Raw genomic sequence first — 57,671 nt, 5'->3', positions numbered from 1 at the left:
TCCAGATTATATTTCTGCTAAAGAGATGAGAAAAATTTACGAAGGAAATGTGTTTAGCCCAATGGGTCAAGGAACGGCTCATGTAAAACCTTGTGAACTGTTATGTGCGTAACAGGTGTGCATTCTACATTTTTAATGGAACAGTAGGAAATGACTGTTTAAGGATGTGCTAACTGGGAAGCCTAAGTGTTGTAACATATGGTAATCCAGTGCTAAGCCATTCATTTTTGAATGGAAAGTCAATCGACTATCGAAAGCGTAGCTCTCTTTGAGGGTGAGTAAGTGAGTAGAGTACAGTGGGAGATGCACCCATTGGAAGTGCAAGGCGCGATGATGGATGTGGGAGTCCTGAGCGAAGATATAGTCAGAGTGGGTAACCAGTATAGAAATGTACACCTCACTTGTGTCGTAGTTTCTTATCTCCATGGAAAGATGAGAATGGAGAGTATAAGTTTGAAGGACGCTTTAATCAAGGGGTTGTGAGCTTAAATTTACCTCAGATTGGAATTGTTGCAGCTGGGGACGAGGACAGGTTCTGGAACTTGCTTGATAACCGTTTAGATTTATGTTATGAGGCGTTAATGTGCCGTCACAATGCGTTAAAAGGAACGTTATCGGATGAGTCTCCAATTCATTGGCAGTACGGTGCCATTGCCCGTTTACCACAAGGTGCGGTCATTGATCCCCTGCTTATGGATGGATATTCAACCATTTCATTAGGATATATTGGATTATACGAAGTAACAAAACTGATGACAGGAGTGTCACACGTGCATCCTGATGGAGAAGCATTCGCTCTAAAAGTGATGAAACGTCTAGAGGAAGCGACAAAATTATGGAAACAACAAACGGGAATTGGATTTGGTTTATATGGAAGTCCAGCTGAATCTTTATGTTATCGTTTTGCGAAGATTGATTTACAGAAATTCGGTGAAATTAAGGACGTGACGGATAAAGGATACTATACGAATTCTTATCACGTCGATGTTCGTGAGGAAATTGATGCATTCTCGAAATTACAGTTTGAATCTCAGTTCCAGCCAATTTCAACAGGAGGATGTATTTCATATATTGAAATCCCAAATATGTCGCATAACTTAGAAGCATTAAAGCAGTTAGTGAATTATATTTATCATAATATTCAATATGCTGAGTTTAATACGAAGTCGGATTGTTGTCATGTTTGTCACTTTGAGGGTGAAATTATTATCAATGATGATTTAACATGGGAATGTCCAAACTGTCATAATAAAGATCAGGCGAAGATGAATGTTATTCGCCGCACGTGTGGGTATTTAGGAGACAATTTCTGGAATAAAGGGAAAACAGCGGAAATTAAGAGTCGTGTACTTCATTTATAAGCTAAAAGGCTAGTATAAATTAGATATCTATTTGTATATAGCTGATGAAAATGAGTATATTATGAGTAGGAGTTTCATTTCTACTGTAATGATGGCTTCTATTTGTGATACAGATAAGAAAACAGAGCCAATTTGGCTCTGTTTTCCTTAGCTTATCGTTAGGTAAGTATGTCACAGATATGATAAACTTATAGTAGTTAAGAACAGGAAATGTGGTGATTTTGATGTATTATGCACAAATTCGAAAATTTGATACTGCTAATGGAACTGGTATTCGTTCAAGTTTATTTGTATCTGGATGTACCCATTGTTGTGAAGGTTGTTTTAATCAAGATTATAAACATTTTAGGTACGGTCATCCGTGGACTAAAGAGGTAGAGGATCAATTTATAAACCACCTGACGAATCCTAATGTACATGGCGTAACAATCCTTGGTGGCGAACCAATGGATCAAGTTCGAGATAATGATTTACTTAATTTAGTGCAGCGAATTAAGCAAGAGACGAAGCAAAATATCTGGATTTATTCAGGATATACGTTTGAAGAGATTATGGCACATCCAAAGACGCGTGCCATTTTAATGCATCGTGATGTATTAGTGGATGGTCCATTTGTTGAAAATTTAAAAAATTTAAAACTACGATTTAGAGGAAGCAGTAATCAGCGAATTATTGATATCCAAAAGTCGTTACAAGAAGGGCAAGTATGTCTATTAGAAAATTATTAATAGAAGCAGGTTTATATGGTAAGTAGCTTAATTCAAGATTGAGAGTTTAGTGATTCCTATTCATATAATGCAAGGTAAGAGAAGGAGTTTAAGAATGAGTCAGTTGATTTATTTTGCGAAGGTAAAACCGGAAGCAATTATTCCATCAAAACGTGTTGAAGATGGAGCATTTGATATTTATGCTTGTTTTGAAGAGGATTACATGAAGGTTGAACCTCATGAGACGGTGTTAGTTCCAACAGGAATTGCATCAGCATTTTCAAGTGATTATGTCGCAATTATTAAAGAGCGTGGCTCAACAGGATCAAAAGGAATCGGCCAAAGATGTGGTGAATAAAATTTATATAACTAACACAGTATAATCTCATTATAACCATATAATGAAGTAGAAAAAATTTTGACTTATATGGTCAGATTATGTTAGCGTGTTTTAAGTTTTTAACTTAGACTTGCTTAATGTAATTGATTTTATTTATCAATTATTATATAGATTGATAGGAGATTATACATGCAGAACTATGAATTTAATCCAGATAAGAATGAATTTATTGCTAATTACCAAAAATTAAAATCTGGTAAAAATATGTCAGAATATTATGGGGTTAGTGTTCGAAAAATATATTCTTATGCTCAAAAGATAAATTATAGAAATACTTTAAAGAAAGATATTTCATGGAAACCACAAGATAAAGAGGAATTTATTAAATTGTATAATCAGTTAAAATCATCAACATTGATGGCAGAGCATTATAGAGTTAGTAAGAAAACGATTCTCAAATATGCTAAATCTATTGGGTTTAGGAATGAATATAGAAACTCTTTAACGAAAGAAGAAGTAAACTATGTTTTAGAAAGTTATCATTTAAAAAAGGCAATTACTATAAGTAAAGAGTTAGGAGTTTCTAAATCACTTATTACTAAAACATGGAGAATCAATAATTTAAGTGGAAAGACGTGTAGGAGATACTATATAAATGAGGATTATTTTTTCAATATAGACACAAAAGATAAAGCATATTTTCTAGGGATAATTGCTTCAGATGGATGTGTCTATTATCAACAAAATCCAAATAAGTTAAAGATGTTATCCTTTCAATTTAATATAAAAGATCGGGAAATAATTGACTCTTTTCTTTACTATACAGAAGCAGAGTATAAACCTATTATTAAGAATAAATATATATCTTTACAGATTAATAGTGATAAAATTGTAAATGATCTAGAGAAATATAATATAGTTCAGCGAAAAACATGGATATATGTACCTTATTTTATAGATAATCAACTCATGTGGCATTATTTACGTGGTTATTTTGATGGAGATGGTTCAATTTATCTTTGTGGAAAAGTGAATCCAAGTAATTGGATAATATCTATCTGTGGGAATGAATGTACAATGCATGCTTTTCAAAACTTTCTTAGAATTCATGGGATTGAAAGTTATGTAAGGTTAGATAATAGAAAAGAAAAGTATAAATATGATTTTTATAATTTGATTATTCGTAAAAATAGTGAGAAGATTAAATTTATACAAATGCTATATAATGATTCAGAAAATTTAAGGTTAAATAGGAAATATCTTAAATGTGTTGAATTTTTAAAGCTATATAATGAACGCCATCCTAATTAGAAATAGTTAGGTAATAAAGTGGGGTGTATCGGTGAAGTCCACCAATTTATTGGATAATACCGAGGGCTATAATACCTAATATAGTCCGTAACGCATAGGTAGTGAGCGTAAGTTAGGGATTGCAATAATCTACCCAAGAGCCTCCACCACCCTAACGTAAAGTCGAGGGTGAAAATGTATGCTGGACTTACACGATGGAAAAGTGTAAGAACTAACAAATAAAAAGTTGTTAGGTTAACAATTCGGTCATCGATTCAGGATATCGCGGTGAGTGGTTTATTGCTTTAACGAACCATAATACAAAGTCTTTAGTGATTGCAAAGGAGTCTGTTAAAGATCAGTTTGAAGGATGTATTGTTTATCCTTATGAAAAAGGAATTTGCCAGTGTATGATGGTAGAAGTTCCTAAGCTTCAGATTGAAGAAATGAGTTATGAAGACTTATTAAAAATTGAATCTGAGCGTGGAACAGGTGCGCTTGGTTCATCAGGTAAGTAAGAAGACAGCGAAAGCTGTCTTTTTTATTTTTACACTATTTACTAAATAAGATATAATTTTGTAAGAAGGGAGAGAGAGTATGATTCGATTATCACAGAGTTGGGTGCTTTATTTATTAATTTTTGGGATAGCCCCGCTACTTTTATCAGTACGTTCATACATTTGGGGACGTGAGGGATATGCTTTTTTAAATCGTACGAATATCGAAGTAGTAAAAGGATTCTCCATGTTATTAATTATTTTTCAAAGTTTATGTGATCGATTAGTAAATCAAAATCTTTTCACCATTAGTATTTCAAGAAGCGGGATACTAGGAGTGACGCTATTTTTATTTATTTGCGGGTTTGAGGCAATGACTCAATATATGAATAACCGACGTTATTTAAGAGGGTTTATTTTTCATCAAGTGATTCGAATTGTCTGTGTGTTTTTAGTTTGTAATTTCTTAGGTGCACTTGTGAATATTTCAATGGGTGGTCATGATAGTTTGAAGGGCATGTTATATCAGACAGTGAGTTTTCATTTTTCAGATAGAACAAGTGCCTGGTTAATCGGTGCACTTCTTTATTTTTATATCGCATTTTATCTAAGTTATCGAACAAAGTTTAAAATGAACTTATTATTATCGTTCAGTGTAATTTATATTGGGATTAGTTTGGCCGCCAGATGGAATTTTAGTATTGCGTTTTGCTTCTTAGTCGGTGTATTTGTTGCTAAATATAAAAAATATTTATTCCGTTTGATACGTGAATATTTACTGGGCCTTTTTATAGGTTCATTGGTTTCGTTTAGTGGGATTTATTTACTATACCTGAGAGGATTTATGTTCATTTCTCCGCTGGTACCTTATATATTTTTAATATTAGTTTTATGTATATTGATGAAGTTGCAGTGTCGATCACGAGTATTTGCTATGATTGGATATGCAGCTACAGAGTTATATTTAGTTCATGAGGTATTATTAATTTTAGTTTTAGGTTATTCAGAGACACGAAGTGGTGGTTTCTTATTATTATTCTTGATTCTTGCAATGGTTGGTGCATTTTTCTTGAAAAACGTTTCTTGTCGAATGTTCTTGGTTCCGAAGCAATGTCATGTACAAAAATAGATAGTTTTTGTCGGAAATCGAATGAGTATTTTCTCTTTCTCTTATAATTAGAGAAGGAGGGCGATTTGATGAGTGATGGGTTGATTAAACGAATATTTCAAGGATTAGTAGTCGCGTATATTTTATTATGCTTAATGTTAATATTAGGATCAGTTTTATGTTGAAAATCAGCTGGCTTTAGGCACCGATTTTTTATTTAATCGTTGTTATTTCTATAGGTGCTTTTTGATTGATTGTATTAATATCACAAAGGTTTATTTGATGAGAGTTGAAATTTGAATAATTTCTAAGTAATCAAATTCCTAAATATGGGTGTTAGGGTTAGATTATTTAAGTAATAAAAGTTTAACAATACTATGAGCTCAACTAGTTATGACAACAATTTTATTTTTATCCAATTTAAGACATCCCTTTACAAACAAATTCTATCAAAAAATTTCCTAGGAAAATATCTATGGATTGATCTCTATTTTTATTAGAGTAATGAAATATTGGGTAATTGTACTAGAGATTTTGTAGTAAGAACTTAAAGTTTTGATAAACTAACGTTTTTAGACTATGAGAAATGATATTCTCAATGAAAACAGATCTCTCATCTGTAGTTATCCAATTTTAACTTTCTTTGTCAAATAAGTTCTTTCATAGAATTTTTTCTCATAAGGTATGAATGCCTTTTTAAATATAGGGGGAGGGATTATAATGAAAGTACGAATCGCAACAGTAGAAGATATTCAGGCCTTACATCAACTTCATTTTTCATTAAATTGTCATCGACATACATTACAACCAACAAATTTTCAGGGACGTAGTGTTGATGAGGAATGGATTTATGAAAATATTGTAAGTTCTGATAAGGATTATTTGGTTTTAGAGATTAAGGATGAAGTTGTAGGAATGGCCCTTCTAGAGAAGAAGGAAGGTCACACGGTTAATGGAAGTGTTCGTTACCGATATTTATATCTTCGTGATTTTATGATTGATTCATCACATTGTTTACAGACACATGGTCATGAATTGTTTAAGGAGATACGACGTTATGGTAAAAAAAATTTTCTTTCATATATTCAATTAAATGAGTTAATTAACGATGAGGAACGATTAAAGTTTTTTGAAAAAGAACAGTTATTAGTGACTCAACAAACGTTAAAAAGTGCGATTTAGCTACCCTTTTGGGTAGTTTTTTTATGAAGGTCGGCATAATATTCGTGACTTTAGTCGTGGGAGGTTCAATAACTAATTTATTAGATAATGCGATTAAAATCTGTGAACGAAGTGATGAGAAATTTGTCGATCTTCAGATGTATACATTTAATGGCTCTTATCTTGTATTAAAGGTCATTAATAGTTGTACAAAGGAGTCGTTAGTTGAAAAGAAACGATTAATCAGTCGAAAAAAAGATTCGGATTGTCATGGATAGGGCATTAAAAATATGGAACGCGTTGCTAAATGCTATGATGGAATGACGATGTGGGAATATGATTCAGATACATTCCAATTTCAATTTATTATTACGATTCCTCTCCCCTCTTAGTAAAGTGTGGATTTGAAAAAACGGTTAGCCATCAAAATGTGACTAACCGTTTTTTTAAGTACTTGTTATGGTTCCACCGTTTGGATGAAGAATCTGCCCGGTCATGTAACTTGAATCATCACTAGCTAAAAAGAGGAAGGCTGGTGCCACTTCAAAGGGTTGTCCGGCTCTGTTCATCGGAACTTTAGGTGTTTTTGTTCCGAATGTTTCAAGCGCTTCTGCTGGCCATGAGGCTGGTTGAAGTGGTGTCCAAATTGGGCCGGGTGCAACTCCGTTAACACGAATGCCTTTCTCAACTAGAGATTGGGAAAGTGAACGAGTGAAAGTAAGGATAGCGCCTTTTGTTGCACTATAATCAATTAAATGCTTATTTCCCTCGTAAGCTGTTACTGACGTGGTGTTAATAATAGTGCTTCCCCGCTTTAAATAAGGAAGTACCGCTTGTGTCATATAAAAGAAAGAGTAGATATTTGTTTTAAAAGTTCGATCCAGTTGTTCTTCGCTAATATTTAAAATACTATCTGTTATGAATTGAACGGCGTGGTTATTCACAAGAATATCGATTTGTCCAAAGCGATTAAGTGCTCGACGCACGACTTCACTTGCCATTTCTTTTTTGCTTAAGTCGCCTGGAACAAGGATACAATCTCGCCCGAGCTCTAATATATGTTGTTGTGTTTCTTTCGCATCAATATGTTCATCAAGATAGGCAATGACAATATCTGCTCCTTCACGAGCAAAAAGATAGGCAACAGCCCGACCAATTCCAGAATCACCACCTGTAATAATCGCAACCTTATCTTTTAACTTCTGACTTGATGTTGCATATGGATTTTCTGAGATAGGGCGTGGCTGCATTAAGTATTCGAATCCTGGCTGTTGATCTTGGTGTTGAGGAGGGAAGGTTAAATTGACTTCTTCGCATTCTTCACGTTTTCCGATATATTTATAAACTGGATACATAAAACACCACCTTCAAAAGACTTGGAATAATATAAATATATTCGTTTAGTTTGATAAAAATGAAAGATTTCAATTAGATGAGATTGATGTTCACGAAATGACATGATATGATAGTTAAGTTGCAATAAAATGTTATATTATGTAAAAATATAATGGGTATTGTTTGATTGTAAACCTTTTACTACTGATAGCTTATGTTGAGAATTATTTAAGACTTTAGTTTTCATATATATCATATAGATTTATTTATATTTCTATAGGAGGGAAAGAGGATGAAGGTAAAGGCCATATTGATTGGGGCAATAGGTATTATCCTTTTATTTGGAATTTTACTTACACCAAAGTTAAAAACGGTTTTGAAAACAACGCCAAGTGATGAATTTATACAGTTAATGTACGATGGGGATGTACGAGAATTAACACAGGAACAATTAAAGCAGTATAAAGATGATATTAATCAGGAGTTAATCAAACTGAAACATCGCCAATCATTTGAAAAAATTTATCTTTCTCTTGGGAAAATTGCCTCGTTAGAAGAAGGATATGAGGATTCAAATAATTATTTATTAAATGTCATTAGCCCTGGGAGTCATACAAATAAAATGATTGACCTCAAGGTTTATGAAACATTAGCGGTTAATTATATAGCAATGGGGGATATCGAAAAAGGATATTTTTATTTTAATGAAGCAAATAATGTAGCTTATCAATTACAAGATGCTGAACTCGTAGCTTCTTTTTATCAACTTTTTTCTGAAACGTTACTAAACTATACAAATCATACTAACTTTCCAATTTATTTATTAGGTGAGGCAGTTGAATTAACTAATGATTATTATAAGAAAATTCAATTAAGGAAACAATTAGCCTCAGTTTATGAACTAAATGGTTTTTTTGATTTGGCCTTAACTGAATTTATAAGGGCACTAGATATGAGTGTTGAAAAGGGATATGTAGATTTAGAAATTAAAATTTTGGGTCGACTTAGTTTATCATACTATTCAAATCAGCGTTATCAAGACTCAATTGAGGTCATCAATCGTTATTTTGAATTGTCTTCAGATGATCCCGATTTATTTTATGTTTCACTATGGCTTCACAATCATTATTATTTGTATGGTTACGAGTCTGTACAGGAGCAATTGAAATCATTAGAAGAAGCAACTTCTAATTTATCGATTGAACAAAAGCATCAACTTTCAATATTTATTGATTTTAATCAAGTCTTTTTTCTTCATTCGGATGGACAATATGAAGAGTGTGAGAGGTATATAAGAAAATTAGAGAAGTTAAAAACAAAAACTACTATATCAGAATTAACAGGCTTATTGATAGATAAAATGAAATTAGACTTAGATTATGATAGAGGGGATCAAGGGATTGATTATATAAAGGAATATCGAAAATTATTGTCTGATTTACAACTGACTAATGATTCGGTTGAACGGAAAAGACTGATTATTGATAATGTATTACACCACTTATTAGAATTAGGTGATTATGAGACGGTTTATCAATACACAGCGGATTTGCAAAAACCGGTGACTCAAGAAATTACAATAATTAATTCTATCATGAATATGATTCAAAATAGCAGTGATAGCCATTATCTAGCTAAGAATAATATAACATCTATGCTGCTAAAGTTAGGTAGTTATGTCCTTTCCACTCTAGCTGGTGTTGGTCTAACTTATGGTGCGTACAGATATAATAGTTACTTTAAAATGTTAAAACGGAAAGCTAAAGAAAGTACTATATTCGATCCATTAACAAAGACATTAACGAAAGAAGCCTTGTATGAAACATTAGAATTAGAAATAGAATTAGGTCAGAATGAACTTTATTATTTCTTATTAATAGATGTTAATGATTTAAGTTCTTATAATGAATCATTTGGGTATTTAGCAGGTAATAAAGTCTTGATAGAAATTTCTAATTTGCTGAAAATCTATTTTCCAAATGCTTATATTTCACGCCATTATGGCCAACATTTCATTGTTGTAATAAAAAAACCTAATGAGGAAGAGTTATTGCAGCTTATTACCTCTTTGATTAATGAGATCAGCAATAATGAAAAAATTTCTGCAAAAAGACCGATAACATGCTGTATCGGAGTTAGTAAAGGATATTTAACTAATACATTAGATATTGATGAACAAATTAAATTAGCGACTAAAAAATTACAAATATCTAAACAACGCGGAACAGGAAGTTGTACGTTGTAAAGTCATATCAGTTGATATGACTTTTTTAGATTTATCTATAGAAAACGAAAGTCGTATGTAAAACAAAAGTCATTAGTTTAGGCTAATGACTTTTGAATTGGAAATATCTTATTCAACAAAAGTTGACTGATTATGATACACTAGATACATAGCGAAATATGATTGACATTTTTAGAATCAGGCTGATGATATCGGCCTTTTTAATACCAAGACTAACTATAGTGGCGCTAAAAGTTTTCAGTGATGAAAAACTTAGCGCCACTTATCTAGATACAAAATGATCAATTATCTAATATTTCAATTTATTCTTAGTGAGTAAAAGAGATGATGATAAAGGGGGAGGGAGCTTCAGTGATGAAAATGAAGGAACGAGTGGAATGGTTCAAGCAATGGTTTCAATTATATAAAAAACAGTTGATGATAGGTGTTTTAGCCCTAATAGTAATGTTTATCGCTGGAGTGTTTGCTTTTAACTATCAATTAAAAAAAGTATTTAATCAAGCTATTACCTATTATCAAGAAAATGACTTATTTGGATTTGAGGAGATTCGCTATGACTTGTATGCTCAGCAAGGAGAGGCATTTGATGCGTTTTTAACACAGGAGGCATTAGAAACATTTGAAAAATTTAAAGCCGAGGATATGAGTTATTACGAGGCGATAGGAATCGCTCAACGAATTGAATCCTTTGCGAATAAATCATCTAATATTCAAAGTTTCCAGGAACAAATTGAACAGTTAAATCAATCCAGAAAAGTCTTTGAGAAAGCTGAATCCTTTGCCATTAATAAGGAATGGGAGCAAGCCTATTACCATTATCAACAAGTGATTGAGTCGGATCCTAACTATGAGAAAGCACAACAATTAGCTGATTCTGCGAAGCGTTGGTGGATACAAGAGATTCTAGTGGAAGCAGTGACGTATTACGAAGAAGGAGATTATGAACAATCATTAACAACCATTGAAAAAGGATTGGAACTATCACCAGGTCATGAAGCTTTTGTTGATTTACAAGAAGCCGTTCATGTTGCCATAACAGAAGGACAAAAAGAAAACAAATGGACGGAATTTAAAGATAAAATCACCTCATCGATTCAGTCGGGAATCGAAAATATTCAAGGTATTTTCAATAAAATCTTTAAGCGATAATAGGGGAGAAATTTGTAGAGATAACATCCTTTTTCGGATAAATATGGTATAATTTTTATTAGTTTTATAAACGGAGGGAATCGGATGAAGCGATTTAAGATTTTATGGATTGTTTTAGGGACTATTGTCGTTTTAGTTGGTGGAGGATTTATCTTCGCTAATTATGTAATTGACTCAACGTTAGGGAAAATGACAACAACAGAAAAGTTAGAAAAAGAAGAGGCAGAAATTAGTGAAGAAGTCATCGCGAAAGAAGAAGAGTCGCAAGTTGTCAATATTGCGATTTTTGGAGTCGATAAAAATGGCGATCAAACCGATGGGCGTAGTGATGCTATGAAAGTTTTATCACTAGATGCTAAAAATAATGTCGCAAAAATTACGTCTATTCAACGTGATACATTAATTTATATTCCAGGTGTGAAACAAGACTTTGAAAAATTAAATCATGCCTATGCTTATGGTGGAGCGACACTAGCGATGCAAACGATTAATTATAATTTTGATTTAGATTTAACACGTTATGTTGCCTTTAACTTTGAAGGAGTCCAGCATGTGATTGATGCCATGGGCGGGATTGAACTAGAAATAAAAGAGTATGAAGTTCCCTATATTTCAAATGTTTCTAAAAGTGGCTATCAACATTTAAGCGGTGAACAAGCGTTAGCCTATATGCGTGTTCGTTATGCTGATAGTGATTATGTTCGTATGGATCGTCAAACAACGGTGATGAAGGCAATGTTTTCTAAGCTAACAGCACTAGGTTATACAGAGTTATTATCATTACTGAATGATTGTTTACCTTACATTGAAACGAATCTTACAAAAGATGAGATTTTATCATTAGGAATGCAAGCGTTGAAGGTGGATTTAGGAAATATCCAAACGTACCAAGTGCCACGTGGAGGATATGAAGACATTAATCATAGCGTAAGTTATAATGGGTATAGTCCACTTTATGTCATGAATAGTTATCAAGACATGGTTAAAGACTTGCATCAAGATATTTATGGTGATGATAACTATGAACCTTCGCAAACCGTAAAAAATACCGAAGCAAAAATCTATGAAAAATTCGGATATATTCAAAAATAAAGTAAAAAGCTCTTCTTACTGTTTTGAGTTAGAGGAGTTTTTTTAGTTTTTATTCTGATGTTACATTAATTTTATACAAAGTTTAGGGTTAACAATCAGGAATAGACCTGCTATATTATTAGTAACAATAAGGGAGTAGTCAACACTGATACAAGTGTGGTGAACATCAACAACCGCGAAGGAGTTTTCTGTTTTATGCGGCATCTTATTGCCAATAACTATCCTTAATGACTAGGATAATAGAGACTCATTCTGGTGTCACTAAGAATCTAAATTTTTCACTTAAAAGGTAAGCGACTTTATTTGTGAAGGATAGTTTAGGATTCTCGACGAGACTTATGTTATAACAACGCTTTTAGTTGGGATAACTTAAGTCTTTTTTTGTATCTTAGTGTGCTTGACTGCTCCTTTTTTTCATATGATTAAAAGGATATGAGCCATTAGACGGATGAGACGAAAGATTAAGTTATCGTAACGAGCTTGAACAAACATAATCAAAAGGAGTGAAACGATGGAATGGATAATTGATTTCATTACTCAGTATGGACTGATTGCAATGTTTTTGTTTATTGCACTTGAGTATGCCTGTTTGCCACTACCAAGCGAAGTCGTGTTACCACTTTCAGGTGCCATGGCCGTTTCAAGTGGAAGGCCCCTTGTCCTTGTGATCATTATTAGTGTGGTTGCAGGACTTTTAGGTTCGATGATTTGCTACAGTATCGGATATAGCGGTGGAAATGCAGTTCTCGATAAAATCATGAATGACTATCCTAAGTCGAGAAAAGGGATTGAATCAACTAGACGCTTTTATAGACAATATGCGACGATTTCAGTTGGAATTGGACGTGTCATTCCGCTATTTCGCACGTATATTTCGTTTATGGCAGGAATTACGAAACAAAACTTGAGCACCTTTTTACTTGCTTCAAGTCTTGGAATTTTAGTATGGAATAGTCTTTTAATTGCACTTGGTTATTGGTTAGCAGAGCGTTGGACTGATGTGATGGGGTATTATGACCAAGGAAAGTGGTTTATTTTAGGAGGAGCGGTCGTTGTGATTGCTTTCGTCGTGCTTAAAAAATTACGTCAAAGGAAAGTGGGGAAACTTTAATGGCTCATTTTTATCAATCGTCTCATGATGAAGTATTAAAAGAATTAAAAACCTCAGAACAAGGATTAACACCAGAAGAGGTGAGCAAGCGTCAAGAGCAGTATGGATTAAATGCCTTACTTGAGGAAAAAGAGGCTACCATCTTTCAAATTTTCATTGATCAGTTTAAAGATTTACTCGTGTTCATTTTAATTGCAGCGGCCATTATCTCTATGCTGAGTGATAATGTTGAAAGTGCACTCGTTATTTTAGCGGTGATTACGTTAAATGCGATTTTAGGGACGGTACAAACCGTTAAAGCAAAAAAATCACTACAAAGCTTAAAGGCACTATCAACCCCACATGCGAAAGTCATTCGTCAGGGGGAGAAACAAGAGATTCCATCAACTAAGCTAACCGTTGGGGATATTGTTTTACTTGAAGCGGGAGATGTTGTGAGCGCGGATGCACGACTATTAGAAGTGTATAGCTTACAAGTGAATGAAAGTGCCTTAACCGGGGAAGCGGTGAGTGTGGATAAAGGAACCGATCCGATTGTAACTGAGAATTGTGCCCTTGGGGATCAAACAAATATGGTCTTCTCAAGTGGATTAGTCACTTATGGACGTGGAGTCGCTGTGGTCACCAATATTGGGATGGAAACTGAGATTGGGAAAATTGCAAAGTTAATGAATGAAACAGAAGCCCGTAAAACACCGCTGCAACGAAATTTAGATGCCTTTAGTCGTCGTTTATCATTTGTGATTATTGGGGTTTGTATTATTGTCTTTATTTTAAATATGATTCAAGGCGCATCAACGATTGATGCGATGATGTTTGCAGTGGCATTAGCGGTTGCAGCGATTCCAGAAGCTTTAGCGTCTATTGTGACCATCGTCTTAGCGATCGGAACACAAAAGATGGCGAAAGAAAATGCTATTATTAAAAATTTAAATAGTGTCGAAAGTTTAGGATCTGTATCGGTTGTTTGCAGTGATAAAACGGGGACCTTAACACAAAACAAAATGGTGGCCCAGCAACTATATATTAGTGATGAATTAATTAATTGGGATCAACTTCATCCAAATCAAGATCCGGATCGATTATTGATGCTTGCTTGTGGATTATGTAATGATTCAACGACGACCACAAAGCAGCGTATTGGAGATCCAACCGAGTTAGCACTCGTTGATTTATTAGAAAAATATCAAATAGATGAGATGGATCTTCGTGACAAATACGATCGTTTGAGTGAGTTGCCTTTTGATTCACAGCGCAAGTTAATGAGTACGCTCCAAATGATTGACGGTCAATCTACTATGCTCATCAAAGGGGCTCCTGATGAATTGTTGGCGCGTTGTCATCAAGTCTTTACTGTTGATGGCATTCGTCCACTTTCAAGTACTGACCAACAAGTCTATCAAGAAATCAACCAACAGTTTGCAAAGCAAGGGTTGCGCGTCTTAGGATTCGCCTATAAGAAAGTCGATAAAGACGAGTTGGAGATGAACGACGAGCATGACTTAGTATTATTAGGACTCATCTCATTGATGGATCCACCTCGAATTGAGAGCGCAGAGGCAGTCGCAGATTGTAAGCAGGCCGGAATCAAGCCGATCATGATTACAGGAGATCATAAAGTAACAGCGAAAAGTATCGCAGCGCAAATTGGGATTTATGAAGATGGCGATTTCGTTTTAGATGGCAATGAACTGGATCAATTATCAGATGAACAGTTAAAACAAAAATTACCTCATATTTCGGTCTATGCGCGTGTCGCACCAGCCCATAAAATTCGTATCGTTAAGGCATGGCAAGACTTAGGACATATCGTTGCTATGACAGGGGATGGCGTAAACGATGCGCCAGCATTAAAAAGTGCGGATATCGGAATTGCGATGGGAATTACGGGAACGGAAGTTTCAAAAGATGCAGCTTCGATGATTTTAACGGATGATAACTTCGCCACAATTGTGAAGGCTGTCATGACCGGACGTAATGTCTATGCGAATATTAAAAATACGATCACCTATTTATTATCAGGAAATTTTTCAGGAATTTTATGTGTGCTCTTTGCTTCGATTTTTATGTTACCTGTGCCGTTTTATTCCGTGCACTTACTATTCATCAATTTAGTAACCGATAGTTTACCAGCGATTGCAATCGGGATGGAAAAATCAACACGAAACTTATTACAGGAAAAACCGCGTGATGCTCGTGAATCGATTTTAGATACAATGACCATGAAAAGAATTGCAACAGAAGGGGTACTAATTGCAATTGTGACGATGATTGCATACTTTATTGGACTTCAAGAAAGTCATGGCTTAGCAGCGACTTTAGCGTTTGCGACGCTTTGTTTATCTCGCTTATTCCATGGGTTCAATTGTCGTAGTAAAGAATTTATCTTTAATATTGGATTGTTCTCAAATATGTACAGTATTGGGGCTTTTGTTATTGGATTTATCTTATTAAACTCAATTTTATTGTTACCACAGTTAAATTCACTGTTCATGGTGACAGACATTACACTGAATCAATTAGGAATCATCTATCTTTTAGGGTTCATCCCAACGTTAATTATCCAAATGAATCGATGGATGAAAACTAATAAAGAATGATTATTTACAAAGTGAAAGATGAATGATAAAAGACAGCCACGCATATACTATTAGTAGCGTGATAGGCAAGTATGATAAAACCGTTCATCAACAAAAAAGGAAGTAATCAGCTAGACTACTTCCTTTTTAAGTTTTGAATATAAGAGTTTCTAGAGCATATTTATAAATGATTCAATATATGTTTACTTGATGGAAAGGGAAAAGGTAATGATGGAATTGTTAGAAATGATTGCAATAGGATATCACACGTTTTTATATGTGCCTGTACTGTTAACAGTAGCTTATATTTGTACATTTTTCTATCAGTTAATGATAGGGGATCGGGATTGGACGTACGAGGTTGTTGGCAAGATTTTTTTAGGCATTATTTCAATCGTATCGATTGCAATTGTTAAGATGGTTGTTCTTCATTTAGTCGGTCCAGTACTAATAAAGCAATCTCTTTTATTTTTTCAAACCTTAATTGCTATTGAGTTTTTACTTTACATGAGTAGATATTCAATTACACCTAATCTTTTAAAGTCAAAGTTAAGGACCTTATGTTTTATTCCGATGTTATTTTTCTTTTTGGTACAGTTGATTTCATAATGACTATTTTTTTATTAAAATAACCAAAAGCAAGTTGTCCTAATGATAACTTGCTTTTGGTATTTATTTATCTAAGGACAAAGGTTCAGCCACCTCAAAAGAAACAAATAGTCGACCTTGGAATTGTAATAATCCTTCATCCCCTTCAACAATATATCCGAACTTATTTCTTGGAACTTTTAGTTCCATACGTTGTCCAGTAATAAACTCAAACGTCACATAATAAGTGGTTGATGTTGAATGATGAATGTGCCCATCATGGTTATGATGATGGTGATTAACGTTGGTTCGTTTTGCCACCATACCCCATCAAAGGAGGAAATATTTACTTCGTAAATAATGGGGGCCCCACTTTCACTCGTTCGGTTTGAATCGGTTTATTTTTATCCTGTGCGTATTGAACAATGCTGTAAATAATCATTCCGATAATAATACAAAAGATTGTAATAAAGAAAATTGGAAATAGACTACTCATTAATGAGAATCCATCAAATCCATTGTAATAACCCATATAACCCCTCCTTATCCTTATATTACTAGTATAATATATCATCGTTAATAAATACTATAATTTTTATTTGATTACAGTGAAAGGTGAGGTTGCTGTCGTTTTGCTCACAGATAATATCTAACAGAGGAGTTGTTTTTGTCATATTGTCGAGATTTTGTTGAATATAATGTGATAAGGATTTATTTGCAAAAAGGAGGAGTTATGATGACATCTGAGGAAAAAGAAGCTCGGTTTGAAACCTTATCACTCAGTTTGAAAAAGCGAGATATTTTTAAGGCTCGTGAGTTATTAACTGAAAACTTAAACATATACGAAGATGATAAAGACTTTTTAAATGATTGTTACCATTTAGCTTTAACGGATTCCCTCGTTTTTCAAAAACATAATGATGAAATGTTAGATTACACACCAGCTCACTGGAGCGAAGATATGTATCCTAATTTACTGACTGATTTGAAAAAGAATTTCTCGCGTAAAAGATATCATTTAGCCATGGAGTTAGCTTTATACTTTTATGAACAAAAGCATCAACAAGAAGAAGAGGAAAATGAAGAAGAATTAGAGATTGAACTTAAACCAAAGAAAAAGAAAAAACCTAAAAAGCCCAAACGCGTCATACCACTTGAACAAAAATATACACTCACTGGAATCGGGACGACGAGCCTTTTGTTAATTGCAATGATCATCCAATTGTTGATGAGTGGAGAATAATTTCTTTTAATAGAAATGCTAGCAGCACTTTAATTAATGACTCATATTTTAAACAGTACGGGGTTCCTTATAGTAAGCGAATCAGCGTAGATTGTTTAAGGTGGTCATTAACTTTGTGCTGTTTTTTTGTAGAGAGCAAAAGAGGGAAAACAACATGAATCGAATGAGTTTTAAATTTTATTCACTAGTAGTAATAAAGTTTGATGAGATAGTCAGTAGTAAAACTTTTTAAGTTGAACAGAAATTTTAAATGTAAGAATTTTTTAAGGAAAATAAGTGTAAATTTTTCTATGTGATTGAGTCAATGAATACAATAAATTAGGATCAGAAGCTCCCATTTATTTCTGATTGTTTAGTTTTATTTTTTGTGATAAAAAAAGAGTGAAAGCATAGCATGAAAATCACTATCATTAAAGTAATATATAAGCCCAGATAAGTTTTTTACATGGTAAAAATTAAAGCCCTGCCAGAGGAGGATACATTTCGATTGGAAATGGCAGGGGGACTATATTTTGTCTTAGTACTAAAGTATTTTTATAACTAAGACTGATTCTAACAATGCCAAAAACATTTTAGTTTATATGCAGATTGAGTTTTAATATAGGGAGGGATTCAAATGCTTAATCAAAAGAGAACGAAGCAGTTGCTACGTAGTAATTGGTATTATGGTGTTTGGATTTTAGTTTCGTTTTTATTAACATTTATGATGCAATGGGTTCAATTAGGATCATTTCCTAATGTTTTACAATTTATACACGAAAGTACCTTTTATTTTGTAGTTAATTTTGGTATCGTACTAGCCAGTATGAGCCTTGTTTTATTAGTTAAACAAAAAGTTTTTATGTTTTCTTTAATTACGTTTGTATGGAGCTTTTTATCACTAGCAAATGCTATTGTGGCTCATTTCCGTGGAACGCCATTGATGTTTTCAGACGTCTTTCTTATTAAAGAGGCAGTGAAGTTAGTCGATTTATATTTTACACCGGCTACGATGATTACTTTTGTAGGCCTCCTTATTATATTAATAATTGTCATTGGCTTCTTATTTAAGATTAAGTCTCCTGTCAAAAAGATAGACTACGTTCTGTGTGGAGTTATTCTTTCATGTACTACATTAGGACTGTACACAGTCGAGCGAAATGATTGGATGGCGCCGATTAAGTCAAACTATATGAAAAGTTATCAAACGTATGGATTTTCATATTCAATCTTAAATTCGATTTATCCTTATTTAGGATCAAATCAACTAGTTTATGATGAAAATATTGATGAGATTATGAACGCAATGTCTTTAGCAGTAGAAGCACAGATGAGTTCAACGATCGACTCTGAGTCTCCGTACAATTTAATTGTCGTTCAGTTAGAGTCGTTTATGGATCCGTTATTAATTCAAGGGGCTGAGTATAGTGAAGATCCGATTGCGACGTTCCGTGCATTGACTGAATATTCATCCAACGGCTATATCACAGTTCCGACATTTGGAGCGGGAACAGTCATGACCGAGTTTGAAGTGTTAACTTCGATCTCCATGTCCGCTTTAAAACCAGGAGAAATTCCATACGATCAGCTCCTTTGTACAACACCAGTTCAATCATTAGCGACAATTTTCAACACTAAAGGTTATCAAACGACGTTTTTACATAACTACGAAGGGAACTTTTATAACCGTCATTTAGCGATTGGAAACTTAGGTTTTGATGTCTATGTTCCACTTGAATATATGGCAGGGGATCACGGGGTTCATCAAATTGATAAAACAGATGATGGATTATTATTTAATTATGTCATTCAAGCGTTAGAACAAAGTGAAGAGCCCGACTTCATTTATGCTGTAACAGCAGGAACGCATCAGCCGTATAGTACAACTGATGGTACTGATTCAGAAATTATCGTCAGTGGTGACTTAAGTGAAGAATACCGTCTACCATTACAGGACTATGTTAACCGTATGCATAGCCTAGATGAACAAATTAAACGTCTTGTTGAGTATGTGAACAACTCGGATGAACCAACGTTACTTGTCTTCTTCTCAGATCATTTACCAAACTTGTCAGCTGTTACAGATGAAAGTATGTATGATGTGGATTTATATCAAACACCCTATTTAATTTATAGTAATGCACCGTTAGAGCCTGTTCTACCTTATGAAAACATGACCTCTTATCAATTAGGAGCATATGCACTTAATTTATTAGGAATTTATTCAGGCGCGATGCACAAGATTCATGACATCTATGCAGATTCTGATGATTACCAAAGCATCCTAGATACCGTACAAAAAGATTTATTATACGGTGAAGGCCGCTTTTATGAAAATCAATTGCTTCCATCTAGTTCAAATCTCTTCTTTGGATTAGGAGAGCTTAGTATTGAATCAGTAGAGCAAACTGGCAATTTGTTATTAATTCACGGTAATGGCTTCTCTTCAGAAAGTCATGTTTATTTAGATGGAGAGGCTTTGAGTACAACCTTTGTATCATCACAACTATTGCAAGTGGTGGCACCAAGCCAAACGTATCAAACCATTGAAATCAAACAACATAGCGGTTTAGATCAAGCGATTGGACAAGGGATTCAGACAACAATATCACAATTAAATTAGATTTAAAGGATTAGCGTCGTATTTGATAAAATGAAAATTATTAAAATAATTTAAATGGCTAGTATAGAGATACAATATTAAATAATTAAAGGGCTGTAATGTGTTTTTAACATTCAGCCCTTTTTATATAATCATTCCACTTATAGGATTAATGTTTTTTAAGACTTTTAATGACAAATATAAACAATATACTTTATAATAAAAAAAGGTATATCTATATAAGGGAGAGATGAAAGTGAAAAAGCACCCTAAATATTTGAGAGTGATAAATGCTTTAATATGTATGTGCATATTAATATCTCATTTACAGGACTTAGTCATTGTGGCGAATGCCTCAATAATGGATTCAAGTAACTCTACTTTAACAGAGATTAGTGATGGGGGATTGAATGAAAGTACTCAAGAGAGTGAAGATTCGTTCAATACAGTAGAAAATAATGAATCTAATAGTACTTTTATTGAAGAAGAAAGTAACGAGGAGGAGTTACCTTCTCAAGAAGTTATGGATACTGATGAGGTATCACAAAGTGATGAGATAGACTTAGAGATAGAACAAGAAGAAACTGAGTCTATTGCTGCACAATCAACCGATTTAGTTTCTGCAGACACTCGAAGTCGAAATGTAGGATCAGGACTTGTACAATTTAAAGTAGAGGGAACCACAACATGTGGCTACAATCATAATCTTTATCCAAATAACGGAAAGAGTGAACATACAACGTATATTAACTCTTGCTATGTTAACGATGCACTATATTTAGGAGAAGATGCCGATTACTATTATATTTATATTTCAGGGTATGAAGGAAAAGTTCTTAAAGAAGAGCGACAAGGAAATGTTCGCATCATAGCAGAATATATTCCTGCTAATCCAGTAAGAACTGCATCTTTAGGATTAGAAGAAGCCGAAGTATTAGATGTACCTTATCTAAACTATGCTGATCAAACATTAAATGAAAAGGAAAAAGCAATTAGTTTAGCTTCAACGGGGACAGTTCAATCACCGTCATATTATGCAAATGAAGGTGGAACGTTAGTTCATTACATTACAAAAAATGTAACAATAGATAGAAATTATTCAAAGATTATTGTTGGTTTAGCACCTGAATGGATGCAACAAGGTTATAAATATTATAGTTATGATGGAATATATTTCTATAATAGTTGGCAAAATATCCGAGTGAATGGCCATGGTGCTATTAATGAGAATAGTCCGTTTTATAATTATTATCAGTATCTTTCATTCCGCTCTAGCTCTAATTATAATGCCCAAACACTGGATAATTATACAAACAATAATGGTGGATCCGGAGGTAAATTAGTTAATACCGGACAATATTTTAATGCAGTTCGAAATAAATACGGAGTTAATGGCACACTACAGTATGTAATGGGGATTCATGAAAGTGGATGGGGAAAAAGTAGTATTGCCATGAATAAAAATAATTTATTCGGTATTAATGCGACAGATTCAAATCCAGGTCAAGATGCAAATCAGTTTAAATCAGTAGAAGATTGTATTTATACTCATGCGCAGCGTTATATTTCATGGGGATATACTGATCCTCTTGATGACTGGCGTTATTTTGGAGCTCATGTTGGAAATAAAGGAAGCGGGATGAACGTTAAGTATGCATCTGATCCATTTTGGGGAGAGAAGGTTGCTGGATGGTATTATCGCCTAGATCAAGCAAACGGAATGAAAGATTATAACTCATATATTATTGGAGTTAAAACTGCTAATAAAGTAGTCAATGTATATTCTTCAAACAACACGTCATCTAAAGTGTTATATCAAACTAAAAATAAGAAAAGTAATCTGAAAATTGCTGATTATCCATTTTTAATTTTAGGAGAAGAAGGTGGTTTTTATAAAGTCCAAACAGATACACCTATTGTAAATGGATATCCATCATACAGTGCAACATATAATTGGAATAATTCAAAGGGTTATATTTCTAAAGAAAGTATTAATTATACTAGTAAATCACTAAATGGATGGATTATTGACCAAGGACATAAATACTATTATGAAAATGGAAAAAAAGTTACAGGCTGGTTACAATTAAATAATAAGTGGTATTACTTAAATGCTAAGGGTATCATGCAAACAGGCTGGTTACAATTAAATAATAAGTGGTATTACTTAAATGAACTTGGAGAAATGCAGACGGGCTGGTTAACATTAAATGGTAAGACGTATTATCTAAATCCATCAGGTAAAATGCATAGTGGTTGGTTATATGATAATGAAAAATGGTATTATTTCTGGGATAGTGGAAGTTTAGCTAAAGGTTGGGTTGAATGTCCAGATGGTTGGTATTACTTAAATGAACTTGGAGAAATGCAAACAGGCTGGCTAACATTAAATGGTAAGACGTATTATCTAAACCCATCAGGTAAAATGCATAGTGGTTGGTTGTATGAGAGTGGAAATTGGTATTATTTCTGGGATAGCGGAGGTCTAGCTAAAGGTTGGATTGAGCAACCGGAAGGATGGTATTATACAAACAGTTCAGGAATTATGCAAAGAGGATGGCAAACGATTGGTGGGAAGAAATATTATTTCTATTCTTCGGGATTGATGGCATCTAGAACAACAATAGATGGCTATATAATAGATGAAAATGGAGTTGCCACTAAAAAATAAATCTAGTTATATTTAAAAGTTTTCTAATTTAAAAAGAGTTTCGTAGGTGGAGTCATTAATGACTGCACCCAGAAACTCTTTTTTTGTAGTAACCCCTTTTATTAGTTGGAGCTTATTTGTATAGATTTATTTTCAAGTGGTGAAATATGTGATAATATAAGAAGATGTGTAGAAATTTAATTTGTAGGTGATTTTATGAATTTAGTTAGTATTATTATTCCTGCATATAATTGTCAAGAGTTTATTGGGCAATGTTTAGATAGTATTTTAGCGCAAACATATCAGTCAATAGAAATAATTATTGTTAATGATGGATCAACAGATAATACATTACAAGTTCTTAATAAATATGTAGATAATCATCCAAAATTAATTAAGGTATATTCAGTTCCTAATGGTGGGCAAGGAAGAGCGCGAAACTTTGCTGTTGAGCAAGCAATAGGAAAATACCTATTATTTATTGATAGTGATGATTATTTGGAAAAAACAATGATTGAAACATTAGTAGAAGCAGTTGAAAATAATAACTCAACATTTGCTATTTGTGCCTATTCACGTGTTACCCCAGAGGATACTTTACTATTTAATGAAATGGATCCGAAATATAAAGAGATTATTAATATTAATACGAGTCCATGGAATAAATTGTTTATACGTGAACTGTGGATAGAAAATGATGTCCGCTTTTCAGAGGGGTTATGGTATGAAGATTTAGAAGCTGTTTTGAAATATCTTCCACATGTTAAAAATCCTGTGTGGATATCAACACCGCTATATAATTATGTCCAACGTGAAACATCCTCAATAAATCAATATGATCATAGAGTTGAGGATATCTTCTCTGTTATGAATAATGTATATACTTATTACGAGCAATTTGGTTATCTAGAAAAATATTATGATGAACTAGAATACTTCTTTATTATGCATTTAATCTTTGGTCATCTTTCACGCTGTGTCAGTGAAAAAGATGAGAATAAACGACAGCAATATATTAAGAAAACGAAAGATTATATCGAAGATAAATTTCCAAATTATTATAAGAACAAATATTTCAAACTTGGTGAATTAAAAAAATCGAGCTTGGGCATGTTTGCTATTAAGTTAGTTGGAATTAATGCTTTTAGATTCAATTATTTTGCTTTATTTTTAAGATTGTATGATTTGAAATTACACTTAAGTCCGACAATTAAAAGATGGTAGATTAGTACGAAACTTTAACTAAGCTTAGGATGGTATTTATAAAAATCAGCTGATTCAGGATTTATTCATATGATATCGGGTGAGTACAATTATGAATAATTAACTTTAGAAAGGGGTAGATTTTATGGCTGTTTTTGATATTAGTATTATTATTCCAGTTTATAATACAAAAGATTTAGTAGAGAAATGTGTTATACCCATTTTAGAACTAGCTGATGATACGATTGAAGTTATTTGTGTTAATGATGGATCAAGAGATAATTCATTGGAAGTGTTAAAGAATATTCAATTGAATTATCCAAAAATGGTGATTGTTGATAAAGAGAATGGCGGGTTATCTAGCGCACGAAATAGTGGATTAGAAGTAGCCAATGGAGAATATATTTTATTTTTAGATAGCGATGATTGGCTAGATTTAGAGAAGTTTTTAGAACTGAAGGCTTATTGTAAAGATAAATATGATATTATTCATGGGAATTTTAATTATACTTATGATAATAAGGAAGCAATAAAAAATAAACTTCAATATGAAGGAACTTTATCAGGTCAAGAGTTTTTAAGTAAGGCACTGTTAACTAATCAGTTCTCAATGCCAGTATGGATTAATTTATATAAAAGAAATTTTCTTTTGGAACACGATCTATTATTCATGGAGGGAATCTATCATGAAGATGAAGAGTTTAATCCAAGAGCGTTTAGCTTAGCGAAATCTGTAATGAGTAAAAATATTTATTTTTATGAGTATTATCAACGAGCAAATTCGATTACCAATAATTCTTCTAATGAGGAGCGAAGATTTTTAGATATTTTGAAAATCTCTGAGTCAGTCTCAGCATTTATTAATAATCATAAGTTTGATGCACAATATACAAAAATGATTAAAACTTACTTGGCGTTGTTAGTTATTTCAGGATATATTCGAATTCATGATAAAGCAATGGCACGCAAGTATTATCCAATTATGAAAGAGATGAGGTTATATCAACAGATTGCACCATATGCACTTCCATTTAGAGTTGTATCACTGATGTTAAGATGTTGTCCACGCTTTTTCTTTACAATGTATCGTTTCTATTTTGAAGTGACAAGTAAAAAAATATAAAGTGAATCATTTGTTTATGTAAAAGGAAAAGGAGAGAATTTAGTTTGACATTAATATTAATTACAATATTTTTTGTATTGTATTTCACATATATAGGTGCATTTACATGTCACTTATTTGATAAACAATTATATTGGGTTAACTTAAAGTTCCCAATTGGATTAATGGTTACATTTGGAACTCTTCAATTGGTATCATTCCCACTATTATATCTTCATGTTTCGATGACAACCATAATTATTTGTTTTATTTCTATTTTAATTCTTCTATTTGTATGTGCAACGGGTTATTTTATAAAGAATTGCCCTAAGATGTCGATTTATGGCTTACCCAAGCATATAAAAAAGAATTTATTCTTAGTTGGAATGGTTATTGGATTTGTTAGTTTGCATTTAGCCCTAACCTTCATTACAAATTCTTTAAATGTGGCTTCTTCAGATCAAAGTTTCTACATTACACTCGTTAAAAACAACATTGGAGCTAGTCAGATTAATACTATTTATCCTGTAACTGGACAAGTACGTGACTTGCATTTATATTATAATTTTCAAAGTTATTTTTTATTTTTAAGTTTCATTAGTCAAGTATTTAACCTTGAAGCATTAGCAGTGACAGCTTGGTTTTATCCTGTCTTATTATTAACATTTATTGCAACAAGTATTGTGAATGTATGCTGTTATATGAATATAAAAAATAAATTTACTATAGCTTCATTTTTTATTATTACATTTATGTTTAACTTCTGGGCTATTGAAAATGTAGTTAAATATAATACTTATAATGGGCCACTAAGAGCGTACATCTTTGTTTTTATCTTTATTTTATATTATGAAGGATATAAAACGAAGAAGTTTAATCACTGGTTAATAAATATTGTTTGGTTAGCCGCAAGTGCAGTGCAATCAACTGCTTTATTTAATGGATATATTTTACTTGCATCTCTTGTTTTATATGAATTATTTATCGCTAAACGTAAAGTAATTTTTGAGTTGTTCAAAAGTAGTATTGCCTTACATATTTATGTATTTTTCTTTTTAAGGTACTCATGGCATTATAAGTTATCGACTTTATGGGCAATCGCAATTTTAGCTATATTTGTTATTAGTAAAGTCCCGAAGTGGAAGAGTTGGTGTGAGCAGATAGTTTATCATAAAAATATGCAAAGGGTTATTATTATCGGATATTGTAGTCTGATTGTTTTATCTTTAATTCTATTTAATTATGGATTCTTAACTGCACCTATTAGTAGTGACTACTTTATTGAATATTTAAATGGGTATTATTTTAATAATACATATTATTCAAGTATTGTTTCTTCTTTATTAAATACCAGTTTAAAACTATTTTTGATTCTTTTTAATATTTATCTAGTTAGTAAAGTAACACAGCTAAAAGAACAGCTTAAATTCTTTGTTTGGCTACAAATTATCTTAGTTATTGTATTTTATAATCCGTTAGTATCGCCATTTATTAGTACGTTTATTACCGGATCTGTTTATTTCCGCATGAGAGATATAATTTTTAGTATACCTTTAATTGTTACGCTTCTTTGTTATATATCTTCTCAGCTGAAGTCTGGAAAGGCTATTTTAAGAATTTTAACAGTACTTACATTAGGTTTAGGATTAATTAATATTTATGAGTATATTTCATATAAACCGAATCATATTGAGGACTTTTCACAATATAGTTTTTATTATCGACTGCCAAAGGATACAGTTAATGTAAGTGAGTTTTTAGATCAATATATTGACAAGTATTATACTTCTAAAAATGAACGACCAAAAGCATATAGTACAAATAGACAAATTAATTATTTTTCAAATAAGTATGAAATGGTATATACAATTAATCAAGATCGTCGATTTAATAGTATAGATTTAAGACAAAATATTATTTATGGGGCAAATGAATATGTATTAGAGGGGTTAGTTACGCAACTCCAAGAATATAAAGAATATTTAATTAAATATCGCTTATTACTAAGAGTATATAAAGTTGATTTTGTTGTATTAAATAATGATGTTGATGAAGTAATAAAAAATGAAACACTAAAAGATTATAATTTGATTTATTCAAATCCAACCTTTAGTGTTTATGAACTGAAGGGATAAATACTCAGAGTCAATTATAAAATTTAAAAAGATCATCACAATTTATAAATAATAACTTATTATGAATAATAAATTATTTAGTCATCAGAGGTAGACATATGGAGAATCAACAATTAAGAAAATTACAGTTACATCAATTAGAAATATTAAAGGAAATAGATCGCATTTGTACAAAACATAATATCAACTACTATATTTCGTGGGGAAGTTTATTAGGGGCGGTTAGGCACAAAGGATTTATCCCATGGGATGATGACATTGATATTTCATTATTTTGGGATGATTATCTAAAATTTATACATGTTTGTCAGAACGAATTGTCAGATAAGTTTTTCCTGCAAAATGTTTCTACTGAAAAAAATTATTTTAGGACATGGTCAAAGGTTCGCATTAATGATACAACCTCTATGGATAAAATTTTATCTTTTATGAAAGGCGTACATTGGGGTATTTGTATTGATGTTTTCCCAATCCTTCCAATCCCTGAAAAAAAAACACAACAAATTTATCAAAGGATTTGCATCGATTTATATAAAATATTATGTTTTGAACCTTTATTAGTTGCAATGATTAAAGATAACAAAAAATTGAAATTTTATCAACGAGCTATTTTATATATTCCTTATATGGGAATTTCGATAATTCCTGAAACGATTAAAAATAAGTTTAAAAAATATTTAGTAGATAAATTCTCTAATATCAAAGATACAGAAACGTCGTTATGTGGGGAAGCATTAAGTATGAATTATGATAAATCAATTATTCCAGCTTCAGTCTATGGAACACCTGTACGATTAGAATTCGAAGGACACTTATTTAATGCTCCTCAGCAATATGTTGAATTTTTAACTAAATTTTATGGAGATTATATGAAACTACCGCCTGAATCTGAACGTCAGGGGCATGGTGATACAATTATTAGCTTTGATTATCAAGCCCATAAAGATTAATTGTTAAATAAGTCTAGATAATTTTGGCTCTGTTAGACGAAACTGTTGTTATTGATTATTTATCTATTTGAAATAGATAGAATGTTTAAAAACGAGATTTAATAATCGTTGATATCAAGCAATTTGTTACCAACAAAATTGTCTAACAGAGCTATAATTTTTTAATACAAGATTATCTAGATTATAAGAATGAATAGGATCATTATTAATAGTCCATCTAAATAGATTCAATGATTATGAAACATTTTTTTGTGTCTATATTATTAATAAAAAATATTGGAATAAAATATATTTTTCAGCGGAATCAAGAAATAAATTAAGTATCTTGATTCCATTTCTTCATTAGTTGATGATGATATGAAATTTTTTGAAAAATAATACTTTATAAATGCATACAAAGCTTTTAAAGCGTTAGAGATGGAAGAATTTCGTTATAGGGATTGCTAGATAGAATATAGCGTGACGGAGTTGTCAGTATTAAATTATCTTTATAATTAAAAATATAAAATAGATGTTGAATTATTGTATTTATATTTATACTGATAGATGGATTTTTATTAGCTAAAATTCAAAAATTTTTGCTTGATTATAGTCAGCTTTAGAATAAATGTAGATGACCAACTAAGAGTTTATATAAGATTGTAAAACATATTTCGGTCTCTATATGGAATTTTATTCAATTCATATTTAATAAAATTATCGGCAATTACTGTGTTTTTGTAATAAATTAATTTTCTCTTAAATAAAGAAGTTTAAAAATTACTTAAAAGGAGAATAAAGATGAGAAGCTTATTTATGGCATTTACTCCTTATCAATGTGTGAATTCGACTGCATTGGCTCTTAGTAATATAGAGAATGAGTCAGATATAGTTTTGATGGAGTGGGGAAATAGAAGTGATAAACAATTAATCGATAATTTACATAAAGTATTTAAAAATATTTATATAATCTCTAACATTAATCGATTAAGACAAAGTAAAGAATGGTCAATGAAGGATTATTATTTATATACTAAAAACATTCGTAAACTTGTAAAGAAATTAAAAGGAAAACAATATAGTAAAATCTATGCTTCAAGTGAAAATCACTTATATGTTCAATTTATTTTAAAGAAGTTAGTAAGGAATAATGTCAAATACTATCACTTTGAAGATGGTTCGTTTGAGTATAGTAGCCATGTAGAAAAAAGTAAAGGGTTAGCGGATAATATAACACGTATTCAACAAGGAATTCTATTTGGATTTTATAAGAAGTTATATAATTTCCCTGGTCAAGCCGACGGAATTGAAAAGCTTTATTTATTATATCCAGAACTAAGAAGATTGGAATTAGCTAATCAAGAGGCAGAGAAGATTAACCAAAACTTATTTTGCAAATCTTTAGAAATACTTTATCCAGATGTTATCTCAATTGATAAGGGTGTCATTATTTGTTTAGACTTAAGTGAAAGGGGAGAGGATATTATCGATTTGAATCAAAAAGTTTATAATATCGTTCAATCTCAAACAGATAATGTATATCTAAAATATCATCCACGAGAATTTACAAATAATTATTATATTAAGTCAGATGTAGACGTTAATATTATTGATTCTTATTTACCTATTGAATGTGTTTTGAAAAACTTTAAAGGAGTCATGGTTTCTAATTTAAGTTCTATTTTACATGTACTAACTTTTATGAATCCAAATGTTGATATTATTTGTACTGCTTATTTAGATAGTGAGATTAAAGATAAAGCTTATATAAATATGTTAACAAAGCTTAATGTTAGAATGCCTAAAACTGATGAGGAACTAGCTAGGTTACTAAAGAGTCTGGGTTAGAGCGTTGGAGGTAAAAAACAATGAAGAATAGTTTTTTAAGTGCTAGTATCATCTATTTTATTGGAAATATTTTATTAAAAGGAATCGCATTTTTTACACTTCCTATATTTTCAAGGATTATGCTACCTGAAGATTTTGGGATGTACTCTTTATATACAGCAAGCTTAGGTATTTTAACTATCTTTGTGGGATTGCAAATCAATGGAACTGTAAATATATCATTTGGAAATAAAAGTATTGAACGATTTGAAAGTTATGTTTCAAATATAACGCTATTTCCTCTAGTAGGATTATTTATCGGACTGATCTCTCTTGCTATATTACCTAACTTGATTGACTTGATTCAAGTACCAACAATGGCATTTGGAATTATGATGATGATACAAGCATTCTTCTCGATTGTTACAAGTATCTATCAATCAGAGTTAGTTATTAAAAGTCAACCGAAAAAGCATTTTGTTTTTTCAATTGTTGCAACTTTATCAAATGTTATTTTATCACTTAGTTTTGTTTTGATGTTGAGAGATAATACTTATTTTGCACGTGTAATCTCAGGGGTTTTAAGTAATGGATTAGTTGGAATGTATGTATTAGTTAAGTTCATTCCAAGAATTGATTTAAAACGATTAAAGCAAGACTGGATCGATGGATTAAAATTATCTTTGCCTCTTATTTTTCATAATTTAAGTAATCAATTATTAAATGTAGCAGACCGCTATATGATTGCTTCATGGCGTAATGCAACTGATGTAGCTATTTATAGTTTTTCTTATACAATTGGGTCAATTATGGATATGATATGGTTATCAATTAATAATGCATGGATTCCATGGTATTTTTCTCAATTAAAAGATAATAATAAAGAGTTAATTAAACTGTATAGTAAGCAATATATTATCTTTTTTGTTTGGTTAACTTGTTGTTTCGTACTAGTTTCTCCAGAACTTATTTATTTTATGGGAGGGAAACAGTACGTAGATGGAATTTATATTATCCCATTAATCGTATTAGGTTACTTCTTTGTTTTTCTATATAGTTTTTATGTTAATTATCAATTCTATAGACAAAAGACAACTCTTATACCAATTGCAACAACTAGTTCGGCCGTAATAAATATTATTTTAAATATTCTATTAATCCCTCCTTTTGGGTTAATAGGAGCTGCAATAACAACAGCTATTTCTTACTTTATTATGCTAATGTTCCATTATACAATGACTGTTCATGTTCTCAAGCATAGAGATATGCCAACAGCCTATTTATGGTTAGCTATTTTATTTATGGTATGCTTTATTTTATTCACGTATGTTATATTACAATATATGTTTATTAGATTTATACTTATAGTCGTATTATGTATTATCTACGCGACATATGTCCTGCGTATAATTAAATCTTTCAAGAGGTAGTAAATTTTAGAGGAGGTAGTAAGAAATGAAATTAAACAAGAAGTTTTTGGCTTTGATTCCAGCTCGTGCAGGTAGTAAAGGGATTAAAGATAAAAATATCATCGATTTAAAAGGAAAACCACTAATTGCATACTCAATCGATGCTGCTTTAAAATCAAAGTATATTGATCGCGTCGTTGTTTCAACAGATGGAGAAGAAATTGCAGCAGTAGCGAAGGAGTGGGGAGCAGATGTTCCATTTTTAAGACCTGATTACTTAGCATCAGACACAGCAAAAACGATTGATGCCGTATTGCACTGTATTGAAGCATTAAAAAAAGCAGGAGATTCTTATGACTACCTTGTTTTATTACAGCCAACACAACCATTACGACAGTCATTCCATATTGATGAAGCAATTGAGAAAATGTTAGAGTTAGAAGCAGAGTCATTAGTTAGTGTTTCAAAGGTTAAAGAGCATCCAGTATTAATTCGTACAATTGGTGAAGATGGAAAACTTCAAAATTTATTAAATGGTTCAAGTACGGTTCGTCGTCAAGATTTCCCTGATTTTTATCGAGTAAATGGAGCAATTTATATTAATAAAATTGATGAAAATTTAAATGAAACAACAAGTTTAAATGATAATATCATTCCATATGAAATGGCACATGAGTATGATGTTGATATTGATGAATTATTAGATTTAAAAATTGCAGAATTAATGTTAGAAGATAACTAGGAGGAAATTTAATGCGCGGTTTTACAATGATTGACTTAGCAATTGTCATCATTTATTTAGCTGCAGTTTTATTTGCAGGTATGTATTTTTCTAAAAAAAGGATGACAGGAAAGGAATACTTTAAAGGAGATGGAACGATTCCGTGGTGGGTGACATCAGTTTCAATCTTTGCTACCTTACTAAGTCCAATTTCTTTTTTATCAATTGCCGGCAACTCTTATAATGGAACTTGGGTATTATGGTTTGCTCAATTAGGAATTTTCATTGCTGTTCCACTAACCATCGGATTATTTTTACCCGTGTATAGTAAGCTAAAGATTGATACGGCTTATCATTATTTAGAACTTCGTTATAAAAGTAAAGGGCTTCGAGTACTAGGAGCTTTATTATTCATTATTTATCAAATCGGACGTATGTCAATTATTATGTACCTACCTTCAGTTGTATTAGCTCCTTTAGTTGGGATTAATATTAATGTTTTAATTATCATTATGGGAATTATTGCGATTGTTTACTCGTATGGTGGTGGATTAAAGTCAGTATTATGGACAGACTTTATTCAAGGATTAGTATTAATTGCAGGTGTTGTGTTCACGTTAATCTATTTATTATTCTCAATTGATGGTGGAATAGGAACGATTTTTACGACATTACAAAATGGTAAATTTTTAGCTCCAAATGAAGTTGTTTTTGATCCGAATATTCTAAAATCAAGTGTCTTCATTATTTTAGTTGGAGCTGGAATTAATACGTTCTCTTCTTACATTTCAAGTCAAGATGTTGTTCAACGCTTTACAACAACAACAGATATTAAAGAATTACGCAAGATGACATTTGGAAATGGATTTTTATCAATTGGAACGACAACGGTTATTTATCTAATCGGGACAGCTTTATTTGTTTTTTATCATCAAAATCCACAATTATTACAAACAGCACATCAAGATCAAATTTTTGCATCGTTTATTGTTTATCAGTTACCGATTGGAGTTTCAGGAATTTTAATCGCTGCAATTTATGCTGCCTCTCAATCAACGTTATCAACGGGGTTAAATTCTGTGGCAACGAGTTGGGTTCTAGATATTCAAGATAGTTTTAATCGTCAAATCTCTGAAGAAAAACAAACAAAGATTGCAAAGTTAGTTTCACTTGGTGTTGGTATTATTGCGATTATTGTTTCAATGATTTTAGCGAATGGAGAAATTAAATCGGCATATGAATGGTTTAATAGTTTTATGGGATTAGTACTAGGAGTCTTAGCAGGAATCTTTGTGTTAGGAGTTATCACTAAAAAGGCGACAAGTATGGGAGCTTATGCAGGATTTTTTACATCTGCTATTATTGTGATTAGCTTAAAGTATAATCATCCAGAAGTTACATCATGGAGTTATGCAATTATTTCAATTGGAGTCTCATGTATTATTGGCTACATTATTAGCTTGATTCATTTAGGTATAAAAAAGCAAAAATCAGAAAATTGTTAATAGACGGGTATAGGAGATGAATGGAATGAAAAACTATATGCAAATTGGAAATCGAAAAATTGGTGAAGATTATGCACCATTAGTTATTGCCGAGATTGGAATTAATCACGAAGGATCATTAAAAACAGCGTTTGAGATGGTAGATGCGGCTTATGCAGCTGGTGCGGAAGTAATTAAACATCAGACACATGTTGTTGAGGATGAAATGTCAAAAGCCGCAAAAGAAGTGATTCCAGGAAATACAGATGTTTCAATTTATGACGTCATGGCACGTTGTGCTTTAAATGAGGAAGATGAGATTAAATTAAAAGAATATGTTGAATCTAAAGGAATGATTTTCATCAGTACTCCATTTTCACGTGCAGCAGCGGAGCGGTTAGAGCGTATGGGGGTTCAAGCCTATAAAATTGGTTCAGGAGAATGTAATAATTATCCATTAATCGATTTAATTGCCTCATACGGCAAACCAATTATTTTATCAACGGGAATGAATGATATTGAAAGTATCCGTAAATCAGTTGAAATCATGGAGAAACACGGGGTTAAATATTCGTTATTACATTGTACCAATCTTTATCCAACACCGGCTCATTTAGTTCGTTTAGGTGGAATGATTGAATTACAAAATGAATTCCCTAATGCCATCATTGGGTTATCTGATCATACGATAAACAACAACGCATGTTTAGCAGCAGCAGCCTTAGGGGCATCCGTTTTAGAGCGTCACTTCACAGATTCAAAAGACCGTCCAGGACCAGACATCGTTTGCTCAATGGACCCAAAAGAATTAAAAGAACTCATTGATGGAAGTGCTCAAATTCAACAAATGCGTGGTGGAAAAAAAGAAGCAGCTAAAGAAGAACAAGTGACTATTGATTTTGCATTCGCCACAGTTGTGACAACAAAAGAGTTGAAAAAAGGTGATGTCTTAACTTATGATAATATTTGGGTAAAACGTCCAGGTACAGGTGAAATTAAAGCTGAACATTACGAATCATTAATAGGACGTGTGATCAATAAAGATATCGAATGTGATGAGCATCTTTCATGGGCTGATTTGGAGGCGTAACAATGAAGAAGATACTTTTTTTAACAGGAACACGTGCTGATTATGGAAAATTAAAATCATTAATGAAAAGGGTTGAAAAAGATTCAAATTTTGAATTACACGTCTTTGTAACCGGAATGCATATGTTAAGTAAATATGGATCAACCTATCATGAAGTAGAAAAAGACGGATTCAAAAATATTTATAAATACATTAATCAAAAATCCAGTTCACATGACCAAATGGATATCTCACTTAGTAACACAATTACAGGATTAAGTAATTATTGTGATGAAGTGAAACCCGATTTAATCGTGGTTCATGGGGACCGTTTAGAAGCCTTAGCAGGAGCTATCGTTGGGGCCTTTAATAACATCAAAGTCATGCATATTGAAGGTGGAGAAGTATCAGGAACAATTGATGAATCGATTCGTCATGCGATTACAAAAATGGCTCACTTCCACTTGGTAGCAAATGATGAAGCGAAAAAACGTATTTTACAATTAGGAGAAAAAGAAGAATCAGTCTTTGTTTTTGGATCACCTGATTTAGATATTATGTATTCAGATACGCTTCCCAACATGGATGAAGTAAAAGACAAATACGAAATTCCATTTGAAACATTTAGTATTTTAATGTATCATCCGGTTACCACAGAAGTGGACCAATTACCACAGAAGGTTAAAAATGTGGTCGATGCCGTCATTGAATCAGGTAGACAATATGTTGTGATTTATCCAAATAATGATCATGGAAGTGACGTTATTTTAAAAGAATACAGTCGATTTGAAACTCATCCCAACTTCTTAGTTTATCCATCCATGCGTTTTGAATATTTCTTAACGTTACTGAAAAATTGTGATTTTATTATTGGGAATTCGAGTTCGGGAATTCGAGAAGCTTGCGTTTATGGAAAAATGGCCATCGACTTAGGGTGCCGTCAAAGTGGCCGTTATAGTGAAGAGAACGTTAACATTCTTCACTGTGACGAGGATACTTCTCAAATTTTAGCTTCTATTCAAACCGCGCTCCAAACTCATCCGGATTGTGCCTCATATTTTGGAGACGGAAAAAGTGATGAAAAGTTTATAGAAATTCTCAACGATTCAACGGTTTGGACAACCGAAATTCAAAAACGATTTAATGATATCGATTTTTAAAAAATAGACTTTGTGAGACGAAGATATTGAAGTTAAATTAGTCCATCTTTGATTTTAAAGAATTTCTGACTTATTTAATTCAATCATGGTTGATACAATCTTCTTTATTATCGATAACATTGTCTAATACAGATAAAAAAATATACTTGTAGAGAGTGAATGAATTATTATGTTGAATCCATTAGATTTATATAGAAATTTATTTTATACGCGTAGCGAACAATTGTTACGTGATGTAAGAATTCAAAGAAAATATTATGACTTAGCACTTAAATATAAGCATGTAAAACTATTAAATAAATTTTATACGGTCCTTTCTAATTTGAAAGGACGTGAAATCCAAATAAAATACGCATGTGAAATTGTAGGAAGTAGTGAATTAGGAAATATTATTTTTAGACATCCAACTGGAATCGTTATTGGTGGAGGTGCTAAATTGGCTGACGGTGTTATTATTCATCAAAATGTTACATTTGGAGCTTTAAGATTTGATCCAGAAACTCGCCTAGGAATTCCATGTCAACAGATTGTTGGTAAAAATACGATTATTGGAGCTGGAGCTAAAATTTTAGGTGATGTTATTATCGGTGAAAATTGTACGATTGGTGCAAATGCTGTCGTTACAAAGGATGTACCATCTAATACCACTGTTGTAGGATACAATAAACATTTACTTATAAATAGTTAGTATTTATTTTTAAAAATTGTTTATAATATTTTAAATAATTGTTTAAAGTTAGGATACATTGTAAAAAAGCAGTAGTCTCAGGTGGAGACTACTGCTTTTTGTTCATTATTCTTTTGAATCAGTTTGGTCTTTATCTACTAATGCGATTTGATGAGTTAATTCTTTGATTTTCTCCTGTAATTGACTAACACGAATTGTTAATAAAAAGATCATGATAAACATAAAGAAGATAACAATGAAGAATATTGAATTAGCTGGAGATTCAAATCCCAGTAAATTAGAGATTGCATATGGAATTTGTGGGAAAATACTGCAAATGAAGAAAATACAAATTCCGATAATCCAGACGATGATATCATCAATACGGACATTAGATTTTCTTACTTTACGAATAATGTACCAGTAAGTGAAAATACAACCAATAATCAAGATAAGTTGTAATTGAAATTTAATTATTCCGTTAATAAGAAACACACTAAATCACTACTTTCTAAAGTTTTGAATGAATAAAATGCTGATTAACATTCTTGACATATATTTAATACTATTTGTAATATTTAAATAACTTTCACCTGCGATACGCTCATCCATTTCAACGTGAACTTCTTTAATCACAGCTCCTTTTTTTAGTTGGTAAGCAATTGTATCTGGCTCTGGTGGATAGTTCATATTAAACGCAAATTCTTTAATTAATTTGTTACTGATGGCACGCATTCCACTAGTTGGATCTTTAACCTCAACACCGGTTGTAAGTTTTGTTACAAAGGTGATAATTCGAGATCCAATCATACGGGCATTCCATGGTTTTTTTGAGTTAACAAAGCGAGAACCGATAACGATATCAGCGCCACTTTCAATACCATGTACTAAATCCTCGATATATTCTGGACGATGTTGTCCATCCCCATCATATTGAATAGCAATATCGTAATTATGATGATAAGCATATTTGTAACCGGCTTGAACAGCTCCTGCGAGACCTAAATTAACAGGTAAATCTATAAAGTTATAGTTATTTTTTTTACAGATGAATTTTGTATTATCTTTCGAACAATCATTAACAACAACATAATCATATTGCGGATAAGATGTAACAAGCATATTTACAACACGTTCAATATTCTCTTCTTCGTTGTAAGCTGGTATAATGATTAACGTTTTCATCTCTACACTCCAATCTTCTCCTATTATATACATTTATTAATTTTATCATAGATTACAAGAAGCGACACTATTTTTTTCACATATCCTTTTTTATCTTAATTTTTTTGTACTAATAAGATAATGTAGAATTTTACTTGTATTTCGTTATTTAATAGGATAAGATATCTTTTGTATAACGTTCAAAAAATGAACATAAAGGTTGTGAGTTAAATGAATGAAATTTTAATGAAAATTAATAAAAATCCCGGAATTAATCAACGAACATTAGCTAGTTTATGCAGCTTATCACTTGGGAAAGTAAATGCTTTAATCGAAGATATTGAACAGAACGGATTTATTAAAAAAGAGATTAAAGGAAGAGAGCACCGTTATTTTATTACAGCAAAAGGATTAGAATTTTTAGAGCAACTGATTCGAAAATCAAAAGAAACAGTGATTGACTTACATATAGATGAGAAGTCTAATTTAAAAACAGCCGTCATTTTAGCGGCTGGTCGTAATCAGCAATTTATTGATCCTGTTTGTTTACAACCTATTGGTGAAACAACATTAATTGAGCGAATGATTAATCAGTTAACATTTTTAGACATTGAAAAGATTATCGTTGTTGGGGGATATCACATTGAGAAACTCCGTGAGATTTTACCAGAACATATATTAGTCGTATCGAATGAAGATTACAAATGGACTGGAACGATGGCTTCATTAGCTAAAGCAGAACCTTATCTTAATGAAGATTTTTTATTAATCGAAAGTGATATTGTTGTGGAGACGGATGGGTTAAAAGAATTAATCGAAGATCATAATCGAGACTCTGTCTTAATTACTGCTGAGAGTGGTTCAGGTGATGAGGCGTTTGTTGAAATTCGAAATCAACGTTTATTTAAAATTTCCAAAGATATTGCTCAACTCAATCGAATTGATGGTGAGATGATTGGAATCAGTAAATTATCGTATGAATATTTCGCTAAAATGATGGAGTTCTATCAAGATAATCAAAATCCATATTTAAACTACGAGTATTTAATGTTAGATGTGGCACATACGTATACATTAGGATATAACAAAATCGATAGTTTGTTATGGCATGAAATTGATGATGTACGACATTTAGAATTAGTTCAGTCAAAATTAATGAAACGAATTCATAAAAAAGAAAAAATGTTACATTTAGAATCTTTAAAGGTACTTGTTAGTGAATGTTTGAATATCGATATCAAGCAAGTCAAACAGATTGCTGCTATTGGTGGGATGACGAATAAGAACTATAAAGTGATGGTTGATGATCAAAACTATGTGTTACGTGTCCCTGGAAATGGAACAGAGAAAATGATTAGTCGTGTAGATGAAATTAAAAATGCTGCTTTTGCTCATGAAATTGGAGTTGATGCGGATCTAATTTATTTTAATGAACAGACAGGAATTAAGATTTCAAAATTTATTGAAGATGCCCAAACCCTCAGTCCTGAAGGAGCAAAAAAACCATATGTAATGAAGAAGATTTGTCAACTATTGAATCGACTTCATCAATGCGGGCGTGAAATGGAAAATGAATTTAACGTTTATGAAAAGATTGAATCATATGAGCAATTGTTGAACGAATTAAAAGGGAAGTATTACGACGATTATCAATCGGTTAAACAACAAGTCTTACAGTTAAAAGAATTGATGGATGACTTAGAAATAAAGCTGGCTCCTTGTCATAATGATACATTGGCTGAAAACTTTATTAAAGATGAACAAGACCAATACTATTTAATTGATTGGGAGTATGCAGGTATGAATGATCCGATGTGGGACGTGGCTGCTCATTGTTTAGAAAATGGATTCAACTCAGATGAAGAAGAATTATTTTTAAAAACTTATTTTAAACAAGAACCAAAAGAGTCATATAAAACGCGTGTCTTAATCAATAAGATTTATCAAGATTTTTTATGGAGTTTATGGACAAAAGTGAAAGAAGCTAGTGGGGATGACTTTGGGGACTATGGTATTGAGCGATATAATCGTGCCAAAGAAAATCTTAAATTATTAGCTGATAAGTTGGAGGGGTAGAGAATGAGTTATGGCTTATTATCTGGATTGCTTTGGGGATTAGATACCGTTTTGCTTGGTATCGTCATGGCGATGTCTCATTTTGTTCGAACCGAACAGATTATCTTTTTAGCTCCGTTTATTAGTACATTTTTTCATGATACATTTTCAAGTCTTTGGTTATTACTTTATTTAATTTTCAAAGGCCAATTTAAAGAGACAATAGGAAATATAAAAAGTAGAAGTGGACGTTTTATTATATTAGGGGCATTACTTGGAGGTCCTGTTGGGATGACAGGCTATTTATTGGCTATTAAATACTTAGGTCCTGCTTATACGGCAATTGTTTCTTCACTATATCCAGCTTTAGGGGCTTTATTATCGTACTTATTTTTGAAAGAGAAGATGAAAAAAAGCAATATTCTAGGGCTAATGATTAGTATTTTAGGAATCATTAGTTTAGGATATAGCCCACAAGGAATGCCGACTCATCTTGTGATGGGATTCATCTTTGCGCTTTTATGTGTGTTTGGATGGGCATCTGAAGCTGTCATTTGTTCATATGGGATGAAGGATGATGAATTGACGCCTAATCAATCACTATTTATTAGACAATTAACCTCTGCTATAACGTACGGTGTCATTATTATTCCACTGATTGAAGGGATGACGTTTACGGTCGCTACATTATCAGATCAGTCACTACTTTTAATCATGTTAACCGCTTTAGCAGGAACACTTTCTTATTCATTTTATTATAAAGCCATTCATAAGATTGGTGCTACAAAGGCGATGTCATTAAATATTACGTATTCGGCTTGGGCTGTTTTATTTGGGATTGTGCTTCAAGGGAATAGTATCGATTTAAAGTCCGTCATTTGTGGTGGCTTGATTATAATGGGATCAATTTTAGCAGCTGGTGATTTATCAGAATTTAAATTAGTTGAAGCAAAATAGGAGGAAATCATGAGAGCGATTATTTTAGCAGCGGGAATGGGAACGCGTTTACGCCCATTAACATTAAAAACACCTAAACCATTAATTCCAGTTCAAGGAGAACCGATGGCTGAACGTCAGATTAAGTTTTTACATGAAAAGGGAATTAAAGATATTATCATCGTAACAGGATATTTGAATGAATCATTCCATTATCTACAAGAAAAGTACGGGGTAAAATTAGTCCATAATGATAAATATAATGAATATAATAACCTTTATACGATGTATTTAGTTAAAGAATTTTTACCGAATTCATTTGTGTTAGAAGGTGATGTTTATTTAAATCGTAATATATTAGATGAAACGGTAACAGAGTCAACTTATTTTAGTGCTAAAAAATCTAATTTTAATAATGAGTGGATATTAAAGATAGGAACAGATGGGTATTTAGACAATATTGTTGTTGGTTCAGATCATGAAGAATTAATCATGTGTGGCGTTTCTTATTGGAATCAAGAAGATGGTGAATTTTTAAAGGCAAAACTAGAACAAGCAGTGGAACAGGGTGGATTTGAACAGTTATTTTGGGACAATTTAGTGAAAGATTCTTTAGATGAGTTAAAAATTAATGTACGTGAATTAAAATCAGATGATTTATTTGAAATTGACTCATTAGATGAATTAAATGAATTAGAAGCATTATTACAAAATAAATAATGAAAAGGCTGTGTTAACTGAGGAGTTTGACACAGCTTTTATTGTCAATAAATGATATAAAAATATATAATTTGTGGAAAATATGGTATAATCTCTAATTGAAATTATATATAAGGGTGTGGAGAGAGTATGAATCATAAGAGAAAGTATTTAGTTGTCTTTCTTTTAGCGACTATTGTAATAAATAGTCTCCAAATAGTGGCGAATGCAAGTAGTTTTGGTTTCATGGATTCATTTGAAAATCCCATGTTACCAGAGGAGGAAGAGTTAGTATTACCAGGGATGTATGAAGAAGTGAGTATCGAAGACATTCCAACAGAGAGTCGAGTGATTGTAAGATCGGCGGAAGCTGGAAGATGGATTTGGCCAACAGCCGAATTTTATCCTGTTATTTGCAAGTATTTATGTTATAAAAATCATCATGCGATTGATTTATATGCCCCAACAGGAACAGCTGTTTATGCAGGTCGTGCTGGAGTTGTTGAGCAAGTCATTTCGACATGTCCAAACATGTCTGCTAATCAAAAAGAGTGTGGTGGTGGATATGGAAATTACATCACGATTAAACATGCAACAGGTGTTTATTCACGTTATGCCCATTTAAATTCAGTTGATGTGAAAAAAGGACAGAAGGTATCAGCTGGACAAAAAATTGGAACAATTGGGACATCAGGTCGAGTAGGCGCTGCTCATTTACATTTTGAAATTCGTCAGGATACACGCGGAATGGCAGCTGGTGGTTGGGATCCACTAGATTCAACTCGTTTTAATTACGTTTTACCATCAGAAAAAAACTCAGCAAAGGTTGGTTGGGTGAAAGAAAGTAATCAATGGTATTACTATAAAGGTGGTAAAAAACAAACTGGCTGGCAAAAAGTTGACGGGACTTGGTATTATTTAAATTCAAGTGGTGTCATGCAAACTGGGTGGTTAAAAGATCGAGGAACTTGGTATTATTTAAAATCAAGCGGAGCGATGGCTACTGGCTGGCAAAAAATCAATGGAACATGGTATTACTTAAATTCAAGTGGAGCGATGCAAACCGGCTGGCAAAAGGTTGATGGAACATGGTATTACTTCAATTCAAGTGGAGCGATGTTAACCGGCTGGCAAAAAATCAATGGAACATGGTATTACATGAACTCAAGTGGAGCGATGCAAACAGGTTGGCAAAATATTGGAGGCGCACGCTACTACTTAAATTCAAGTGGAGCGATGTTAACTGGTTGGCAAAAGGTTGATGGAACATGGTATTACTTAAATTCAAGTGGAGCGATGTTGATCGGTTGGCAAGACATTGGAGGCGCGCGTTATTACTTAAATTTATCTAATGGAGCCATGTTAACCGGCTGGCAAAAAATTGATGGAAACTGGTATTATTTCTATAGTGGTGGATCAATGGCAACAAATACTGAAATTGATGGATGGTCAATTGATGCAAATGGAGTTGCAACTAAAATTGAAGCTGTACAAAATGGTTGGCTACAAGTTGGAAATGATACATTATATTATATTGAAGGTATCGCACAAACTGGTCTAGTGGATATTGAAGGGTCACGTTATTATTTCAATGAAAATGGAATGATGCAAACCGGGTGGCAAATCATCGATAATGTCAAATATTATTTCTATGAATCAGGACAAATGGCAACGAACACTGAAATTGATGGATGGTCAATTGATGCAAATGGAGTTGCAACTAAAATTGAAGTTGTGCTAAATGGTTGGCAAAAAATCGATGGTGATTGGTATTATTATGTCAATAACGTTAAACAAACAGGTTGGTTAACATTAGGAAATGATAAGTATTACTTAAAAGCTGATGGAAAAATGATGAGTGATGAATGGTTAACTCAAAATAATAAAAAATATTATTTCGCAGCAAATGGTTTAATGAAAAAAGGTTGGGTCGAGTGGCGTCATCAATGGTATTACACAAACCAAAATGGTGAAATGTTAACGAGTGGAACTGTGGATGGATGGATTATTACGCCAAGTGGTATGGCATATCTTCCAGGTCGAATGAATCCAGATTATGTTGTTAATAAATCGATTGAACGTTTATTAAATTTAGAAGGATTTGTTTATAATCCTAACCTAACTAGCAGTAATGCTAAGCATACGACCATAACAGGACAACCAGGTTATGATGAAGCATTAACAGAAGCAGTCGTTGTAGAAGTTTTAACAAGTGGAAAATCTCAATTTAATGTGTATTTAGATGAAAATACAGTACATATCTTTATAAAATAATTGAAAAGCTCCTAGCAATCGATGAGATTAAGCTAGGAGTTTTTGTATAGAAAAATGAAGCTTATCATATTTAAGTAGGCATAATAAAAGATAAAAAGATAGTACTTTTATTGCTGCCTCTAAATGATCAAACAGATTGATAGTAAGAAAGAGATATAGAGATTAATTATAATCGAATCCTGAGCATAGAAACAGTTGTTAAATTATAGTATAATATAGAAATCATTATCGATTTGGATTATGATTAGACATGATAGGTCATATAGAGTTAGATATATTAGTAAGGAGATCATTATGTTATCATTGCTTTTGTTAATTATATTATTTGTTTTATATAGCCAATTAGTTGGTCAGACGGCTTATTTTTATTTTCCTGAGATATTAGGAAAGATTAAATATAAGTGGCCAATTGGTTTCTTTATTATCTTAGGATTAATTCAACTTGTTTCATATCCGCTTCAAGCTATGCATGTATCGATGCAGGTGGTCGGGATTTGTTATGGATTTATTTTTTTAATCTTAAGTATTTTTGTGTTCCGTTATTCATATGCAGCTTACTGTGATAAACGACTAGAGATATTTAAGTTTAAAAAAGAACATTTAATGGATTATTTCTTAATAGTATTATTTATTAGCTTCAATTTTATTATCTGTTTTTCAACGAACTCCTTTAATGATACGAATGCTGATCAAAGTTTTTATATTACGTTAGTTGAAAATAATGTGGGAGCTGAACAGATTAATGGAATCTTACCTCTAAGTGGTCAGATTGGTTGGTTAGACTCTTATTATAACTTCCAAGCCTTTTACCTATTCTTAACGTTTTTATCAATGATATTTAATTTAGACGCAGTATTGGTCATGGCTTGGTTTGTGCCTGTCTTGTTATGGTTAACGGTTTCAATGACATTTTTAAATTTAATTTACTATTTTAATCGTTCTAATAAATCATGGAAAACAATGTTTATTTTTATTATTTTATGGTCTTTTGTTTCATTATTTGACTACTTTGTTAGATATAACGTCTATGGAAATAATATTCGACTTTTTGTCTTTGCTTATTTAATGATGTCGTATGCGGATTACTTTAAAAGTCCTAAGCTTCGTACGTTAATATTATGTGGACTTCTTTGGGCCAGTGCAAGCTCTTTTCAATCGACAGCTTTATTTTTAGGGATCATGATGATGGTAGCCATAGGGATTTATGAATTATTTTATCATCGAAAAGAGTTAATCTTACCTTTGATTTTTAGCGCGATGCCACTTCTTGTTTACGCAGCTTTCTTCTTATCTTATCGTTCAACAACATTACTAGGAGTGATCATAGGAGCCGCAGTTCTCTTACTAGCTATTTTATCGTGCAATCAACAAACAAAGTCAGTACTTAATCGCTTCTTTTATAGTCAATTTTTTAGATGGGTTCTTATTCTTGGTGTCATTGAAATGACGGTGTTATCTATGAAGATGGTTCCTTCTTTAAATGAAGAGGTCTCGATTTCACCGCGTTATTTTATTGAATTTTTATTTGATAAGTATGCCCCTAGACGCAATTATATAATAGAAAAGAACTGGTCAATGTTGTTATTAGCCTTAATACGTGATGGTTTATTTTTATTATATCTAGTCGCAATTGTGCAGTTTAAAAAACTAAATGAAACATTAAAATTCGCATTTATTACCCAATGGATCATCATTCTTATTTTTTATAATCCACTTGTATCTGCCTTTGTTAGTACGTACTTCACTGGTAGTGTGTACATGCGTACAGGGGATATCATCATGTCACTATTTTTGATTGCGGGAATACTCGTTTATTTTGTTAATCATTCAAAGTTTCGTGAAGTTGTTATTGTCTTAGTATGTTTATCAGCCATTCAACTAGCAACGAAAACACATCAGTATTTGACCCACGATTTTAATCAGATAGGTAATACGCAAACCTTTAATCATCTATACCGTATGGATCAAGATATTATTGATACGGCTAACTATATTGAAACTTTTGTAGAAGAACACTATAGCGGAGAGCGTCCTAAAGTGTTGACTACTCAGTTAGAGCTCAACTATTTTGCTCATAACTATGAAATGCTCTATACTGTCAATGAAGAACGACGTGTCTTTAATGACAGTTATCGTCAAACTAAACCAGAATTATATCTATTACGTGATGGCTTACGTAAATCATATGAGCAATCAGAAGAGCAGCAACGACAATTTAAACAAATTCTAGAACAATTAAAACCCGATATTATTGTTGTCCCAGCTATTGCTGCCCCATGGATACATGATTTATTTAATGAAGTTGCTTTAAAAATAGACGAGAACTCGTCATATAGCGTATACCAATTAATAAAATAATTGAATATGAATTCAAAAATCCATTTAATACCTCATAAACTAGAGGTCATTAATGGATTTTTTGCTGTTTAAGAATAATTGAGTAATATAGATCTGTTTATTTCGACCTCAAACTTTGAGTTATGCTATAGCTCTTATAGTTAAGGAGGTGAATTTCTTCATAAAAGAAAATCGGATAATTGTTCCTGTTTAGCTCAGAGAATTTAATTTGAATTCAGCTATCCACTATGAGATAGAAGGTTCTAATTCAGCTTGTAGATTCAAAATGAATGGTACTGAAGTAAATATCTGTGGTAAGAGGATAAGTTCTACACATTGCTTTATTGAAGATATTTAAATCTGCTAGTTGATTTCTCGAATATTCACAATCCCTCGGCTAGTCAGATTTATAGTTAAATTTTCTTTGGTTACCTATATATACAATCATAAAAGTGAAAAAAAAAGATTAAAATGTAGAAAAAAATATGTTAACCTGAATTATTCATGACCATTCAAAAAAAGCTGTGGACAAACTAAATTTTAGTCTAAACCACAGCTTTTTATCGTTTTAATCTTAAATTTGAGTTAATTCATACTCCAAATCTCTAAAAAAGGGTAGACTCCCCCCTTGGTGATGTGTTTCTCTAAAAAATATCTCATTTTCAAAGAACGACTTCAGTCACTTACTCTAACTGAATGGCCTGAATCGTTTTTAAACAGTGATGGAAAACTTCTTTGTAAGGATGGTGACTACAGAGTTTGAACATGATTCTTCGTGATTGTTTCACTCGCTTGGCAGCGATTTTAATGAGTTTGATCCGTAAGGTTTCAATCTGCATCTTAGAAAACTCATGAGGTAATGTTAATCGTCTGAATCCATTGATGAGATTGTAAGCTAACACCATGAGTTGAATTCGGTTAACATTTGTCATCCAGTGCTTATGACTGACTTTATCCATTCTAAATCCATTTTTACACTCTTTGATATAGTTTTCCATCGTCCCACGTTTAGCGTATAGACTGATAACCATCTCCGGTCTTGTTTCCATGTTCGTCACTAAAAATAAATAATCGGGAATAAGTTCGCCTGCTTTTCGTCTCACTTGAACGATGACACGTCTTGGCCGATCCCAACTTTTTGCTTGATACTCAAACTCCCCATAGAATTGTTGAGAATATTGAAGTGAACACTCTTCCAAAAAAACATCCATTACTTCTTTAGCTAAACGATAGAGAGTAGCATTTGCCTTTAAACGGATCACATAGTTTGTGTTTAACGTTTCGCATAACTTATACAGTTCCTTATGAGCAAATCCACTATCTCCGCGAACGATTCGATAGCTCGATGGAAACCTCTTTTGATAGTGTGATAATAAGGGACCGATAAAAGAAACGATATTTCGTGAGGTATAAACATTCCCCGCACGAAGCTCAACTTTTAAACAGTCTCCAGTCATTCCATCAAAAACCATGAGAGGATGAAAGCCTTGTGCTTGATAGTGGGCATTAAAGGCCTTCCCATATTGATGACCATAGGTTTGAAAATGAGTGGAATCCACATCAAAAATAAAATGATTAGGCGTTTCGACTTGATAAAATTGCGATAATAGTTTTTGATTGATGAGTTCAAATTGCTTGCTTGTTTCCTTCGTCAATCGATGAGTAAAACGAGATAAAGTCGGTTGAGAAGCTAACGAGGGCTTATCAAGCAAAGTAGTTAATAAAGGGTCAACTCGTAACTCATCCGCATCATCAGCACAGTGATAACCAGCAATGGTTTGATAAATTTGTTGGAGACAGAGGTCGTGATTCGTATGAGTTCGAATCGCCTGATCAGTCTCTAAATAAAAATACTGTTTTAAGAGTTCTGGAAACTTCATGTGATGCATAAATTCTTGGATTAACAACAGTCCTGCATCCGACGTTAAATCCCCACCCTTGAAATTAAATTTAATCTTTTTATTGAAACGAAGTTGTTCTTGATGTATCATAAAAATGTAATCTCTCCTTAGTTTTGGTTTGGCGATTAAAACGATATCAAAAGAGAGATTATTTTCATAGTAAAATGCTTCACTTAAAAGGTGAAATAAAAAATAAAGAAAAAGCGTTGATTCCACTAAGGACTCAACGCTTTTTACATTTTTATAGTGAATAATTTAGGGTTAAAATAGTGATGATGTTAAAGAACAGAAAAAAATTATTCATTTATTGGGATTAAATGGATAATGAGGATGGAAAGGGAGCTGACAATGGAAAATACAGAGTACGAAATTGATTTGAAAGAGATTTTTCACATGTTACAAAAAAGGTGGGTATTGATTACAGGTATAACAGTATCTGCTTTAATTATCTCAGCAATTGTGAGCTTTTTTATTTTAACGCCTATTTATGAGGCTTCAACAACGATGATTGTTAATTACAAGCAAAATCAGGAGTCTGTGATGACTTATAATGACTTACAGACAAGTCAGAAGTTAGTAGCAACTTATACAGAGATTGTAAAGAGTGAGCGTATTTCGGATACGGTTATTAATAAGTTGAACTTAGAGCTATCACCTAAAGAATTAATTAATAAGATTTCTGTTTCACAGATGGGGCAAACAGAGATTTTAAAATTAACGGTGAAGGATGAAGATCCGGAGTTAGCAACTTTAATTGCAAATACCATTGCTCAAGTCTTCCAAGAAGATATTTATCAAATGATGGAAGTAGACAATGTTTCAACCATTGATATTGCAAAAGTTCCTGAGAGTCCAACATCACCAAATAAGATGATGAATATTGCTATTGCTGGTGTGTTAGGGTTAATGGTTAGTGTAGGATTAGTCTTTGTACTGGAATTCTTAGACCGTACGTATAAAACACCGAACGATATTGAACGTCATTTAGGATTACCGCTAATCGGTGCGATTCCAGATATGCTATTAGAACAAGGGAAATAGGGAGAGAGAGAGATGAGTTCAGAATTAATTACAATTACGAACCCTAAGTCACCTATTGCTGAAGCTTATCGTACATTAAGAACAAACATTCAATTTTCTAATGTTGATGAGGATTTAAAAGTGATTTGTGTGACAAGTTCAGGGCCTTCAGAAGGAAAAACAACGACAAGTTGTAATTTAGCAGAAACGTTTGCACAATCGGGAAAACGCGTATTATTAATTGATGGAGATTTACGTAAGCCACGTGTTCACAAAGTGTTTAAAATTTCGGGGACTAAAGGATTAACCAATTTATTAGCAGGTCAGTTATCTTTAGAAGAAGTAACAAGCTATGTCGGATCGGATTTAACAGTTATTCCATGTGGGCCAATTCCACCAAATCCTTCAGAGCTAATTGCTTCAAATCGTATGAAAGAGTTAGTAGCAAACTTACGACAACAATATGATATGGTTATTATTGACGCACCACCAGTTGGAGTGGTTACTGATAGTGCCATTCTTTCAACAATTGTGGATGGAACATTATTAGTCGTTGCTTCTGGTAAAACAGAAATTGATGGCGCGAAACGCGCTAAACAATTACTTGAAAATGTTAATGCACGAATTCTTGGTGTTGTCATGACGATGATTCCAGTCACGAAAAAAGGTTACTATGGATATCAATACTATAGCTACGAAGAGGAAGTTCAGACAACAAGAAGAAAGCGTAGTTTCTTTTCAAAAAAATAGTCTATTCAATTAGGGGTTTAATAGGCTATGAAATGTAAGAGAATTAATTAGGGTAGAGATAAATATATTAAAAGATGAAATAACTTGTAAATTATTTTTAAAGATGTTTATTTAGCATGCCCATTGTGTTTAGTAAACATCTTTTTTAGTGAGGTGAAATGAAGGTGGCGTATTGTAGAGAGAGTGAACTCTTAGCTAAAAAAAAAGAACTAGTAAATGATCATATTGTTTATTTAGTGCTTAAGCGACTGATGGATATTGTAGGGGCAAGTCTTGGATTACTATTAGCCTCACCTATTATGCTAATCGTGGCTATTTTGATTAAGTTTGAAGATCCAAAAGGTCCGATTTTTTTCTCACAAGTTCGAAATGGAGCTTATCCAAAAACATTTAAAATGTATAAGTTTCGAAGCATGTATATCGATGCGGAAGAACGACTTGAAGAGTTAATGCATCTCAATGAACAAAGTGGTCCAGCTTTCAAAATTAAAGATGACCCACGTATCACGAAAATTGGGAAGTTTATTCGTAAGACAAGTTTGGATGAGCTTCCACAACTGTTTAATGTATTAAAAGGTGATATGAGTTTAGTGGGCCCACGCCCAGCCATTCCAAGAGAGGTTGAACAATATACACCTTATCAAAAACAACGTCTATTTGTTAAACCTGGTTTAACTTGTATTTGGCAAGTGAGTGGACGAAATAATATTGGCTTTGATGAGTGGGTCGAATTAGATATTGAATATATTAAGACACGTAACTTATGGCTTGATATTAAATTGATTTTAATGACGATACCAGCAATGCTTGGTGATGAAAATGCGAGTTAGGGAGGAATATAAGATGAAAATTACAGTAGCAGGAACAGGATATGTAGGATTATCAAATGCCATTCTTTTAGCACAACATAATGAAGTGATTGCTTTAGATATTCTTCAAGATAAAGTAGATATGATTAATAATAAAAAGTCTCCGATTGTTGATAAAGAAATCGAAGAGTATTTAGCAACAAAAGATTTAAATTTAGTGGCGACAACAGATGTTTTTACTGCATATAAGGACGCGGACTATGTTATTATCTCGACCCCAACAAATTATGATCCAGAATTAAATTACTTTAATACTCGTTCAGTTGAGGCTGTGATTGCAAATGTTTTATCGATCAATCCAGAGGCAACAATGGTCATTAAATCAACGGTTCCAGTTGGATATACAGAAAAAGTGCGTGAAATGTTTGAGACGGATAATATTATCTTCTCACCTGAGTTTTTACGTGAAGGAAAGGCATTATACGATAACTTATATCCATCACGTATTATCGTTGGTGAACAGTCAGAACGCGCAAAGAAATTTGCAGATTTACTAGTTCAAGGTGCCATTAAAGAGGATATTCCCGTTCTATTCACAAATTCAACAGAGGCTGAAGCAGTGAAGTTATTCTCAAATACGTATTTAGCCTTACGTGTCGCTTACTTCAATGAATTAGATACGTATGCTGAAATTCGTGGGTTAGATACAAAACAAATCATCGAGGGGGTAGGACTTGATCCTCGTATCGGAACACACTATAATAATCCTTCATTTGGATATGGGGGGTATTGTTTACCAAAGGATACAAAACAACTTCGTGCCAATTATGCCGATGTTCCTAATAACATCATTGAAGCAATTGTTGATGCGAATCGTACACGTAAAGATCATATTGCTGATATGATTATGAAAAAAAATCCTAAAACAGTCGGTATTTATCGTTTAACGATGAAAACAGATTCTGATAACTTCCGTGCGTCTTCGATTCAAGGAATCATGAAACGATTAAAAGGTCATGGTATTGAAGTTGTGGTTTATGAACCGGTATTAACAGAAGAGACATTCTATAATTCAAAAGTGATCAAAAACTTAGATGAGTTTAAATCAATGAGTGATATTATCGTATCAAATCGCTTATCAAAAGAACTATTTGATGTCGAAGAAAAAGTATATACACGTGATTTATTTAATAGAGATTAAAAGCATTTGTTATAATAGTCAATGAGTTAGTCTAAATCTGTGAGTTGGATTTGATTAGCTTTGGTAAAGATAAAGGGCATTTATCCTTAGTTGTAAAATTGAATATTATTGAAGGGAATATAAAATATTCTTTTATGAAGAAAGTCCTCCGAAAGTTATATAAAGAAATCTTTCGAAGGAACAAATTTTTTTCATTATAACTCAACTTTCTCAGTTGAAAAATAATCATACCTCCTTAATCTTCTAAGGGAGGGCATCTATCGAGTATCGCTCTTGACAATTTATTCTTTTTACTGGATGACATAAAAAAAGACATCCTTTCTGGAAATACTAATGGTAACCAGCCAATAGAAAGGATGTCATCATTATGTTACCACCATTTAAAGAATTTATGCTTTTACCCAAAGAAATGCAAGCAACTTTTTCTGAACTAAAAATCAGTTCCCATTTACGCCAAGCTAACATTAAAAAATCTAAGGGGTTCTCTTGTCTTTACCTCTTTACGTTGATTTTTCTATTAACTTTTCATCATAGAACGTGGTTTCAATCTAAATTCTGTGATCGTAAAGCTTCTGATTTACCAGGAAAAGATGTGGTCTACCGCTTTTTAAGTACCTCTACTTACAATTGGCGTCGCTTCTTGCTTTCTTTAAGCTCTTGCGTGATTTCACTTTGTACGAAACTCACAACGGATGATCGTGTTAATGTTTTAATTGTAGATGACTCTTTATTTGAACGTCATCGTAGTAAAAAAGTAGAGCTACTTTCAACGGTTTATGATCATGTCAATCATAAGTATCTCAAAGGATTTCAACTTTTAACGCTTGGATGGTCGGATGGATATTCATTTATCCCTTGTAATTTTTCATTAATGGTAAGTGCCAAGAAGTTACTAGTCAATCTTTCATCAGAGATCGATAAACGCAGTAGTGGGTATAAGCGTCGTATAGAAGCACTGATCGATAAACCCACTGCCACTCTAAACTTGGTGAAACAAACTTTATCTCAAGGCATAGCAGCTGATTACCTCTTAATGGATTCGTGGTTCACAGAAGCTCCCTTAATTAAAGAAGTGATGAATGAGGGGCTTGATGTCATTGGGATGGTTAAAAAGACTTCTAAACGATTTTATCAGTATAAAGGAAAGAAATTCCCACTTCAAACATTGATAACACACTGTAACGTCAATCAAAAGATATTTTCTCATCAAGAGGGAAGTCTAGGATCCATTCAAGTTAAATTAAATAACGGCATTCCAGTTAAGATCGTCTTCATTCGTCATCGAAAATATAAAACAGAGTGGTTAGCGATTTTAAGTACAAACACAAGTTTAAGTGATGAAGAAATCATTAGAATCTATGGTTACCGTTGGGTCCCCTGGCGATTATCGGAGATAATCTAATCTTCCACTGCTAGGGAATGGGACATTGAAGTGTTTTTTAAGTGCAATAAATCTCACTTAAAATTGAATAAAGAATTTCAATGTCGTTCATATGACTCAATGATTGGACATACAACGATTGTTTTTACACGTTATATCTTTTTAGCGTGGGAGAATCGTAAAACGAATGACCCTAAAACATTAGGAATGATTTTTTATGACTACTGTTCAGAAGTCAAAGATGTGGATTTAGAAACAGCATTAAAAGGACTTTTAACGATGGTTCAAGAAATCATCGACCTAGGAGAAAGAGAAATTACAATTAACACAGAAGTAGTGAAAAAACAACTAGACAATTGGATGATGACTTTACCTAATTACATCAAGGGGTTATTAGGCTTTTCGTTGTGCGAAAGTTGAGATTATAATTATAAAGAAGTTATTTTTAAAAGGAAAATACTTATAAAAATGACTAAAATGTAGTTGTTGTTTAAGATGTGAATATCATCAAATGGGGTACCCTTAACGATTGAAAGAATGCTTAATATTTAGCTTCTTTATTAAGTCCTCAAATTCTTGAGTTGTATATCGTGATTCTAAATCTCTGTGAAGGATAGGGACTTCTTTTGGTCTTTACGTGGTATACGTATTTTTAAATGATTGAACAATAAAAGAAATGAGAGATTTTATGATAACAAAAATTAATTACATGTATATATTGTTAGTATTAATATTGGTATTTCCTATTACCATTATTAGACGACAATTCTATTTTATAACTTTAGTTGCTGCTATTTTTATTATAGCAGTAAATTTAAAGTATAAATTTAATAATAATTTGAATAGTCAAATCAAATTATTATTAAATTTCTTAATAATTATTTTTTCTGTATACGCGTTATTTTTGACTATTATTATAGACACTTCATTAATATTCTTTACTATTAATAAGGTAATAACTTTATTATTTTTTATTACACTTTTAAAACTTCTGAGTCATAAATTTTCCAATAAATTATTGAAATATATAGAGCATTTTATTTTCTTTGTCGCATTATTTTCAATAATATTTTATTTTTTTAATATTGACGGTTTTAGGTTAAAACCCATTTTTGATATCACTATGAAACAAGAGAATTTATTACGCTATAATGAAAGACGTTTAAGTTGGTTTTATGAGCATAAAATCCAATTTGCTACTACCTGCTTAATCGGTTTACAACTATTACTTCTTAACACTTGTTGTAGGTACAAATATAAAATACTTAAAGTAGGAATATTTATACTCGCAATATATTTAAGTAATTCAAAATTATCTTTAGTGCTAGCTTTATTTATGGTTTTATTTAATTCATCTAAATATATTATCAAATATTTGAAAAATAAACGATTAAACGCTAGTATTAAGGTGGTTTTAGTATGTTTACTTTTAATTTCAATAGGACTTTTGCCTATTTTTCTAGTTTCTATTTATAGTCATATAAATGCTAGTCGAAATCTAAGTACTTTAGGTTCTCGTACCATAATATGGAGATTAGTGGTTGATGAAGTAAGGAATAATCCTTTAGGAATTATTAAGGCTTATGGATATTATATGTCTGATGGAATACGTAGCTTTACTACGGCACATAATTTCTTTCTTAATGAATTTTTAGAAACAGGTGTGATAGGGGGCGTAATATGCCTTTTTATAAATATAATACCGTTATTTTTAATAAGGTATTCTCGATATAAGTTAATTATTTTTGAGATTATATTTATCGCCCAATTTGATTATCTTATTTCTGGAATGTTTGCATATGTTTATTATACTCTATTGGCAATTTTGATTATTGACAGTCATTATCACAGGAAATGTATTTTAAGACAGAATAAAACTTTATGTAGTGAAATGTAAATATCTCTATTGAAAACATGATGATAGAAATTATAGTATTCAAAAAAGTAATAGATTTAATAATTTTAATTCTATTACTGACTTCTTTAATTACACCATTGGTATGTAAAATAGAAGATAGGTTTTATTTGTAAAAACTAACGAAGTTTGTAAGGTCATTTAATACTCAAATGTTCTATTTTTAGTAGAGGAGAATTCATTGGATCTAACTTTTATTTTAACAGGAAAAGTTTATTAATGAATTACTAAGACAATGCAAGGCTATGAAATAAATAATGAGATACCTTATGGTTTAACATCAAGCTTGGTTCTTTATACTTACTTCATCTATAAAGAATCTTTTATTACATTCTAAAAAGATTCTACTCCCATATATTGTAATATTTTGAATAAAATAACTTTTTGAATTAAGGTTTTGATTTTACTACTCCGCTCTTTAACTGTATCATTTATATAACGTTATTTATGATAACTTGCAGTTTCTTCTATCTAATTTTCAAAAGATTTAAGTGCTTCAGTTAATTCAGGAATATTTATGACTTTAGTTTTATCTATCCATTTGATTAAAAGTCGATAGGAATTTTTTTACTACTTAATTCATATCAATAAATAAGGAGTTCTTTAATGATATAAAATTCTGCAAGTTGCTTTGAATAGCTTAGGATTTTTCCTAAGTTTTGTTCTTCATTCTCACTCGAAGAGGCGTATCGTTTATCAAATAGTTTTTTATGACTAGCTTTACAAATAACAGACTCTTGAGTATGACAACAGGGACAAGGTTGCTTAGAAGTCGTTAGAAGAAGTAAACAAAACACTATCTTTTGAACTATAATAGTTACTAATGGTAACATCCTGTAGTTGAATTTAATCATTGATATACGTGTAAGTACATCTAAAATCTTCTAACTTTGGTTTGGTCGCACTTACTAATGTACAAGATTTTACATGTTTTTTGATAGGGGAATATAGATAATTATTTAATCAAGAACCACTTCGGGTGGAGACTTACTATTATTAAACAAAAATTTTTTGATTTTTCTGAGAACTATGAAAAAAAGGGAGTATTATTCAATGCAGAAAAAAGATAATTTTTTTAGTAGTTTATTAAAATTTGCAATTGGACCATTAGGGGCAGCTTTAATTAGTTTTATTACCGTACCGGTCACAACGTGGCTCGTTGATCCCGAACAGTATGGTTTAACAACAATGTTTACATTACTTCAAACATTAATTACGTCCTTTATTTATTTAGGGCTTGATCAAGCTTATGTTCGAGAATATAACAATAAAAAATATAGTAAAAGTAAATTATTATTCAATTCCATCTTATTGCCGCTTCTTATTTCAGGGGTAGCTACTGTTATTCTCATTTTATTTATGGAGCCTATTTCAATTTATCTATTTAGTGAGGTTAATTATATTCTGATGAATTGGTTAATGGTTTGGATTCCATTTGTTGTCATTGAACGTTTTTTACTTTTAAACATTCGTATGCAAGAAAAAGGAATGCAATATTCGCTTTATAACATTTTAACGCGGATCTTCATTATGATTTTAACGATTGGTTTATTACTGTGTTACCAAAGAACATATACTTCAATTGTTCTAGGTACGATGATTTCACAAATCGTTTCATGCATTATTTTAATGATTATATCAGGAAGGCAATTTGACTTTAAAAATGATAATATTGATTTGGTGTTAATCAAAAATATGTTGAAATTTGGATTGCCAATTTTACCTTCCGTGATCATCGTTTGGGTATTAAATTCATCCGATCGACTTGTGCTAAATCAATACTCAACCATTAATGAAATTGGGATTTACTTTGCAGCAATGAAATTAGTTACCGCTTTAAATATGATCCAATCAATCTTTGCGACATTCTGGGTACCAATGGCTTATCGTTGGCATGAAGAAAATGTTGAAAAAGAACAATTCGAAAAAGTAAGTTATGGATTAGGAATTTTTATGGGAATGATCTTTATTGGAGTTTTACTGTGCAAAAAAATCATGATTATGATTTTATCACCTGAATATTCAGATGCTCAGTACATTCTTCCATTTCTACTATTCTCACCAATTATGTATACGATGAGCGAAACGACAACACTTGGAATTGCGTTCTCTCGTAAAACACATTTTAACATTTGGGTGTCTTTAATTGCAGCAGTTGTTAACTTAAGTATTAACTTCGCACTTGTACCTTACATCGGAGGCATTGGAGCTGCGATGGGAACAGGGATTGCTTACATTGCTTTCTTCTGGGCAAGGACGTTAATCTCAAGACGATACTGGTATAAATTTGACTTGAAATTCTATTTAATTAATATGATTGTTTTATTAGTGGTTGCGGCAACAAATGTCATTGTGCGCAATCCGTCAATCTATGTTATTGATATCGCATTCTTAATTGCTTTTATTGGCATCAATCTTCCTTTTCTTAATAAAATTATTGACTTAAAACATTTAAACTTAATCCTAAAAAAAATACAAAAAAAGGC

General features: G+C 32.1%; 48 protein-coding genes (2 of these 48 cut by a window edge). 42 read left to right on the top strand and 6 right to left on the bottom strand.

Features of this window, described 5'->3' with window-relative positions; translation table 11 throughout:
* From nrdD (AT726_RS03625) to AT726_RS03585, 9 genes are all read left to right on the top strand, one after another.
* Positions 1-112, top strand: partial view of an anaerobic ribonucleoside-triphosphate reductase gene (gene nrdD / locus AT726_RS03625; protein WP_068759058.1) — the 3' end only. It extends 248 nt beyond the left edge of the window; 112 of the gene's 360 nt are visible here — the last part of the coding sequence; its start codon lies beyond the left edge, outside the window; it ends in the stop codon at positions 110-112.
* Positions 113-401: 289 nt separating this feature from the next.
* Positions 402-1,361 (top strand): anaerobic ribonucleoside-triphosphate reductase, encoded by a 960-nt coding sequence (gene nrdD / locus AT726_RS03620; RefSeq protein ID WP_082704870.1) that lies wholly within the window; start codon positions 402-404, stop codon positions 1,359-1,361.
* Positions 1,362-1,585: 224 nt separating this feature from the next.
* Positions 1,586-2,089: an anaerobic ribonucleoside-triphosphate reductase activating protein gene (gene nrdG, locus AT726_RS03615; RefSeq protein ID WP_068759057.1), complete on the top strand. Its 504-nt coding sequence runs from the start codon at positions 1,586-1,588 to the stop codon at positions 2,087-2,089.
* Positions 2,090-2,183: 94 nt separating this feature from the next.
* A complete protein-coding gene (locus tag AT726_RS03610) occupies positions 2,184-2,426 on the top strand; it encodes a hypothetical protein (protein WP_237297198.1) in 243 nt (80 codons plus the stop codon).
* Positions 2,427-2,597: 171 nt separating this feature from the next.
* Entirely contained in the window at positions 2,598-3,719 is a 1,122-nt protein-coding gene (locus AT726_RS03605) for an LAGLIDADG family homing endonuclease (RefSeq protein ID WP_068759056.1), read from the top strand.
* A 311-nt stretch (positions 3,720-4,030) separates the two neighbouring features.
* The gene (locus AT726_RS03600) at positions 4,031-4,216 is read left to right on the top strand and encodes a hypothetical protein (protein ID WP_237252743.1); all 186 of its coding nucleotides are present in this window, start codon (positions 4,031-4,033) and stop codon (positions 4,214-4,216) included.
* 79 nt (positions 4,217-4,295) lie between these two features.
* On the top strand, positions 4,296-5,324 hold the full coding sequence (locus AT726_RS03595) for an acyltransferase family protein (protein ID WP_068759055.1): 1,029 nt from the start codon (positions 4,296-4,298) through the stop codon (positions 5,322-5,324).
* Between the two features lie 699 nt (positions 5,325-6,023).
* On the top strand, positions 6,024-6,485 hold the full coding sequence (locus tag AT726_RS03590; protein WP_068759054.1) for a GNAT family N-acetyltransferase: 462 nt from the start codon (positions 6,024-6,026) through the stop codon (positions 6,483-6,485).
* Positions 6,486-6,541: 56 nt separating this feature from the next.
* The gene (locus AT726_RS03585; protein ID WP_158508537.1) at positions 6,542-6,742 is read left to right on the top strand and encodes a GHKL domain-containing protein; all 201 of its coding nucleotides are present in this window, start codon (positions 6,542-6,544) and stop codon (positions 6,740-6,742) included.
* Between the two features lie 168 nt (positions 6,743-6,910).
* Here AT726_RS03585 and AT726_RS03580 read toward each other — a convergent pair whose 3' ends face one another.
* Positions 6,911-7,819 (bottom strand): SDR family oxidoreductase, encoded by a 909-nt coding sequence (locus AT726_RS03580; RefSeq protein WP_068759052.1) that lies wholly within the window; start codon positions 7,817-7,819, stop codon positions 6,911-6,913.
* Positions 7,820-8,091: 272 nt separating this feature from the next.
* Between AT726_RS03580 and AT726_RS03575 the strand changes: the two genes are divergently transcribed.
* From AT726_RS03575 to AT726_RS03550, 6 genes are all read left to right on the top strand, one after another.
* On the top strand, positions 8,092-10,044 hold the full coding sequence (locus AT726_RS03575; protein WP_068759051.1) for a GGDEF domain-containing protein: 1,953 nt from the start codon (positions 8,092-8,094) through the stop codon (positions 10,042-10,044).
* A 351-nt stretch (positions 10,045-10,395) separates the two neighbouring features.
* Positions 10,396-11,193 (top strand): tetratricopeptide repeat protein, encoded by a 798-nt coding sequence (locus AT726_RS03570; protein WP_068759050.1) that lies wholly within the window; start codon positions 10,396-10,398, stop codon positions 11,191-11,193.
* 84 nt (positions 11,194-11,277) lie between these two features.
* Entirely contained in the window at positions 11,278-12,285 is a 1,008-nt protein-coding gene (locus AT726_RS03565) for an LCP family protein (RefSeq protein ID WP_068759049.1), read from the top strand.
* A gap of 511 nt (positions 12,286-12,796) precedes the next feature.
* A complete protein-coding gene (locus tag AT726_RS03560) occupies positions 12,797-13,396 on the top strand; it encodes a DedA family protein (RefSeq protein WP_068759048.1) in 600 nt (199 codons plus the stop codon).
* Entirely contained in the window at positions 13,396-15,996 is a 2,601-nt protein-coding gene (locus tag AT726_RS03555) for a cation-translocating P-type ATPase (RefSeq protein ID WP_068759047.1), read from the top strand. Before AT726_RS03560 ends, AT726_RS03555 begins: the two co-directional genes overlap by 1 nt.
* Before the next feature lie 189 nt (positions 15,997-16,185).
* Complete coding sequence (locus tag AT726_RS03550; protein WP_158508536.1) at positions 16,186-16,584, top strand: hypothetical protein; 399 nt, start codon at positions 16,186-16,188, stop codon at positions 16,582-16,584.
* A 63-nt stretch (positions 16,585-16,647) separates the two neighbouring features.
* Here AT726_RS03550 and AT726_RS03545 read toward each other — a convergent pair whose 3' ends face one another.
* Entirely contained in the window at positions 16,648-16,884 is a 237-nt protein-coding gene (locus AT726_RS03545) for a DUF2500 domain-containing protein (RefSeq protein WP_068759045.1), read from the bottom strand.
* 25 nt (positions 16,885-16,909) lie between these two features.
* Positions 16,910-17,095, bottom strand: coding sequence for a hypothetical protein (locus AT726_RS03540; protein WP_068759044.1), 186 nt, complete (start codon positions 17,093-17,095; stop codon positions 16,910-16,912).
* A 204-nt stretch (positions 17,096-17,299) separates the two neighbouring features.
* Here AT726_RS03540 and AT726_RS03535 point away from each other — a divergent pair, with 204 nt between their 5' ends.
* The 14 genes from AT726_RS03535 to AT726_RS13470 all read left to right on the top strand — a co-directional run bounded on the left by AT726_RS03535 (position 17,300) and on the right by AT726_RS13470 (position 36,764).
* Positions 17,300-17,806, top strand: coding sequence for a hypothetical protein (locus AT726_RS03535; RefSeq protein WP_068759043.1), 507 nt, complete (start codon positions 17,300-17,302; stop codon positions 17,804-17,806).
* Positions 17,807-18,422: 616 nt separating this feature from the next.
* Positions 18,423-20,408, top strand: a complete 1,986-nt coding sequence (locus AT726_RS03530; RefSeq protein ID WP_068759042.1) for an LTA synthase family protein — start codon at positions 18,423-18,425, stop codon at positions 20,406-20,408.
* Between the two features lie 283 nt (positions 20,409-20,691).
* Positions 20,692-23,058, top strand: coding sequence for a glucosaminidase domain-containing protein (locus tag AT726_RS03525; protein WP_158508535.1), 2,367 nt, complete (start codon positions 20,692-20,694; stop codon positions 23,056-23,058).
* 195 nt (positions 23,059-23,253) lie between these two features.
* Entirely contained in the window at positions 23,254-24,261 is a 1,008-nt protein-coding gene (locus AT726_RS03520; RefSeq protein ID WP_068759040.1) for a glycosyltransferase family 2 protein, read from the top strand.
* Between the two features lie 124 nt (positions 24,262-24,385).
* Complete coding sequence (locus tag AT726_RS03515) at positions 24,386-25,363, top strand: glycosyltransferase (protein WP_068759039.1); 978 nt, start codon at positions 24,386-24,388, stop codon at positions 25,361-25,363.
* A 44-nt stretch (positions 25,364-25,407) separates the two neighbouring features.
* Complete coding sequence (locus tag AT726_RS03510; protein WP_068759038.1) at positions 25,408-27,477, top strand: DUF6077 domain-containing protein; 2,070 nt, start codon at positions 25,408-25,410, stop codon at positions 27,475-27,477.
* Between the two features lie 98 nt (positions 27,478-27,575).
* Entirely contained in the window at positions 27,576-28,427 is an 852-nt protein-coding gene (locus AT726_RS03505) for a LicD family protein (RefSeq protein WP_055305224.1), read from the top strand.
* A gap of 780 nt (positions 28,428-29,207) precedes the next feature.
* Entirely contained in the window at positions 29,208-30,254 is a 1,047-nt protein-coding gene (locus AT726_RS03500) for a glycosyltransferase family 52 (RefSeq protein ID WP_068759037.1), read from the top strand.
* Positions 30,255-30,274: 20 nt separating this feature from the next.
* Positions 30,275-31,663, top strand: a complete 1,389-nt coding sequence (locus AT726_RS03495) for an oligosaccharide flippase family protein (RefSeq protein ID WP_068759036.1) — start codon at positions 30,275-30,277, stop codon at positions 31,661-31,663.
* 25 nt (positions 31,664-31,688) lie between these two features.
* Positions 31,689-32,384 carry an acylneuraminate cytidylyltransferase family protein gene (locus tag AT726_RS03490; RefSeq protein WP_068759035.1) on the top strand — a complete coding sequence of 232 codons (696 nt, stop codon included), beginning with the start codon at positions 31,689-31,691 and terminating at the stop codon, positions 32,382-32,384.
* A gap of 11 nt (positions 32,385-32,395) precedes the next feature.
* Positions 32,396-33,868, top strand: a complete 1,473-nt coding sequence (locus AT726_RS03485) for a sodium:solute symporter (protein WP_068759034.1) — start codon at positions 32,396-32,398, stop codon at positions 33,866-33,868.
* A gap of 25 nt (positions 33,869-33,893) precedes the next feature.
* Positions 33,894-34,937, top strand: coding sequence for an N-acetylneuraminate synthase (neuB, locus tag AT726_RS03480; RefSeq protein WP_082704866.1), 1,044 nt, complete (start codon positions 33,894-33,896; stop codon positions 34,935-34,937).
* 2 nt (positions 34,938-34,939) lie between these two features.
* Positions 34,940-36,076: a UDP-N-acetylglucosamine 2-epimerase gene (gene neuC, locus AT726_RS03475; RefSeq protein ID WP_068759032.1), complete on the top strand. Its 1,137-nt coding sequence runs from the start codon at positions 34,940-34,942 to the stop codon at positions 36,074-36,076.
* Between the two features lie 169 nt (positions 36,077-36,245).
* The gene (locus AT726_RS13470) at positions 36,246-36,764 is read left to right on the top strand and encodes a serine O-acetyltransferase (protein ID WP_068759031.1); all 519 of its coding nucleotides are present in this window, start codon (positions 36,246-36,248) and stop codon (positions 36,762-36,764) included.
* Between the two features lie 105 nt (positions 36,765-36,869).
* Here the strand turns inward: AT726_RS13470 and AT726_RS03465 are convergent, their stop codons facing one another.
* Complete coding sequence (locus tag AT726_RS03465; RefSeq protein ID WP_068759030.1) at positions 36,870-37,238, bottom strand: DUF2304 domain-containing protein; 369 nt, start codon at positions 37,236-37,238, stop codon at positions 36,870-36,872.
* A 9-nt stretch (positions 37,239-37,247) separates the two neighbouring features.
* Positions 37,248-37,928, bottom strand: a complete 681-nt coding sequence (locus AT726_RS03460; RefSeq protein ID WP_068759029.1) for a glycosyltransferase family 2 protein — start codon at positions 37,926-37,928, stop codon at positions 37,248-37,250.
* Positions 37,929-38,138: 210 nt separating this feature from the next.
* Here AT726_RS03460 and AT726_RS03455 point away from each other — a divergent pair, with 210 nt between their 5' ends.
* The 5 genes from AT726_RS03455 to AT726_RS03435 all read left to right on the top strand — a co-directional run bounded on the left by AT726_RS03455 (position 38,139) and on the right by AT726_RS03435 (position 46,229).
* Complete coding sequence (locus tag AT726_RS03455; RefSeq protein WP_068759028.1) at positions 38,139-39,983, top strand: phosphotransferase; 1,845 nt, start codon at positions 38,139-38,141, stop codon at positions 39,981-39,983.
* Between the two features lie 3 nt (positions 39,984-39,986).
* Positions 39,987-40,919 carry a DMT family transporter gene (locus AT726_RS03450; RefSeq protein ID WP_068759027.1) on the top strand — a complete coding sequence of 311 codons (933 nt, stop codon included), beginning with the start codon at positions 39,987-39,989 and terminating at the stop codon, positions 40,917-40,919.
* Between the two features lie 9 nt (positions 40,920-40,928).
* Entirely contained in the window at positions 40,929-41,618 is a 690-nt protein-coding gene (locus AT726_RS03445) for a sugar phosphate nucleotidyltransferase (RefSeq protein WP_068759026.1), read from the top strand.
* Between the two features lie 129 nt (positions 41,619-41,747).
* Complete coding sequence (locus AT726_RS03440; RefSeq protein ID WP_068759025.1) at positions 41,748-43,871, top strand: peptidoglycan DD-metalloendopeptidase family protein; 2,124 nt, start codon at positions 41,748-41,750, stop codon at positions 43,869-43,871.
* A 294-nt stretch (positions 43,872-44,165) separates the two neighbouring features.
* Positions 44,166-46,229, top strand: a complete 2,064-nt coding sequence (locus AT726_RS03435) for a DUF6077 domain-containing protein (RefSeq protein WP_068759024.1) — start codon at positions 44,166-44,168, stop codon at positions 46,227-46,229.
* A 662-nt stretch (positions 46,230-46,891) separates the two neighbouring features.
* On the opposite strand, the gene AT726_RS03430 is transcribed toward AT726_RS03435, so the two are convergent.
* On the bottom strand, positions 46,892-48,199 hold the full coding sequence (locus tag AT726_RS03430) for an IS1380 family transposase (protein ID WP_055275552.1): 1,308 nt from the start codon (positions 48,197-48,199) through the stop codon (positions 46,892-46,894).
* A gap of 258 nt (positions 48,200-48,457) precedes the next feature.
* Here AT726_RS03430 and AT726_RS03425 point away from each other — a divergent pair, with 258 nt between their 5' ends.
* From AT726_RS03425 to AT726_RS03395, 8 genes are all read left to right on the top strand, one after another.
* Positions 48,458-49,150, top strand: coding sequence for a YveK family protein (locus tag AT726_RS03425; protein WP_068759023.1), 693 nt, complete (start codon positions 48,458-48,460; stop codon positions 49,148-49,150).
* A gap of 12 nt (positions 49,151-49,162) precedes the next feature.
* Positions 49,163-49,879, top strand: coding sequence for a CpsD/CapB family tyrosine-protein kinase (locus AT726_RS03420; RefSeq protein WP_068759022.1), 717 nt, complete (start codon positions 49,163-49,165; stop codon positions 49,877-49,879).
* Positions 49,880-50,043: 164 nt separating this feature from the next.
* Positions 50,044-50,709, top strand: coding sequence for a sugar transferase (locus AT726_RS03415; RefSeq protein ID WP_237297197.1), 666 nt, complete (start codon positions 50,044-50,046; stop codon positions 50,707-50,709).
* 13 nt (positions 50,710-50,722) lie between these two features.
* Complete coding sequence (locus AT726_RS03410) at positions 50,723-51,889, top strand: nucleotide sugar dehydrogenase (protein WP_068759020.1); 1,167 nt, start codon at positions 50,723-50,725, stop codon at positions 51,887-51,889.
* Positions 51,890-52,256: 367 nt separating this feature from the next.
* Entirely contained in the window at positions 52,257-53,291 is a 1,035-nt protein-coding gene (locus AT726_RS03405; RefSeq protein WP_443079946.1) for an IS4 family transposase, read from the top strand.
* Positions 53,292-53,354: 63 nt separating this feature from the next.
* The gene (locus AT726_RS13540; RefSeq protein ID WP_443079945.1) at positions 53,355-53,690 is read left to right on the top strand and encodes a hypothetical protein; all 336 of its coding nucleotides are present in this window, start codon (positions 53,355-53,357) and stop codon (positions 53,688-53,690) included.
* A 268-nt stretch (positions 53,691-53,958) separates the two neighbouring features.
* Positions 53,959-55,167 carry an O-antigen ligase family protein gene (locus tag AT726_RS03400; RefSeq protein WP_068759019.1) on the top strand — a complete coding sequence of 403 codons (1,209 nt, stop codon included), beginning with the start codon at positions 53,959-53,961 and terminating at the stop codon, positions 55,165-55,167.
* 1,071 nt (positions 55,168-56,238) lie between these two features.
* On the top strand, positions 56,239-57,671 hold the 5' portion of the coding sequence (locus tag AT726_RS03395) for a lipopolysaccharide biosynthesis protein (protein ID WP_068759018.1). 4 nt of this gene lie beyond the right edge of the window; only the first 1,433 of its 1,437 coding nucleotides appear in the window; its start codon is at positions 56,239-56,241; the stop codon falls past the right edge of the window.

Origin of the sequence: Turicibacter sp. H121, assembly GCF_001543345.1 — a bacterium.
Taxonomy (GTDB): Bacteria; Bacillota_I; Bacilli_A; order MOL361; family Turicibacteraceae; genus Turicibacter; species Turicibacter bilis.
Note: the sequence above shows the minus strand (reverse complement) of the source record. Positions and strands in the feature narration are given on the sequence as shown.

Coding starts and splice junctions, on each gene's coding strand:
- AT726_RS03505 (WP_055305224.1), top strand. CDS start 27,576: ATGGAGAATCAACAATTAAGAAAATTACAGTTACATCAATTAGAAATA.
- AT726_RS03410 (WP_068759020.1), top strand. CDS start 50,723: ATGAAAATTACAGTAGCAGGAACAGGATATGTAGGATTATCAAATGCC.
- AT726_RS03520 (WP_068759040.1), top strand. CDS start 23,254: ATGAATTTAGTTAGTATTATTATTCCTGCATATAATTGTCAAGAGTTT.
- neuC (WP_068759032.1), top strand. CDS start 34,940: ATGAAGAAGATACTTTTTTTAACAGGAACACGTGCTGATTATGGAAAA.
- AT726_RS03565 (WP_068759049.1), top strand. CDS start 11,278: ATGAAGCGATTTAAGATTTTATGGATTGTTTTAGGGACTATTGTCGTT.
- AT726_RS03525 (WP_158508535.1), top strand. CDS start 20,692: ATGTGCATATTAATATCTCATTTACAGGACTTAGTCATTGTGGCGAAT.
- AT726_RS03405 (WP_443079946.1), top strand. CDS start 52,257: ATGTTACCACCATTTAAAGAATTTATGCTTTTACCCAAAGAAATGCAA.
- AT726_RS03455 (WP_068759028.1), top strand. CDS start 38,139: ATGAATGAAATTTTAATGAAAATTAATAAAAATCCCGGAATTAATCAA.
- AT726_RS03450 (WP_068759027.1), top strand. CDS start 39,987: ATGAGTTATGGCTTATTATCTGGATTGCTTTGGGGATTAGATACCGTT.
- AT726_RS03560 (WP_068759048.1), top strand. CDS start 12,797: ATGGAATGGATAATTGATTTCATTACTCAGTATGGACTGATTGCAATG.
- AT726_RS03555 (WP_068759047.1), top strand. CDS start 13,396: ATGGCTCATTTTTATCAATCGTCTCATGATGAAGTATTAAAAGAATTA.
- AT726_RS03595 (WP_068759055.1), top strand. CDS start 4,296: ATGATTCGATTATCACAGAGTTGGGTGCTTTATTTATTAATTTTTGGG.
- AT726_RS03440 (WP_068759025.1), top strand. CDS start 41,748: ATGAATCATAAGAGAAAGTATTTAGTTGTCTTTCTTTTAGCGACTATT.
- AT726_RS03535 (WP_068759043.1), top strand. CDS start 17,300: ATGACATCTGAGGAAAAAGAAGCTCGGTTTGAAACCTTATCACTCAGT.
- AT726_RS03425 (WP_068759023.1), top strand. CDS start 48,458: ATGGAAAATACAGAGTACGAAATTGATTTGAAAGAGATTTTTCACATG.
- AT726_RS03400 (WP_068759019.1), top strand. CDS start 53,959: ATGATAACAAAAATTAATTACATGTATATATTGTTAGTATTAATATTG.
- AT726_RS03550 (WP_158508536.1), top strand. CDS start 16,186: ATGGAAAGGGAAAAGGTAATGATGGAATTGTTAGAAATGATTGCAATA.
- AT726_RS03435 (WP_068759024.1), top strand. CDS start 44,166: ATGTTATCATTGCTTTTGTTAATTATATTATTTGTTTTATATAGCCAA.
- AT726_RS03445 (WP_068759026.1), top strand. CDS start 40,929: ATGAGAGCGATTATTTTAGCAGCGGGAATGGGAACGCGTTTACGCCCA.
- AT726_RS03575 (WP_068759051.1), top strand. CDS start 8,092: ATGAAGGTAAAGGCCATATTGATTGGGGCAATAGGTATTATCCTTTTA.
- AT726_RS03495 (WP_068759036.1), top strand. CDS start 30,275: ATGAAGAATAGTTTTTTAAGTGCTAGTATCATCTATTTTATTGGAAAT.
- neuB (WP_082704866.1), top strand. CDS start 33,894: ATGAAAAACTATATGCAAATTGGAAATCGAAAAATTGGTGAAGATTAT.
- AT726_RS13470 (WP_068759031.1), top strand. CDS start 36,246: ATGTTGAATCCATTAGATTTATATAGAAATTTATTTTATACGCGTAGC.
- AT726_RS03485 (WP_068759034.1), top strand. CDS start 32,396: ATGCGCGGTTTTACAATGATTGACTTAGCAATTGTCATCATTTATTTA.
- AT726_RS03590 (WP_068759054.1), top strand. CDS start 6,024: ATGAAAGTACGAATCGCAACAGTAGAAGATATTCAGGCCTTACATCAA.
- AT726_RS03490 (WP_068759035.1), top strand. CDS start 31,689: ATGAAATTAAACAAGAAGTTTTTGGCTTTGATTCCAGCTCGTGCAGGT.
- AT726_RS03530 (WP_068759042.1), top strand. CDS start 18,423: ATGCTTAATCAAAAGAGAACGAAGCAGTTGCTACGTAGTAATTGGTAT.
- AT726_RS03430 (WP_055275552.1), bottom strand. CDS start 48,199: ATGATACATCAAGAACAACTTCGTTTCAATAAAAAGATTAAATTTAAT.
- AT726_RS03515 (WP_068759039.1), top strand. CDS start 24,386: ATGGCTGTTTTTGATATTAGTATTATTATTCCAGTTTATAATACAAAA.
- AT726_RS03605 (WP_068759056.1), top strand. CDS start 2,598: ATGCAGAACTATGAATTTAATCCAGATAAGAATGAATTTATTGCTAAT.
- AT726_RS03540 (WP_068759044.1), bottom strand. CDS start 17,095: ATGGGTTATTACAATGGATTTGATGGATTCTCATTAATGAGTAGTCTA.
- AT726_RS03460 (WP_068759029.1), bottom strand. CDS start 37,928: ATGAAAACGTTAATCATTATACCAGCTTACAACGAAGAAGAGAATATT.
- AT726_RS03610 (WP_237297198.1), top strand. CDS start 2,184: ATGAGTCAGTTGATTTATTTTGCGAAGGTAAAACCGGAAGCAATTATT.
- AT726_RS03580 (WP_068759052.1), bottom strand. CDS start 7,819: ATGTATCCAGTTTATAAATATATCGGAAAACGTGAAGAATGCGAAGAA.
- AT726_RS03500 (WP_068759037.1), top strand. CDS start 29,208: ATGAGAAGCTTATTTATGGCATTTACTCCTTATCAATGTGTGAATTCG.
- AT726_RS03420 (WP_068759022.1), top strand. CDS start 49,163: ATGAGTTCAGAATTAATTACAATTACGAACCCTAAGTCACCTATTGCT.
- nrdG (WP_068759057.1), top strand. CDS start 1,586: ATGTATTATGCACAAATTCGAAAATTTGATACTGCTAATGGAACTGGT.